41 protein-coding genes, 1 pseudogene and 1 riboswitch (1 of these 43 cut by a window edge) are annotated in these 51,759 nt (G+C 70.5%); of the genes and pseudogenes, 19 read left to right on the plus strand and 23 right to left on the minus strand.

What is annotated here, in order from left to right:
* The 7 genes from ACWC2B_RS14060 to ACWC2B_RS14090 all read right to left on the minus strand — a co-directional run.
* Positions 1–22: the start of an ABC transporter ATP-binding protein gene (locus ACWC2B_RS14060; protein ID WP_450716703.1), read on the minus strand. 1,076 nt of this gene lie to the left of the window's left edge; 22 of the gene's 1,098 nt are visible here — the first part of the coding sequence; it begins with the start codon at positions 20–22; the stop codon falls past the left edge of the window.
* A complete protein-coding gene (locus tag ACWC2B_RS14065; RefSeq protein ID WP_450716704.1) occupies positions 19–1,017 on the minus strand; it encodes an ABC transporter permease in 999 nt (332 codons plus the stop codon). Before ACWC2B_RS14065 ends, ACWC2B_RS14060 begins: the two co-directional genes overlap by 4 nt.
* A 123-nt stretch (positions 1,018–1,140) precedes the next feature.
* On the minus strand, positions 1,141–2,916 hold the full coding sequence (locus ACWC2B_RS14070) for an ABC transporter substrate-binding protein (RefSeq protein ID WP_450716749.1): 1,776 nt from the start codon (positions 2,914–2,916) through the stop codon (positions 1,141–1,143).
* A 77-nt stretch (positions 2,917–2,993) separates the two neighbouring features.
* A complete protein-coding gene (locus ACWC2B_RS14075) occupies positions 2,994–3,998 on the minus strand; it encodes an ABC transporter permease (protein ID WP_450716705.1) in 1,005 nt (334 codons plus the stop codon).
* A gap of 388 nt (positions 3,999–4,386) precedes the next feature.
* Complete coding sequence (locus ACWC2B_RS14080) at positions 4,387–5,184, minus strand: enhanced serine sensitivity protein SseB C-terminal domain-containing protein (protein WP_450716706.1); 798 nt, start codon at positions 5,182–5,184, stop codon at positions 4,387–4,389.
* A 167-nt stretch (positions 5,185–5,351) separates the two neighbouring features.
* A complete protein-coding gene (locus ACWC2B_RS14085; RefSeq protein ID WP_450716707.1) occupies positions 5,352–6,125 on the minus strand; it encodes an enhanced serine sensitivity protein SseB in 774 nt (257 codons plus the stop codon).
* Positions 6,126–6,231: 106 nt separating this feature from the next.
* Entirely contained in the window at positions 6,232–6,888 is a 657-nt protein-coding gene (locus tag ACWC2B_RS14090; protein WP_450716708.1) for an AAA family ATPase, read from the minus strand.
* A 129-nt stretch (positions 6,889–7,017) separates the two neighbouring features.
* Positions 7,018–7,114, plus strand: a riboswitch (glycine riboswitch).
* Positions 7,115–7,267: 153 nt separating this feature from the next.
* Here ACWC2B_RS14090 and gcvT point away from each other — a divergent pair.
* The 4 genes from gcvT (at position 7,268) to ACWC2B_RS14110 (ending at position 11,685) form a co-directional block, all read left to right on the plus strand.
* Positions 7,268–8,383: a glycine cleavage system aminomethyltransferase GcvT gene (gcvT, locus tag ACWC2B_RS14095; protein WP_450716709.1), complete on the plus strand. Its 1,116-nt coding sequence runs from the start codon at positions 7,268–7,270 to the stop codon at positions 8,381–8,383.
* A 100-nt stretch (positions 8,384–8,483) separates the two neighbouring features.
* On the plus strand, positions 8,484–8,858 hold the full coding sequence (gene gcvH, locus ACWC2B_RS14100) for a glycine cleavage system protein GcvH (protein WP_450716710.1): 375 nt from the start codon (positions 8,484–8,486) through the stop codon (positions 8,856–8,858).
* Positions 8,859–8,898: 40 nt separating this feature from the next.
* Positions 8,899–10,158, plus strand: a complete 1,260-nt coding sequence (gene glyA, locus ACWC2B_RS14105; protein WP_450716711.1) for a serine hydroxymethyltransferase — start codon at positions 8,899–8,901, stop codon at positions 10,156–10,158.
* Positions 10,159–10,314: 156 nt separating this feature from the next.
* The gene (locus tag ACWC2B_RS14110; RefSeq protein ID WP_450716712.1) at positions 10,315–11,685 is read left to right on the plus strand and encodes an L-serine ammonia-lyase; all 1,371 of its coding nucleotides are present in this window, start codon (positions 10,315–10,317) and stop codon (positions 11,683–11,685) included.
* Positions 11,686–11,689: 4 nt separating this feature from the next.
* On the opposite strand, the gene ACWC2B_RS14115 is transcribed toward ACWC2B_RS14110, so the two are convergent.
* The 3 genes from ACWC2B_RS14115 to ACWC2B_RS14125 all read right to left on the minus strand — a co-directional run bounded on the left by ACWC2B_RS14115 (position 11,690) and on the right by ACWC2B_RS14125 (position 13,664).
* Positions 11,690–12,349: an NADPH-dependent F420 reductase gene (locus ACWC2B_RS14115; protein WP_450716713.1), complete on the minus strand. Its 660-nt coding sequence runs from the start codon at positions 12,347–12,349 to the stop codon at positions 11,690–11,692.
* Positions 12,350–12,474: 125 nt separating this feature from the next.
* Positions 12,475–12,687 carry an EF-hand domain-containing protein gene (locus ACWC2B_RS14120; RefSeq protein WP_053726211.1) on the minus strand — a complete coding sequence of 71 codons (213 nt, stop codon included), beginning with the start codon at positions 12,685–12,687 and terminating at the stop codon, positions 12,475–12,477.
* 56 nt (positions 12,688–12,743) lie between these two features.
* The gene (locus tag ACWC2B_RS14125) at positions 12,744–13,664 is read right to left on the minus strand and encodes a helix-turn-helix domain-containing protein (RefSeq protein ID WP_450716714.1); all 921 of its coding nucleotides are present in this window, start codon (positions 13,662–13,664) and stop codon (positions 12,744–12,746) included.
* A gap of 80 nt (positions 13,665–13,744) precedes the next feature.
* Between ACWC2B_RS14125 and ACWC2B_RS14130 the strand changes: the two genes are divergently transcribed.
* The 3 genes from ACWC2B_RS14130 (at position 13,745) to ACWC2B_RS14140 (ending at position 16,249) form a co-directional block, all read left to right on the plus strand.
* A complete protein-coding gene (locus ACWC2B_RS14130; RefSeq protein WP_450716715.1) occupies positions 13,745–14,395 on the plus strand; it encodes a GNAT family N-acetyltransferase in 651 nt (216 codons plus the stop codon).
* A 202-nt stretch (positions 14,396–14,597) separates the two neighbouring features.
* Entirely contained in the window at positions 14,598–15,062 is a 465-nt protein-coding gene (locus ACWC2B_RS14135) for a tRNA-dependent cyclodipeptide synthase (protein WP_450716716.1), read from the plus strand.
* Positions 15,059–16,249 carry a cytochrome P450 gene (locus ACWC2B_RS14140; protein ID WP_450716717.1) on the plus strand — a complete coding sequence of 397 codons (1,191 nt, stop codon included), beginning with the start codon at positions 15,059–15,061 and terminating at the stop codon, positions 16,247–16,249. Before ACWC2B_RS14135 ends, ACWC2B_RS14140 begins: the two co-directional genes overlap by 4 nt.
* Before the next feature lie 64 nt (positions 16,250–16,313).
* On the opposite strand, the gene ACWC2B_RS14145 is transcribed toward ACWC2B_RS14140, so the two are convergent.
* The 6 genes from ACWC2B_RS14145 to ACWC2B_RS14170 form a co-directional block, all read right to left on the minus strand.
* Positions 16,314–17,507, minus strand: coding sequence for a YncE family protein (locus ACWC2B_RS14145; protein ID WP_450716718.1), 1,194 nt, complete (start codon positions 17,505–17,507; stop codon positions 16,314–16,316).
* The gene (locus tag ACWC2B_RS14150) at positions 17,507–18,328 is read right to left on the minus strand and encodes a polysaccharide deacetylase family protein (RefSeq protein WP_450716719.1); all 822 of its coding nucleotides are present in this window, start codon (positions 18,326–18,328) and stop codon (positions 17,507–17,509) included. Before ACWC2B_RS14150 ends, ACWC2B_RS14145 begins: the two co-directional genes overlap by 1 nt.
* Before the next feature lie 411 nt (positions 18,329–18,739).
* Positions 18,740–19,243, minus strand: a complete 504-nt coding sequence (locus tag ACWC2B_RS14155; RefSeq protein WP_450716720.1) for an ATP-binding protein — start codon at positions 19,241–19,243, stop codon at positions 18,740–18,742.
* 286 nt (positions 19,244–19,529) lie between these two features.
* Entirely contained in the window at positions 19,530–20,297 is a 768-nt protein-coding gene (locus ACWC2B_RS14160) for an enoyl-CoA hydratase/isomerase family protein (protein ID WP_450716721.1), read from the minus strand.
* A gap of 85 nt (positions 20,298–20,382) precedes the next feature.
* A complete protein-coding gene (locus tag ACWC2B_RS14165) occupies positions 20,383–21,627 on the minus strand; it encodes a L,D-transpeptidase (RefSeq protein ID WP_450716722.1) in 1,245 nt (414 codons plus the stop codon).
* A gap of 237 nt (positions 21,628–21,864) precedes the next feature.
* Positions 21,865–23,094, minus strand: coding sequence for a L,D-transpeptidase (locus tag ACWC2B_RS14170; protein ID WP_450716723.1), 1,230 nt, complete (start codon positions 23,092–23,094; stop codon positions 21,865–21,867).
* Between the two features lie 144 nt (positions 23,095–23,238).
* On the opposite strand from ACWC2B_RS14170, the gene glgX reads away from it, so the two are divergent.
* Entirely contained in the window at positions 23,239–25,494 is a 2,256-nt protein-coding gene (glgX, locus tag ACWC2B_RS14175) for a glycogen debranching protein GlgX (protein WP_450716724.1), read from the plus strand.
* A 155-nt stretch (positions 25,495–25,649) separates the two neighbouring features.
* Positions 25,650–26,228 (plus strand): methyltransferase family protein, encoded by a 579-nt coding sequence (locus ACWC2B_RS14180; protein ID WP_450716725.1) that lies wholly within the window; start codon positions 25,650–25,652, stop codon positions 26,226–26,228.
* A gap of 34 nt (positions 26,229–26,262) precedes the next feature.
* Here ACWC2B_RS14180 and ACWC2B_RS14185 read toward each other — a convergent pair whose 3' ends face one another.
* Genes ACWC2B_RS14185 through ACWC2B_RS14200 form a run of 4 tightly spaced genes read right to left on the minus strand, consistent with a single transcriptional unit; the run spans position 26,263 to position 29,915 of the window.
* Positions 26,263–26,907, minus strand: coding sequence for a response regulator (locus tag ACWC2B_RS14185; RefSeq protein WP_450716726.1), 645 nt, complete (start codon positions 26,905–26,907; stop codon positions 26,263–26,265).
* Positions 26,897–28,165, minus strand: a complete 1,269-nt coding sequence (locus ACWC2B_RS14190; RefSeq protein ID WP_450716750.1) for a sensor histidine kinase — start codon at positions 28,163–28,165, stop codon at positions 26,897–26,899. Before ACWC2B_RS14190 ends, ACWC2B_RS14185 begins: the two co-directional genes overlap by 11 nt.
* Before the next feature lie 59 nt (positions 28,166–28,224).
* Positions 28,225–29,016: an ABC transporter permease gene (locus ACWC2B_RS14195; RefSeq protein WP_450716727.1), complete on the minus strand. Its 792-nt coding sequence runs from the start codon at positions 29,014–29,016 to the stop codon at positions 28,225–28,227.
* Positions 29,013–29,915 carry an ABC transporter ATP-binding protein gene (locus tag ACWC2B_RS14200; protein ID WP_450716728.1) on the minus strand — a complete coding sequence of 301 codons (903 nt, stop codon included), beginning with the start codon at positions 29,913–29,915 and terminating at the stop codon, positions 29,013–29,015. Before ACWC2B_RS14200 ends, ACWC2B_RS14195 begins: the two co-directional genes overlap by 4 nt.
* A gap of 215 nt (positions 29,916–30,130) precedes the next feature.
* Here ACWC2B_RS14200 and ACWC2B_RS14205 point away from each other — a divergent pair, with 215 nt between their 5' ends.
* The 3 genes and pseudogenes from ACWC2B_RS14205 to ACWC2B_RS14215 all read left to right on the plus strand — a co-directional run.
* A complete protein-coding gene (locus tag ACWC2B_RS14205) occupies positions 30,131–32,170 on the plus strand; it encodes an ABC transporter ATP-binding protein (RefSeq protein WP_450716729.1) in 2,040 nt (679 codons plus the stop codon).
* The gene (locus ACWC2B_RS14210; protein ID WP_450716730.1) at positions 32,167–34,014 is read left to right on the plus strand and encodes an ABC transporter ATP-binding protein; all 1,848 of its coding nucleotides are present in this window, start codon (positions 32,167–32,169) and stop codon (positions 34,012–34,014) included. Before ACWC2B_RS14205 ends, ACWC2B_RS14210 begins: the two co-directional genes overlap by 4 nt.
* An 80-nt stretch (positions 34,015–34,094) precedes the next feature.
* A pseudogene (locus ACWC2B_RS14215) lies at positions 34,095–34,572 on the plus strand (DUF1266 domain-containing protein); the annotation flags it as partial.
* Positions 34,573–34,633: 61 nt separating this feature from the next.
* Here ACWC2B_RS14215 and ACWC2B_RS14220 read toward each other — a convergent pair.
* Positions 34,634–35,140, minus strand: coding sequence for a DinB family protein (locus ACWC2B_RS14220; protein WP_450716731.1), 507 nt, complete (start codon positions 35,138–35,140; stop codon positions 34,634–34,636).
* An 80-nt stretch (positions 35,141–35,220) separates the two neighbouring features.
* Here ACWC2B_RS14220 and ACWC2B_RS14225 point away from each other — a divergent pair, with 80 nt between their 5' ends.
* Entirely contained in the window at positions 35,221–35,937 is a 717-nt protein-coding gene (locus tag ACWC2B_RS14225) for a hypothetical protein (protein WP_450716732.1), read from the plus strand.
* An 87-nt stretch (positions 35,938–36,024) separates the two neighbouring features.
* Here ACWC2B_RS14225 and ACWC2B_RS14230 read toward each other — a convergent pair whose 3' ends face one another.
* Positions 36,025–37,545: an MFS transporter gene (locus tag ACWC2B_RS14230; protein ID WP_450716733.1), complete on the minus strand. Its 1,521-nt coding sequence runs from the start codon at positions 37,543–37,545 to the stop codon at positions 36,025–36,027.
* A 115-nt stretch (positions 37,546–37,660) separates the two neighbouring features.
* On the opposite strand from ACWC2B_RS14230, the gene ACWC2B_RS14235 reads away from it, so the two are divergent.
* Both ACWC2B_RS14235 and ACWC2B_RS14240 read left to right on the plus strand, forming a co-directional pair.
* On the plus strand, positions 37,661–38,569 hold the full coding sequence (locus ACWC2B_RS14235; RefSeq protein ID WP_450716734.1) for a TetR/AcrR family transcriptional regulator C-terminal domain-containing protein: 909 nt from the start codon (positions 37,661–37,663) through the stop codon (positions 38,567–38,569).
* A 203-nt stretch (positions 38,570–38,772) separates the two neighbouring features.
* Entirely contained in the window at positions 38,773–40,806 is a 2,034-nt protein-coding gene (locus ACWC2B_RS14240) for a M4 family metallopeptidase (RefSeq protein ID WP_450716735.1), read from the plus strand.
* 145 nt (positions 40,807–40,951) lie between these two features.
* Here ACWC2B_RS14240 and glgP read toward each other — a convergent pair whose 3' ends face one another.
* Complete coding sequence (glgP, locus tag ACWC2B_RS14245; protein WP_450716736.1) at positions 40,952–43,585, minus strand: alpha-glucan family phosphorylase; 2,634 nt, start codon at positions 43,583–43,585, stop codon at positions 40,952–40,954.
* Between the two features lie 348 nt (positions 43,586–43,933).
* Between glgP and ACWC2B_RS14250 the strand changes: the two genes are divergently transcribed.
* The 4 genes from ACWC2B_RS14250 (at position 43,934) to glgB (ending at position 51,633) form a co-directional block, all read left to right on the plus strand.
* The gene (locus ACWC2B_RS14250; RefSeq protein ID WP_450716737.1) at positions 43,934–46,030 is read left to right on the plus strand and encodes an alpha-1,4-glucan--maltose-1-phosphate maltosyltransferase; all 2,097 of its coding nucleotides are present in this window, start codon (positions 43,934–43,936) and stop codon (positions 46,028–46,030) included.
* Entirely contained in the window at positions 46,027–47,745 is a 1,719-nt protein-coding gene (treS, locus tag ACWC2B_RS14255; protein WP_450716738.1) for a maltose alpha-D-glucosyltransferase, read from the plus strand. Before ACWC2B_RS14250 ends, treS begins: the two co-directional genes overlap by 4 nt.
* 144 nt (positions 47,746–47,889) lie before the next feature.
* On the plus strand, positions 47,890–49,266 hold the full coding sequence (locus ACWC2B_RS14260; protein WP_450716739.1) for a maltokinase N-terminal cap-like domain-containing protein: 1,377 nt from the start codon (positions 47,890–47,892) through the stop codon (positions 49,264–49,266).
* A 33-nt stretch (positions 49,267–49,299) separates the two neighbouring features.
* The gene (gene glgB / locus ACWC2B_RS14265; protein WP_450716740.1) at positions 49,300–51,633 is read left to right on the plus strand and encodes a 1,4-alpha-glucan branching enzyme; all 2,334 of its coding nucleotides are present in this window, start codon (positions 49,300–49,302) and stop codon (positions 51,631–51,633) included.
* Positions 51,634–51,759 lie beyond the last annotated feature (126 nt).

The raw sequence follows: 51,759 nt of genomic DNA on the forward strand, positions 1-51,759 counted from the left end.
CGGTCTTGTTCAGGTCGGTCATGCGAGCCTCACTCGGGGGTCGATCACGGCGTACAGGAGGTCCACGACGAGGTTCGCGAAGATCACCGCCGCCGAGGTGATCAGCGTGACACCGAGGATCACCGGAAGGTCGCGCTCGCCGATCGCCTGCAGCACGGCCCGGCCGAGACCCGGGATGCTGTAGGTCGTCTCGGTGAGGATCGCGCCGCCGATGAGGGCGCCGATGTCCATGCCGAGCACCGTCAGGATCGGCGCCATGGTGGACCGCATGGCGTGCTTGCCGATGACGGTGGATTCGCTCAGGCCCTTGGCCCGGGCGGTTCTGACGTAGTCCTCGCCCATCACTTCGAGCATGGTCGCCCGGGTGAGGCGGGCGTACATCGCCGCCTGGAGGAAGGCGAGCGTGATCCAGGGCAGCAGCAGACCGCTGAACCAGCCCGATGGCGATTCGCTGAACGGCACGTACTCGCCGTCGATCCAGTGCAGTTGGTACGTGAAGATCGCCAGCGACAGCAGACCGGTGAAGTAGATGGGGAGCGAGACGCCCGCCAGGGCCACGGTCATGGAGAAGCGGTCCCACAGCGAGCCGCGCTTGAGGGCGGACACCACACCGGTGAGCACACCGAAGATGACCCACAGGATGGCCGCGCCGATGACCAGCGACAGGGTGACCGGGAAACGGTCCTTGAGGACCGGCCAGATCGCCTGCTCGTTCTTGAACGAGTAGCCGAAACAGGGGGCGTCGCAGTGGATCGTCGAGCCGCCGCCTGTGTAGTCACGGCCGGCCACGATGCCCTTCACGAAGTCGAAGAGCTGCACGAAGATCGGGTCGCCGAGACCCAGCTTGGAGCGGACCGCTTCGAGAGCAGCTGCGTCGGACTGCTTGCCGACGTACATGGTGGCCGGGTCGACGCCCGTCCACTTGGGAACCAGGAAGAAGATGCCGAACGTCACGAGCATGACGATCAGCAGCATCACGATGGCGGCGAAAAACCGCCTGATGAGATATGCGAGCACTGCTCTCGGCCCGGCGGCGGGCCGGGGGCACCGGATTACGGTACCCCCGACCCGTCACGCGACGGCCTTCACCTGCCCTTCGTGCCTAGCGGCGGGTGCGCCGGCGGAGCGATTGGACGACGGTCACTTCTCGACGCCGAGCGAGGCGTAGTCGTAGAAACCGTTGTTGTTGGTCGTCGTGTAGACGTTGGTGAGGCGGGAGCTGCGCCACTTGACGTTCTTCTCGAAGACGAACGGCAGGTAGACGGCGTGCTCGGAGACCTTCTGGTTGATCTGCTTGTAGAGCCCGGCAGCTTCTTCGGGGGTACCCGCCGCGATGGCCTGGTCGAAGAGCTGGTCGATCGCCGGGTCCTTCAGCATCGAGTAGTTGTTGTTGCCGTTCGGCAGGATGTACTTGGAGTCCACCAGCGGGAGCAGGAAGCCCTGGCCGGACGCGAAGTCCGGGCCCCAGCCCATGATGATGATTCCGTAGTTCTTCTTCTTGACGACCTCGGGGTTGCCGATGATGCCGGTCGTCTGCGAACCGTCGTACTGGTCGATGTCGACCTTGATGTTGACCTTGGCGAGCGCGGCCTGCATCGACTGCGCGGTGGCCACCTCGACCTGCTTGTTGTTGCGGACCGCGATGGTGGTCGAGAAGCCGTCGGCGTGGCCGCAGGCGGCGAGCTCTTCCTTGGCCTTGGCGATGTTCGGCGCACCGTCGTTGGCGGTCACGCCGTACGGGTCGTACTTCGGGTCCGAACCGCTGATGATCGGCGGCAGCATGTTGGTGGCGATGTCACCACCGGCCTGCGGGCCACCGCGGGCGGTCTGCAGGGACTTGTGGTCGGCGGCGTAGATGACGGCCTTGCGGCAGTGCTCGTTGTCGAACGGGGCCACCGTCTGCGGGAAGACCGCGTAGCGGATGTAGCCGGTGTCCGGGTTGTCGACGTTGCCCTTGTGCTGCTGGAGCGCCTTGGTGCGGCCGGCCGGGCTGAGGCCGGTGCCGTTGAGGTCGACGTCGTAGTCACCGTTGATCAGACGGCTGTCCATCTCGTCGGCGCTGCTGAGCAGGGTGAGGCTGATCTTGTCCGGGAGGGCCTTGCGGACGTTGTCCGTCTTCGGGTCCCACTGGTCGTTGCGGACCAGGACCATGGACTTGTTGGGCGAGTAGGACTCCCACTTGTACGGGCCGAGCGAGAACGGCTTCAGGCCGTACTTCGACTGGGTGTCCTTGTCCTGGCGGACCGGGGAGCCCGAGGGCATGGCCAGCATCTGCTGGAAGTCGACGTTGGGCGCCGGCAGCTTGAAGACGATGGTCTTGTCGTCGGGCGTCTCGATCGCGGACAGGCCCAGCTTGTCGGCGGAGGTGTCCTTGTAGGGGCCCTTGTAGTCGCCCTTGGGGTCGAGGACGTCCTTCAGGTAGACGGGGCCGCCGGAGATGACGTCCTGCGCCCAGATGCGCTCGATGCCGTACTTGACGTCCTTGGAGGTGACGGGCTTGCCGTCCTCCCACTTGACGCCGTCCTTCAGGTGGTACGTGTACGTCTTCTTGTCCGCCGAGACGTCCGCGAGACCGGTCGCTATGTCCGGGACGAGCGTCTCGCTCTCCTTGCCCGGGCCGGGCTTGTAGGTGATCAGCGTGCGCGTGTAGTAGCGCGCGTAGTCCCACATGAAGCCGTAGTAACCGCGCTGCGGGTCCCACGAGTCGGCGTCCTGGGTGCCGACGAACTTGAGCTCCCCGCCCTTCTTCGTCGACGCGTTGGCAACCTTGCTGTTGGCCGCGTTGAAGCCGGGGGCACTGCCGCCCTTGCTGCTGCTGCCGCCTCCGCCGCAGGCCGCGGTGGACAGCAGAGCCGCAACGACGATGGCCGCGCCGGCGGCCGTCTTTCGCCTTGATGAACCTAGGGTTGTCACGATCTCGCTTCCTCCGTAGTGGGCGTCTTGGGTGTCGCGGCCCGTGCGGTGCGCCGGGCCGGAGTCTTCGAATTCCCGCATCAGCGGGAGCCCTTCGGGTCGAAGGCGTCGCGGACGCCGTCGCCGAAGAGGTTGAACGCCATCACGGTGATGAAGATCGCCACACCCGGGATGATCATGAACATCGGATCGGACTGGTAGGTCGCGATCGCCGTCGACAGCATCTGCCCCCACGAGGCGGTGGGAGGCTTGACGCCCGCTCCCAGGAAGCTGAGCGCCGCCTCCGTGAGGATGTTCGTGGGGATCATCAGCGTCATGTAGACGGTGATCGGCGCGATCAGGTTGGGCAGCAGCTCCTTGAACAGGATGTAGCCGCGGCCCGCGCCGAGGCTGCGTGCCGCCTCGACGTACTCGCGCTCGCGCAGGGAGAGCGTCTGACCGCGCACGATGCGCCCGACGTACGGCCATCCGAAGAAGCCGATGACGAGGATCATCACGAGCAGCCGCACCCCGGTGCCGCTGAGGCCGAAGAGCTGACTGGGGACCACGGAGATCAGCGCGATGATGAAGAGCAGCTGCGGGAAGGAGAGCAGCATGTCCATCACGCGGCTGATGATCGCGTCGAGCCAGCCGCCGAAGTAGCCGGCGATCACTCCGAGCACGGTGCCGACGAGGACCGCGAAGACGGCCGCGAGGAAGCCCACGAGCAGCGAGATCCGCGCGCCGTAGACGATCCGGCTGAACACGTCGCGGCCGTTGACCGGCTCAACTCCCAGCAGGAAGTGCGAGTTGATGCCGCCCCAGCTGCCCACGGGTGTGGAGAGCAGCGGGTCGATCTGGTCCTCGTGGAACTCCTCCGGCGGATGTCCGAACGCGTCGACGATCAGCGGCGCGAAGATCGCGACGAGGACCAGGAACACGACAACGATGCCACCGGTGAGGGCGAGCTTGTCCTTCTTCAGCCGGTTCCAGGCGATACGGCCCAGCGACCGCCCCTCGACGGTTCTGGTCTCGCCGCCGGGCGTGACACTGATGTCCGCGGTCGGGTCCGCGTCGGCGGGTGTGTCGTGCAATGGTGCCGTCATCGTGGCAAGGACCCCTCTCAACCGGCGGTGACCGGCCCGCACTTGCCGCTGTAGCGGCGCGTTCCCATCAGCAGTGCGAGCGGGGGGCGACACCAAGCAGCGCGTCGAGCTGCTCGCACAAGGGCCCGAACGGCCCTGCATGCCGGGAGTCTTCAATGGCCTCGCGATCACCCGCCAGACCTGACGGCGAAAGTATGCGCAAACGTGATGCGGAGAGAGGGTTTCCGTTATCCGGACGCGTGTGAACCAGGGGCGGACATGCGGAAGTTGGGGCGCATGCGGCGCCCGGGACTATTGCGGTCTTCGCCTCATCAGAACGGACATTCCCCTTACGTGAAGGGGGACTTGTCAGGGTCTGTCCCGGTTGGGGTGCCGAACGAGACCGGATTCAGTACGTGCGCGGGGCGGCCGGCGGGTAGCCGTATCCGGCGGTCCCGGGGGCCGGGGCGGCGTGCGCCTCGCGGTCGTAGAAGGGCCGGGCGTTGGCTTTCAGCCACATGCCGACCGGGTCGTACTCGTCCGACATCGCGACCGTGGACACCGCGAGCCCGTCCGGCACGGCGGCGACGGACTGCTGCATCATCGCCCGCACCGCCTCGACCGCCTGCGGGCCGGTGTTGTAGAGGTCGAGCCCGATCGCGAGGTACGGCGTGCCGAGCGCGGGCTGCACCCAGGCCCGGCGCAGCGAGCGGACGGCCGGGGTGCGGTGCGCGTTCTGCGCGAGCAGGGCGTAGAACTGCGGGATCTCCACGGCCGGTTCGGAGAGCCTCAGCGGCCCGGCGGGCATCCGGTCCAGGCCGGTGGCGATGCGCCGCAGATCGGTCCAGGGGATGCCCACGCCGCCGCCGGGCGCGTGCGGATTGAGCCAGATCCCGTACCGATCGGGGTAGAGGGCGCGGGCGACTTCGAGGGCGCCGGTCACTTCGTGCGCCCGGTTCCAGCCGCTGGCGGCGAGCTCCTGCGCGGAGGTCACACAGGGCGCGTACGCGACGCCGTCGACCTCCATGTTTCCGTACTGGGCGTCCGGGGAGCCCGGGCGGCCGTTCCACAGCAGCATCCAGAGCCGGCCGGACGCGGGGTCCGCGAGGGCGTGGAGCAGCGCCTCGTACACGTCGTAGCGCCCGGGCGTCACCTGGCGCAGCATGTGCTCGACCTGCCCGGCCGCCGCGGTGCCTGACGCGCTCACCCTGGGTCCCGCCCCTCTTCGATCCACCGTGCCGACGCCTGCGCCGCCCCGCAGCCCCGGGCACACGCGTGCGGCTGCGGGGATACAAGAGTCATGAAACCAGGTTAAGCCGCCGTACAGACACCGCCATGACCCGGCGGGACCTGCCGCGACGTACCCGGCGGTTGTTACTGGGCCCGCGCGTAGAACGGTCGCACCCGCTCGCGCATCCAGGTGGCGACCGGATCCTGGGTCACATCGAGCAGGACCAGGTTGACCGGCCAGCCGACCGGGACCCGGCCGAGCGCGCGGCCGAGCGCCTCCATGGGGGCGTTGCGGCCCGCCCCGTCCCAGGTGGAGAACTCCACGCCTATGAAGAGCGTGGGCGAGTCGCCCTCGATGGAGGCGAGCGCGCGGCGGGCGCTGAGCACCACACCGGTCGCCTCGAACTCCTCGGAGGCGACGCCCAGGAATTCCACCGGGTCCTCCTGCCAGTCCGGCTCGAAGAGGCGTACCCGGGCGCCGGACGCGGGTCCGTCGAGCGCGGTACGCCCGGTACGGCACAGCTGGGCCACGGCGGGCGGGGGCAGCGGCATGCCCACCGCGCCCTCGGGGTTGACCGCGATGCCGAGCTGCGGCGGGAGCCCGCGGGCGAACTCGACGGCGGGTGCCACCGCGAACGACATGTGGGAGCCGACGCACTGCAGGAACTGCTGCTCGGAGCTGTAGACGGGGACGTAGGGGGCGCCGTCGAGCTCCATGGTGGGCAGGTCGAGGTCGGCGCTGTCCTGGCTGCCGCCGTTGGGCAGTGGCACCCAGACGACGCTGCGGCCGAGCACCTCTATGAGGCGGGGACCCGCGTCGGCGTGGCCGAGCGCCGCCGCCAGGGCCTCTTCGAGCTCGTTGCCCGGCCAGCCTCCGCCGCCGTGCGGATGCGCGAACGCCTGCTCCGGAAAGTTCATGTGCCGTCCTTCTCCCCCGACTGCTGTCGTGCCCCACGACCCTAGCGCCGAGGGCGCGGGGTGGGGAAAGGGTGCCGGGAAAGGGCCCGGCGCGCGCCACGGGGCGCTACTTCCCGAAGCCGATGCGGTGCAGCGCGGAGGCCGACTCCCGGTCGAGCAGGACCGCGCTCGCGCAGCCGGTCGGCAGCCGCCCGGCCTCCACCTGGGCTATGAGGCGGCGGGCCGCGCCGCGGTGCCGGGCGAAGGCGTACTTCGACACCCAGCGGCCCCGGATCGCCTGGCCCTCCAGGGCGGTGCCGGCCGGCACGTCGAGCACGACGAGCCGCAGCGTGCGTCCCCTGCGCCGGGCCCCGCGGCCGAGCCAGTGCCGTACCCACGCCTGCGTACCGCAGTCGTGCACGACGAGGCTGTCGCCGGAGCGCAGCGCCCACCAGGTCCTGGCGAAGTGCGCGGTCCGGGTCAGCGGGCGGTACAGGGCGTACGGAATCCCGGGCAGCCGTCGCTGCCAGGCGAGCCGGGTGTCCTGGGAGTCGATGCGGCGGTCGGTGACGGCGCGGCGCATCAGCGTCGTCTTGCCGCTGCCGGGCAGACCCGACACCACCACGACGTCGCCCGCGTCGAAGAGCAGCTCCGGCGGGGTCTGCTCGGGCCGCCCCCGCAGATCCCGTACCTCCGGCCGTGTCCGTCCTCCCGGCCCCTGAAGACCGAGGCCTTCCGCCGCGGGCACTTCCCGCACCTGGCCCGTGTTCCGTCCAACCGTCATGGCTCTCCCCCCTGTTCGGGTCCCGCGACCCCTGCCCACGAAGTGTAAAGAGACGGTAATAGCTCGCCAACGATTTGCCGCTTCCGGGATGCGTGCAATGATGTGCGCGCCAACTGCATACCGGCCGTTCGAATCCGCGCGGGAGAGTCCTCAGCACTGTGAGCTGGGGCGCCGAAGGAGCAAGTTCCTCCCTTGAATCTCTCAGGCCCCGTACCGCGCGGGTGAGGCAGATCTGAAAAGCGGGCCGTCCCCTGCCGGGCGTCCCCACCCAAGGTGCAAGCCGTGACGCGCAGCGCGCGCCGGTGAACCTCTCAGGTTCCGATGACAGATGGGGAGGATGTCCTCGACCGTCATGCCCCGGGACCTTGGAGCCACATCCATGAGCAACGCCCCCCGCCTCACCGCCCTCGATGCCTTGCATCGTTCGCTGGGCGCCACGATGACCGACTTCGCGGGCTGGGACATGCCGCTGCGGTACGGGAGCGAGCGCGACGAGCACAACGCCGTACGGACCCGCGCCGGGCTGTTCGACCTGTCCCACATGGGCGAGATCACCGTCACCGGCCCCGAGGCCATGAAGGCGCTGAACTACGCGCTCGTCGGCAACATCGCCACCATCGGCCCCGGCCGCGCCCGGTACACGATGATCTGCCAGGAGGACGGCGGGATCGTCGACGACCTGATCGTCTACCGCCTGGGTGAGACCGAGTACATGGTGGTCGCCAACGCGGGCAACGCGCAGATCGTGCTCGACGCGATCACCGAGCGCGCGGCCGGCTTCGACGCCGAGGTCCGCGACGACCGCGACGCGTACGCGCTGATCGCCATCCAGGGCCCCGAGTCCCCCGGCATCCTGAAGTCCGTCACGGACGCGGACCTCGACGGCCTGAAGTACTACGCCGGTCTGCCCGGCACCGTCGCCGGTGTTCCCGCCCTCATCGCCCGCACCGGCTACACCGGCGAGGACGGCTTCGAGCTGTTCGTGGCGCCCGAGCACGCCGAGCGGCTGTGGCGCGCGCTGACCGAGGCCGGCCAGGACGCGGGCCTCGTGCCGTGCGGCCTGTCCTGCCGCGACACGCTGCGTCTTGAGGCGGGCATGCCGCTGTACGGGCACGAGCTGACGACCGCGCTCACTCCCTTCGACGCCGGGCTCGGCCGGGTCGTGAAGTTCGAGAAGGACGGCGACTTCGTGGGCCGCGAGGCGCTGGAGGCCGCCGCCGAGAAGGCCGCCGCGAACCCGCCGCGCAAGCTGGTCGGGCTGGTCGCCGAGGGCCGCCGGGTGCCGCGTGCCGGCTTCTCGGTCGTGGCGGACGGCGAGGTCGTCGGCGAGGTCACCTCGGGCGCCCCGTCGCCGACCCTTGGCAAGCCGATCGCCATCGCGTACGTGGACGCCGCGCACGCCGCGCCCGGAACCGCCGGGGTCGGCATCGACATCCGCGGGACGCACGAGGCGTACGAGGTCGTCGCGCTGCCCTTCTACAAGCGCCAGAAGTGACCCTCGCGTCCCTGCCGCACCACGCTTCTCGTCTCGCTGTCCGAGACACTCGTCGAGACCCCGTCATCAGCACTCCCCCGCGTACAGGAGAATTCAGGTCATGAGCAACCCCCAGCAGCTGCGTTACAGCAAGGAGCACGAGTGGCTGTCGGCCACCGAGGACGGTGTGGCGACGGTCGGCATCACGGAGCACGCGGCCAACGCGCTCGGTGACGTCGTGTACGTACAGCTTCCGAACGTGGGTGACACGGTGACCGCGGGCGAGACCTGCGGCGAGCTGGAGTCCACCAAGTCGGTCAGCGACCTGTACTCCCCCGTCACCGGTGAGGTCGTCGCCGCCAACCAGGACGTCGTGGACGACCCGGCCCTGGTGAACTCCGCTCCGTTCGAGGGCGGCTGGCTGTTCAAGGTGAAGGTCACGGACGAGCCGGGCGACCTGCTCTCCGCCGACGAGTACACCGACTTCGCCAGCTGACCCGGAAACCACAGGGATACAGGGAAACAGGGATCGTCTGATGTCGCTTCTGAACCAGCCCCTCCATGAGCTGGACCCGGACGTCGCCGCCGCCGTCGACGCCGAGCTCCACCGTCAGCAGTCCACCCTCGAAATGATCGCCTCGGAGAACTTCGCTCCGGTCGCGGTCATGGAGGCCCAGGGCTCGGTCCTCACCAACAAGTACGCCGAGGGCTACCCGGGCCGCCGCTACTACGGCGGCTGCGAGCACGTCGACGTGGTCGAGCAGATCGCGATCGACCGCATCAAGGCGCTCTTCGGCGCCGAGGCCGCCAACGTGCAGCCGCACTCGGGCGCCCAGGCGAACGCGGCCGCGATGTTCGCGCTGCTCAAGCCGGGCGACACGATCATGGGTCTGAACCTGGCCCACGGCGGCCACCTGACCCACGGCATGAAGATCAACTTCTCCGGCAAGCTCTACAACGTGGTCCCGTACCACGTCGACGAGACCGGCGAGGTCGACATGGCCGAGGTCGAGCGCCTGGCCAAGGAGTCGAAGCCGCAGCTGATCGTGGCCGGCTGGTCCGCCTACCCGCGCCAGCTGGACTTCGCCGCGTTCCGCCGGATCGCGGACGAGGTCGGCGCGTACCTGATGGTCGACATGGCCCACTTCGCGGGCCTGGTCGCCGCGGGTCTGCACCCCAACCCGGTGCCGCACGCCCACGTCGTGACCACCACCACGCACAAGACCCTGGGCGGTCCGCGCGGCGGTGTCATCCTGTCGACGCAGGAGCTCGCCAAGAAGATCAACTCGGCGGTCTTCCCCGGTCAGCAGGGCGGCCCCCTGGAGCACGTGATCGCGGCCAAGGCGGTCTCGTTCAAGGTCGCCGCCTCCCCGGAGTTCAAGGAGCGCCAGCAGCGCACCCTGGACGGCGCCCGGATCCTGGCCGAGCGCCTGGTCCAGGAGGACGTGAAGGCCGTCGGCGTCGACGTCCTGACCGGCGGCACCGACGTGCACCTGGTCCTGGTGGACCTGCGCAACTCGGAGCTGGACGGCCAGCAGGCCGAGGACCGCCTCCACGAGGTCGGCATCACGGTCAACCGGAACGCCATCCCGAACGACCCGCGGCCGCCGATGGTCACCTCGGGTCTGCGGATCGGCACCCCGGCGCTCGCCACCCGCGGCTTCGGCGACGACGACTTCCGCGAGGTCGCCGACATCATCGCCGAGGCCCTGAAGCCGGACTTCGACAAGGACGCCCTGGCCGCCCGGGTGTCCGCTCTGGCAGCGAAGCACCCGCTGTACCCCGGCCTGAAGTAGTTTCGTACGCTTTAGTTCCCGGTTCATTTCGGGACGAAGCCCCGGGGCACCGCGCACACTGGTAGTGAGCGCGGTGCCCCATCCCATGCTGTGCCAGCTTTGCTCTGCACCACCCCGGCAGACAACGGCGTCTACCAACCCCTCAAGGAGTCCCCCGTGGCCATCTCGGTCTTCGACCTGTTCTCGATCGGCATCGGCCCGTCCAGCTCCCACACCGTCGGCCCGATGCGGGCGGCCCGGATGTTCGCCGCGCGCCTGAAGAACGAGGGCCTGATCGCCCACACCGTGCGGATACGGGCCGAGCTGTACGGCTCGCTCGGCGCCACCGGCCACGGCCACGGCACGCCGAAGGCGGTCCTGCTCGGCCTGGAGGGCGCCTCCCCGCGCACGGTCGACGTCGAGACCGCGGACGAGCAGGTGGAGCGGATCAAGGACTCCGGGCGGCTCAACGTGCTCGGCATGCACGAGATCGACTTCGCCTACGACGACGACCTGATCCTGCACCGCCGCAAGGCGCTGCCGTACCACGCCAACGGCATGACGGTCTTCGCGTACGACATCGACGGCGCGCTGCTCCTGGAGAAGACGTACTACTCGGTCGGCGGCGGCTTCGTCGTCGACGAGGACGCTGTCGCCGGCGACAACCCGATCGTGCCGGACGACACCGTCCTCAAGCACCCCTTCCGCACCGGGGACGAGCTGCTCCGGCTCGCCCGGGACACCGGTCTTTCGATCTCCGCGCTGATGCTGGAGAACGAGAAGGCCTGGCGCACCGAGGACGAGATCCGCTCCGGCCTGCTCGACATCTGGCGGGTCATGCAGGCCTGCGTCTCGCGCGGCATGTCCCGCGAGGGCATCCTGCCCGGCGGCCTCAAGGTCCGCCGCCGCGCCGCCACCACCGCCCGCCAGCTGCGCGCCGAGGGCAACCCCGATGCGCACGCCATGGAGTGGGCGACGCTGTACGCGATGGCCGTCAACGAGGAGAACGCGGCGGGCGGCCGGGTCGTGACCGCGCCCACCAACGGCGCCGCGGGCATCATCCCGGCGGTCCTTCACTACTACATGAACTTCGTGCCCGGCGCCGATGAGGACGGCATCGTCCGCTTCCTGCTGGCCGCCGGCGCGATCGGCATGCTGTTCAAGGAGAACGCCTCGATCTCCGGCGCCGAGGTGGGCTGCCAGGGCGAGGTCGGCTCCGCCTGCTCGATGGCGGCGGGCGCGCTCGCCGAGGTCCTGGGCGGCACCCCCGAGCAGGTCGAGAACGCGGCCGAGATCGGCATGGAGCACAACCTGGGTCTGACCTGCGACCCGGTCGGCGGCCTGGTCCAGATCCCGTGCATCGAGCGCAACGGCATGGCCGCCGTGAAGGCCGTCACCGCCGCCAAGATGGCGATGCGCGGCGACGGCAGCCACAAGGTGTCCCTGGACAAGGTCATCAAGACGATGAAGGAGACGGGGGCCGACATGAGCGTCAAGTACAAGGAGACGGCCCGCGGCGGCCTCGCCGTCAACATCATCGAGTGCTGAGCACCTAGAAGCTGTGGGCGGCCGGCCTCTCCCTGGGCGCCGCCGCCAGCGCCTCGGCGACTTCCGCGACGCCGCCCCGCAGTCCGTAGACGGGGGTCGCGGGCTGCTGGCGCCAGGAGTCGTCGATGCCGCCCGCGTCCACGGTGTCGAAGCCCAGCTCGTCGACGAGTTCGCGCACCAGGCGCTTGGCGGCCTCGTCGTCGCCGGCCACCGGCACGGCGATCCGCTCGGGGTCGCCCTGCGGGCGCGGCCGCTCCAACAGGTCCTGTGCGTAGGTGCCGTTGAAGACCTTGATCACCGGGTGGCCGATGTGCTGCTCGGTCCAGCGGCTCTCGGTGAGGCCGTCCTCGATCGCGTCGATCCGGCCGTCGCGCTCCTTGGGGTAGTAGTTCCCGGTGTCGATGACGGCGAAGCCGTCGGCCGCGCCGTCGAGGAACCCCTTGGGCAGGTCGGGGACGTGCTTGAGCGGGATGGTGACCACGACGACCTGTGCGCCGTCGGCCGCCTCGGCGACGGTGACCGGCGTCGCGCCGGTCTCCTCGGCGAGGGCGGAAAGAGTGTGCGGGCCGCGGGAGTTGGCGACCGAAACCTCGTGGCCGAGCGCGGTGAGGCGGCGGGTCAGGTTGCCGCCGATGTTGCCCGCGCCGATGATGCCGATCTTCATGAGCTGGCCTTCCGGAGATGGTGCGTTGGCACGCTCCGGGGAACTCGCGGGCCCGGGGAGTTATTCCGGGCCGCCCCCGGTGGCGTACCGCGCGAGCGGGAACACGCCACCGGGGCCGATCGGCGTCACTTGTTCAGCGAGGCCCAGAACTCCTCGAAGGAGAGCTTGCCGTCGCCGTTGGCGTCCTTGGCCTTGATGATGGCCTGGGCCACCGTCTCGGTGACGTGGAAGTCGCCCAGCTGCGCCATGACCGCCTTGTACTCGCTCGCGGTGACGCGTCCGTCGCCGTCGATGTCGAGCTTCGCGAACGCCTTGCGCGCCTCTTCGATGTCCGCCACTGGGTCCACCCCTTTGTTGGTGCCTACTGCTTGATGCGTTTCTGACGCGGGTCAGATTAGCTGCCGACGTGGGCGCGCAGTGCGGCGGCCAGCCATTGGAAGGCGGCGGCCGCGCTCGGCGGCTGCTCGTACCCGTTGATGACGGCGAGCAGCTGGAAATAGCGCTCGACGCGCAGGTCGGGGCTGACGCCGACCCGGTCGAGCAGGGCCGCCCGGTCGGCGCCCTCGCCGAGGAGTTCGCTCAGCACCGCGTCGGCCTCGGGACTCTCGGGTGCGACGCCGCGCTCCTGGGCCTCGCCCACGAGCAGGGCGACCTTCTTCGCGAAGGCGAGGTAGGCCTGCGGTTCGCGCGAACGCTCCCTGAAGCTTTCGGAGTTGGTCTCGGCGATGCGCCGCATCAGCGCCCGGAAGCCCTCGTCCTCGACCAGCTCGGCCAGCTCGATCCAGGCGTCGACCTGTTGGGGGGTGGGGTCGTCGGGCAGCTCGGCGGCCACGCCGCGGACCCGGGCGTGGAAGTGCGGGTTGGTGTCGTCGAGGCCGGCGAACACCGCGTCGGTGAAGTCGTCGATGATCTGCTTGCGCTCGCGCGCCGAGAGCCTGGCCAGCTTGTTCATGAGGGTCGTCTCCTGGGTGTCGGACTGCCGTCGGGCTACGGTCGACAGGACGGCCCGGCTCACCCTGAGCGCCCGGATCTGGGCGTCGAGGGCCGCGACATGGGCCGCGGCGACCTCGGCGACCGTGACCTCCCGGGCGAGCACACGGCGTACGTCGTCCAGGGAGAGCCCCAGTTCACGCAGGGTGCGCACCAGCTCAAGGCGGGCCACGGACTCGGCGTCGTACAGCCGGTAGCCGCCGTGGGAGCGGCCGACGGGCGGCAGGGCGCCGATGTCGGACCAGTACCGGATGGTGCGCACGGGCAGTCCGGTACGGCGGGCGAGCTGCCCGATGGTGAGGGTTTCCGGGCCGTCGTCGATCATGTTGTCGAGTGTCCGGTTTCCAGTGGGTGGAGACTCAAGGCCTCGGGACGAGAAGAAGCGAAAAGAACAGGAACGGGGAAATGGTGGATCGGATGGGCGGCGGACTCGGCGACATTCTGGCGGCCGCGGCACAGGGGCGGTTCCCGCCGGCCGACGGCGGTACGACGGTGGTGGCGCAGCCGGGGCCGCGCGACGCGGGCGTACTGGCGTTCACCGCCCACTCGGTGATCTTCCTGGACGAGGACGAGGACTGGCTTCGGGCCACGCTGGCCGCGACGAACGCCGACCCCCTCGGCGCGTCGATGAACCCCGGGTTCCTGGCCGCCCTGATGGCCCGCACCGGCCGCTCGATGAACTGCGTCGACCTGCTGACCTGCGCGCCTGCCCTGCCGGGCGAGCCGCCGCTGGCGCTGACCGAGATCGAGGACCCTGAGCACCCGAGGGTGGCCCGGGCCCTGAAGTTCCGGGACGACGTGCGGGTCTGGGCGGCGGACGGCGGCGTCCTGATACTCGGGCGGGGCGTGGCGGGCCGCTGGGAGGTCGCCGTCGAGCTCGACGAGTCGGCGCGCGGTCGGGGGCTGGGCGTCCAACTCGCCCTGTCAGCACGGCATTTGGCGCCCGAACCGGTGCTCTGGGCGCAGCAGTCGCCGGGCAACGCACGCAGTGTGCGCACCTTCCAGGCGGCGGGGTTCCGGCCGGTCGGCTCGGAGGCACTGCTGGTCGCGCACTGATAACGGGTCCGGACCGACGGGCCCGGGACCCTGACTGTCCGAAACACGGAAAGGACTGTTTCCCGCCCGCCAAAGAGCAGTTCGCGCCAACTTCACGCCGCCACTTCCTCACGCTCCGCACTTGGCGGATAACTTCTTGCTGTCGCCGCCACACCGGGAGCACAGGGCACCCAGGGACTAGCGGCGCTGGGGCGTTACAGCTGTGACCATCACAACTGAAGCATTCACCGTGCAGCCCTTCACGCGAAGTTGCCACCACACAGGGGACGAGGGCGATCACGTCCTCATCGGTGTGAGTCCGGGAAACAGCTATTTCAGGGCCGGCCGCATCACCGAACTCGTCCGCTGGGCTTCGGCACGGTTCTCCCGCATCGACATCGTGTACGCCGACCTCCATGTGGCCGAGCTGTTCAGCGCGCTCGGCCACGACGAGGAGCACGCGGCACGGCGCGCCTCGAAAGAACTCAAGGCGGTACGCCGCAGAATCCTGCGCGGCGTCGAGGAGGCCGGCCCGCCGGGCATACCCGTCGGCGTGCACGGGCTCTCGGAATTCGCCGGCAATCCGGTGTACGAGCTGCCGCACCGGCGGGTGCGGCATTTCCTTGCGACCGACCCGTCCCGCAATCAGGCCTACGCCGTGGTGCGCCCGGAAGGAATCGCCGCATGACCCCCGAGCCCGTACTCGACTTCCCGCTCTCGCGCCGCGGCGACGTGCTGCCCGAGGAGTGCGCCTGGCTGCGCGAGAAGCAGCCGGTGGCCCGGGTGCGTACGCTCACCGGCGACCAGGCCTGGCTGGTGAGCAGTCACGCGCTGGCCAAACAGGTCCTGGAGGACGCGCGGTTCAGCCTCAAGGACACCGCGAAGGCCGGGGCGCCCCGGCAGTACGCGCTGACGATCCCGCCCGAGGTCGTCAACAACATGGGCAACATCAACAGCGCGGGCCTTCGCACCGCCGTGATGAAGTCCCTCAGCCCGCGCGCCGACGGGCTCGCCGGTCAACTGCGGGCGCGGGCAGGCGAGTTCGTCGACGCGCTGCTGGCCGAGGGCCCGCCGGCCGACCTGCGGGCGGGGTTCGCCGACCCCTTCTCGGCGGCGCTGCACTGCCAGGTCATCGGGGTGCCGTTCGCCGACTGGCGCCGCCTGATGTCCGGCCTGGACACGGCCTTCATGACCAGCGCGCACACCTTCGAGGGTGCCGGGCTCAACTGGTACAAGGACCTCGGGTACATGGTGGAGCGCCTCAACGCGCCCGGTCTGGACCCCGGCAGCCTGCTCGGCCGGCTCGCGGCGCTGCGCGAGGACCGGGAGTCCGCGCACCTCACCGACGAGATGCTGGCCGCGGTCGCGGTGTCCATGTTCGGCGCGGGCGCGGTCTCCACCTCCGCGTTCCTGGTCCTCGCGATCCTGGCCCTGCTCCAGCACCCGGAGCTGATCACCTATCTGCGCGAGCACCCCGAGCGCATGGGCCGGGCCGTGGAGGAACTCCTCCGCTGGAACCTGTCGATCGGCGACGGGCTGCCCCGGATCGCCCTGGAGGACGTGAAGCTGGGTGAAGTCCTCGTCAAGAAGGGCGAGTTGGTGCTCGTCCTGGTCGAGGGCGCCAACTTCGACCCGGAGGTCTTCAGGGACCCCCAGCGCCTCGACCTCGGCCGCGAGCACAACCCGCACCTGTCGTTCGGCGCCGGGCGGCACTTCTGCCCGGCCACGGGCCTGGGCCGACTGCACGCCGAGACGGCGCTCTCCGTTCTGGTGGACCGGATGCCGGGCCTGCGCCTCGCGGTCCCGGCCGAACAGCTGGTGTGGCGTACGGGCTTCATCAAGCGCCTGCCGGAGCGGCTTCCGGTGCTGTGGTGACACGGGGGTGCCCCGGGGCCGGCGGACCCCGGGGCACCTCGCCGTCGTACGCCCCCGAGGGTGCTCAGCGGAAGATGCCGGTGTGGCCGAGCGAGTACCGGCCGGGCTGCGGGTAGACGGCGAGACCGTGCGGGCCCGAGCCGACCGGGATGCGGGCCAGCTCCTTGCCGGTGGTGGTGTCGATCGCGTACACCTCGGCGTTGTAGCGGCCGGACAGCCAGAGCACCTTGCCGTCGGCGGAGACGCCGCCCATGTCGGGGCTGCCGCCGTCCGGCAGCTCCCATTTCTTGGTGAGCTTGTTCTTGGTGAAGTCGAAGATGGAGATGGTGCCCTCGCCGCGGTTGGAGATGTACATCTCCTTGGAGTCGCGGCTGATGTAGAGGCCGTGGCAGCCCTTGCCGGTGGGCAGCAGGTTCGGCGTGCTGAACTTGTCGCCGTCCAGGACCCACATGCCGTGCGCCATCATGTCGGCGATGTAGAAGGTCCTGCCGTCCGGGGACATCTTCACGTCCTGCGGCATCGCCCCGTCGAAGGGGAGCTTCTGCTTGCCGACGACCTGCATTTTCTCCGTGTCGACCTTGAGCAGCTCGCCGGAGAACTCGCAGGAGACGATGAAGTACCGCCCGTCCATGGAGAAGTCCGCGTGGTTGACGCCCGCACAGGTCACCGGGACGGTCTTCACCCGGTTCATGGTGACCGGGTCGCGGAAGACGAGCTCGCGGTCCTTCGAAGCCATCACGACGGCGTACTTGCCGTTCGGCGTGAAGTAGAGGTTGTACGGGTCCGAGACCTGGACGGTGCGCCCGGTCTTGCCGGTCGCCGGGTCGATGGCGGTGAGCGAGTCGCCGAGGTCGTTGTTGACCCAGAGCGTCTTCATGTCCCAGGACGGCACGACGTGCTGCGGCTGGTGGCCGACCGGAATGGTCTCGATGACCTTGTACGTGGCCGGGTCGATCACGGACACCGTGTTGGAGTTGGTGTTGGGCACGTACACGCGCGGCAGGAAGTTCTTGACGGCCGGCTGGAGGGCGTTCGGCCGGTCCGCGGCGTAGGCGTCCTTGGGGTCCAGGACGGGAGGCATCCCGGGCAGGCCCTGCGGCACGGCTTTCTTGGCGACCGCGGGCGGGACGGCGCCCTTGGTGCCGAGTGCCTCCTCGTTGTGGTCGGCGCCCGATCCGCAGCCGGCGAGCGCCGCGAGCAGGGCTGCCGAGAGCAGCACGGTGGTCCTCTTCGTTACGGCCTTCGTTGCGGTCGGCATCAGATCAGCAGCTCCGTGGTCGTGACCGCGCGCAGTCGGCGGCGTTCCAGTTCGGCGAGTAGGGCGGGCAGCGCGGCGACCGTGTCCGCATAGCCGAAGTGCAGGCTCACCACGGATCCGTTGCGGATCTTCCCGGTGACGTTGCGGGTCACGGCCGACGCGCCGGGCGAGGTGAAGTCCAGTGAGTCGACGTCGTACGACAGGACGTGCGGGTACCCCGCCTTCCGGGCCAGTCTCTGAACGAGCGGTGTCGCGTACTGGGCGCGGGAGGGCCTGAACCAGGTCCCGATGGAGCCGGTGAGCCGACGCAGCCGGTCCGCGCAGCCCGTGATCTCGGCGTACGCCTCCGCCTCGCCCATGGCCCCGATGTTGATGTGGTGCTGGGTGTGGTTGCCCAGCTCGTGGCCGCCGTCGAGGATGCGGCGGGCCATCGCGGGCTGCTCGTCGAGCCAGCTGCCGACGGCGAGGACGGTGACTTTGGCACCGGCCTTCTCGGCCTCGCCGAGCAGGGCGGTGGCGATCTTGGGGTCGCCCTGGCCGTGGAAGGTGAGCGCGACCTGCGGGCGAGTCCGGGGTCCGCTGCTGATCTGGACCGGCTGCCCGGGGAAGGCGCGGGGGGCCGGTGCGGGGTGGGGGGCCTTGGGGCGGGCGGGGGCGGCGGCCGCCGCGGAGGCTGACGGCTGGGGCTGCGGCGAGTCGGCCGGCTGCTCGCCGGTCCCCTCGTCCGAACAGCCCGCCGTGAACGCCCCCACGATGGCCGCGCCCGCCCCCGCCCGCAGGGCGCTGCGGCGGTCGACCGCGCGGGGTGATGGATTCGGCACATGGACATTTAAGTGGGCCCAAGGACGGTTGGTAACGATTGACCCATTTCAGGACCTCTGCGGGTCGCGCCTGACCGAAGCCGACCAGAGGCGCCCGAATCGCTGATTCACTCACCCCATTCGATAGTTATTCATGCTTTAGAAGGTACGTGCTCTAGCTCACCTACGATTCACAGATAAACTGTGATGGTTCGTGGCGATATGCCCGACTAGGGACTTTTGATGATGGGCCGCCCATCTGTCATAGTCGGATCCACGACCCCCATTGACCCGGGCCAGGTCGTCTTCAGCCGTCGTGGATCACACCCCCCCAGATCCACGGCGCTCCACAGAAGCCCCCGCGGCGCCGCATCCGGCAGCCAGGGGGCTTCTGTGATGCGGCGGCGCCTTCGGTGACTCAGCGTCGGTGACTCAGCGGTCGGCGACGCGCATCTCGAACCAGGTGGTCTTGCCGCGTGGCAGCAGATCCACGCCCCAGCGGTCGGAGAGCTTGTCGACGAGGAAGAGGCCCCGGCCGCTGATGTCGAGCTCGTGCACCGGCATCAGACAGGGCAGACCCCGGGAGGGGTCGCGGACCTCGACCCGGATCCAGCCCCGGCGGCGCAGCATGCGCAGACCGAAGACGCGGGCGCCGGTGTGCCGGACCGCGTTGCCGACGAGCTCGGAGACGAGCAGCACCGCGTGCTCGGCGAGCGTCGGCGAGAGCGCCCACTGGCGCAGCACGACGGACTGCGTGATCCGGCGGGCCGTGGCGGCGGACTCCGGACGCGAGGGCAGCCGTACTTCTTCCTCCGTCGGATTCCCGAACAACTCCAGCGCCTTCAGCGCCAGTTCGTCGTCGGCGGACGGCATCCACCGTGCCGTGGTCGCGCTCACGCGCTGCGCCGGTTGTTCCACACCCTCCAGCCCCGCCATGGCTCCATCATGGCGGCCCGGGACTGCCTCCGGGGCCGTTCCGAAGGAATCGAGCCTCCGGAACCTGACATTCCGGAGGCTCGATTTGGCATATGACGGGGGCAGCCGAGGGGCCGACACACCCATCCTGACCTGCGATGACGTGATGCGTTCGCTTGATCACCAAGCGTTCCGAACGGGTTTTCCTTAAGGTGCCCTTAAGGCTGTGCTAATCCCCCCACAGGGTGTACACACCACCCCCACATGCACAACGGCGGTTGACCGCCGCCCCTCAACTCCCGTGCACTCAGAGGAACTTGGCCTTCCCCGGGCCCTCCTCGACGAAGCTCCGCATGCCCCGCTCGCGGTCCTCGGTCGCGAACAGGCCCGCGAACCAGTTGCGTTCGACGGCGAGGCCGGTGTCGATGTCCGTCTCCAGACCCACGTCGATGGACTCCTTGGCGGCGCGCAGCGCGATGGCCGGGCCCTGCGCGAGGCGCGCGGCCCAGGCGACGGCCCGCTCGTACACCTCGGCGGCCGGCACCACCTGGTCGACCAGGCCGATGGCGAGCGCCTCGTCCGCCTTCACCTGGCGGCCGGTGAAGATGAGGTCCTTGGCCCTGGACGGGCCCACCAGGCGCGCGAGGCGCTGGGTGCCGCCCGCGCCCGGGATGAGGCCGAGCAGGATCTCGGGCTGGCCGAGCTTGGCGTTCTCTCCCGCGATGCGGAAGTCGGCGCAGAGCGCCAACTCGCAGCCGCCACCCAGCGCGTAGCCGGTGACGGCCGCGACGACCGGCTTGGGGATCTTGGCGACGGCGGTGAAGGAGTCCTGCAGCGCCCGGCCGCGTACGACCATCGCCGCGTGGTCCATGGCCTGCATCTCCTTAATGTCCGCGCCCGCCGCGAACAGCTTCTCGCCGCCGTACAGGACCACCGCCCGCACGTCCTCGCGCCGGGCCGCCTCCTCGGCCAGCTCGCGCAGCCGGTCCTGGGTCGCGATGTCGAGGGCGTTCATCGGGGGGCGGTCCAGGCGAATGGTGCCGACGCCTTCGGAGACTTCGAGGTTCACAGTCATGGAGGCAGGTTAACGGCCACTAACGACAACGGACCCGGCGCTGTGAGCAACAGCACCGGGCCCGTCGGGGAGTCGCCTCACAGGGCTACTTGGTCCACTCCGACCAGGAGAGGTTCCAGCCGTTGAGACCGTTCTCGGGCTGGATGACCTTGTCCTTCGAGTTCTTCACGACGACCACGTCGCCGATCAGGGAGTTGTTGTAGAACCAGGCCGCGGGCGTGGACGGGTCGCCCGCACCGCGCGCGTCCTCCAGACCGACGCAGCCGTGGCTGGTGTTGGCCGAGCCGAACACCGACGGGTCGCCCCAGTAGTTGCCGTGGATGAACGTGCCGGAGCTCGACAGGCGCATCGCGTGCGGCACGTCCTTGATGTCGTACTCGCCGCCGAAGCCGACGGTGGCGCCGTTCATCCGGGTCACCTCGTACTTCTCGCTGATGACCATCTGCCCGTTGTACGTGGTGTTCGCCGGGGAGCCCGCGCTGATCGGGATGGTCTTCAGGGGCTTGCCGTCGCGCTCCACCTTCATGGTGTGGGCGCTCGCGTCCACGGTGGAGACCTGGGAGCGGCCGATGGTGAAGTGGATGGTGCGGGTCTGCTTGCCGTAGACACCGGGCCGGCCCTCGACGCCGTCGAGGTTGAACTTGACGGTGACCTTGGTACCGGGCGCCCAGTACTTCTCGGGGCGGAAGTCGAGGCGGTCGTTGCCGAACCAGTGGCCCTCGACCGGGACGGACGGCTCGGCCGTCACGGTGATCGCCTTCTTGACCGCGTCCGGGTTGGTGATGCCGCGGCTGAAGTTGACGGAGACCGGCATGCCGACGCCGACGGTGGAGCCGTCCTCGGGCACGTACTGGCCGATGAAGGTGTTGGTCGGCACGAGGGTGGTGAAGGTGGTGTCCTTGGCGGACTCACGGCCCTTGGCGTCCTTGGCGACGGCGTGGACCTTGTACTGCGTCGCGGAGGCGAGGTGCTGGTCCGGGGCCCAGCCGAGGCCGTCCGCGGATACCTTCCCGGCGACAGCGTTGCCCTTACTGTCGGCCACCGTGACGGCGGACAGCTTGCCCTTGTCGGCGGATATCTTCAGCGCGCCGTTGGTGGCCACGTCCTTGGCGTTGTCCGCCGGCAGGATGGTGACCACGGCTTCGGATGCCTTGGTGTCCTCGGCGGCGCTGCCGCCGCCGGCCTCGGCCTTGGAGCTGGAGCCGTCGCCCCCGCCGCAAGCGGTGACAAGGAGCAGCATGGCCCCGAAGAGGAGGGCCAGCAGTGCGCTGCCCTGGCGACCGCGTCGTCCGGCCCCGGCCGAAGCCCCCGAAATAGGCTGCCCGTTCAAGACTTTTTTCTCCCCTCGCACGGCGTGGCCCCGCCACCGCCCGTACTCACTCACCCCCGCGCGCGTCATCGCGCACGCACGGCGCTAGATAATCACACCGGACGGGTGTCGATCTCCCCTCCTATGTCACCGTTCAGTCCCAAGTTGTCCTGGAACTCTCAGGTGAAACACAGGAACCGTTCCCGGTTGGTTAACCGGGAACGGTCAGGGGCCGTGCGTTCGAGGGGTGAGGGGCTTTCAGGAGATCGCGGAGCCCGCCTTCCACTTCGCCCAGTCCAGATTCCAGCCACTGAGCCCGTTGTCGGGAGCGACCTGGCGGTCATGGGAGTTGACGACCTCGACGATGTCGCCGATGAGCGTGCGGTCGAAGAACCAGCCCGCCGGGGTGTCCGAGCTGCCGCCCTTCACATCGCGCAGACCGACGCATCCGTGGCTGGTGTTGGAGTTGCCGAAGGTTTTGGAGGGGGCCCAGTAGTTGCCGTGCAGGAAGGTGCCGGTGTTGGTCAGCCGGATGGCGTGCGGAACATCCGGAATGTCGTACTCGCCACCGAACCCGACGGTCTGGCTGTTCATGCGCGTCACGTCGTACATCTCGGTGACGACCATCTTCCCGTTGTACGTGGTGTTCTTCGGCGACCCCGCGGAGATCGGCAGGGTGGACACCAGCTCGCCGCCGCGCCGCACCTCCATGGTGTGCGCCTCGGCGTCCACGAGGGACTCCTGGGCGCGCCCGACGGTGAAGCCGACCGTCTTGTCCTGGATGCCGTAGACGCCGGGGGCCGCGAGCACGTCCCGCAGGTGCATGTCGATGGTCACCTTGGTGCCGGGGACCCAGTACTTCTCGGGCCGGAAGTCGATCCGGTCCTGGCCGAACCAGTGGCCCCGCACCTCCACCGGTGGCTGCGAGGTGATCTGGATGGCGCGCTCGACGGCCGCCCGGTCCTTGATCGCCTGGTTGAAGTTGAACGACACGATCATGCCGACGCCCACCGTGGAGCGGTTCTCCGGCTTGAAGTAGCCGATGAACCGGTGCTCGGGGACGAGCGTGGTGAAGCTCGTGTGGCGGGCCTGGCGGTGGCCGTGGCTATCGAGCGCCACGGTGTCCACCGTGTACAGCGCGGCCAGTTGCAGCGAGCCGCCGCTCGGCGTCCACTTCAGCCCGTCCGCGGAGATCTTCCCCGGCACCTCCTCGGGCTGCGCGTCCTCCGTCTTCATCATCTTGACCCGCTCCAGGCGCCCGCCCGGCACCCGAACCTCCACCTTCTGGTCCGCCTTGACCGCCTTGGCCGCGTCGGACGGAGTCACCAGAATGGCCTCCTGCGGCGTCAACGGCTTGCCCCCGATGTCGCCGATCTCCAGGGTGCTGCCCGAGCACCCGGTCAGCACGGCCACCAGGACCGCCGTCAGTCCTGCCCATGCCAGGGCGGCGGCTGTGCCCGCCCCTGCCCGCTTCAGTACGTCTCTCACGACCGACCCAACGACCGCCCCCTGCCGGGGGAAACGTGAGTACGAGGGCTGTTGCGGGAAGAACAGGTGCAGGGACACGTATGGGGAGCCGCGGCCGGGACGCCGCGTGCTGCCCTGCGCCGAGCAGCCGCGGGAGGCCGTCAGGTGTCGAGCGCAGCCGAGCAGGAGGCAGTGCGGGGTGCCGCGCAGGGCGCGCCCGGCACGGAGGGGCATCGGAAGGTGAACGGCCACCGGGGCGAACCGGGGGCCCTGCGCCCCCCTGTCTGGCCGGGCGCGCCGACCCCGCTCGGCGCCCGCTTCCGGGTCGGCCCGGACGGCGTCGCGGGCACCAACTTCGCACTCTGGGCGGGCGGCGCCGAGTCGGTCGAGCTGTGCCTCTTCGACGCGGCGGGCACCGAGACCCGGCTCGCGCTCACCGAGCTGACCCACGAGATCTGGCACGGCTTCGTGCCGGGCGTACACCCCGGGCAGCGGTACGGATTTAGGGTGCACGGGCGCTGGGACCCGTGGACGGGGGCGCGCTGGAACCCGGCGAAGCTGCTGCTCGACCCGTACGCGCGGGCGGTGGACGGGGACTTCGTGCTGCCGCCCGAGGTGTACGGGCACGTCCGCGACTGGCCGCAGCAGCAGGTCGCCGACACCGTCCGCGACGACCGCGACTCGGCGCCGCACGTCCCCAAGGGCGTGGTGGTCCACGACGACGACGACTGGGCGGACGACCGCCGCCCCAAGACGCCCTGGTCCGACTCCGTCATCTACGAGCTGCACGTACGCGGTTTCACCCGGCTCCATCCGGAGATCCCCGAACCGCTGCGCGGCACCTATGCGGGGCTCGCGCACCCGGCGGCGATCGGCCATCTGGTGCGGCTCGGCGTGACGGCGGTCGAGCTGCTTCCGGTGCACCAGTTCGCGCACGAGGACCATCTGCTGCGGCGCGGCCTTCGAAACTACTGGGGTTATAACTCGATCGGGTACTTCGCCCCGCACGCCGCCTACTCGGCGACCGGGACCGCCGGGCAGCAGGTCGGCGAGTTCAAGCGGATGGTGCGGGCGCTGCACGCGGCCGGCATCGAGGTCATCCTCGACGTGGTCTACAACCACACGGCCGAGGCCGGGGAACTGGGGCCGACGCTGTCCCTGCGCGGCATCGACAACCGCGGCTACTACCGGCTCCAGTCCGACGCCCGCCGCTACGCCGACTACACGGGCTGCGGCAACACCCTCCATGTGGTCCAGCCCCATGTCCTGCGCCTGATCACGGATTCACTGCGCTACTGGGTGACCGAGATGGGGGTGGACGGCTTCCGGTTCGACCTGGCGGCGGCGCTTGCCCGGTCGATGCACGACGTCGACATGCTGTCGCCCTTTCTCGCGGTGATCGCCCAGGACCCGGTGCTGCGCCGCGTGAAGCTGATCGCCGAACCGTGGGACGTGGGCAACGGCGGCTACCAGGTGGGCTCCTTCCCGCCGCTGTGGACCGAGTGGAACGACCGCTACCGCGACGCCGTACGGGACTTCTGGCGGGGCGCGCTGCCGGACGTGCGCGACCTCGGCTACCGCCTCTCTGGCTCCAGCGACCTCTACGCCTGGGGCGGCCGGCGGCCGTACGCGTCGATCAACTTCGTGACCGCGCACGACGGTTTCACGCTGCGGGACCTGGTGTCGTACGAGCACAAGCACAACGAGGCGAACGGGGAGGGCAACCGGGACGGCACCAACGACAACCGGTCCTGGAACTGCGGAGTGGAGGGCGAGACCGACGACCCCCGGGTCAACGCGCTGCGGCGGCGCCAGCTGCGGAACCTGCTCACCACCCTGCTGGTGTCGACGGGCGTGCCGATGCTGGTCGCGGGCGACGAGATGGGCCGCACCCAGGGCGGCAACAACAACGCGTACTGCCAGGACGGCGAGGTGAGCTGGGTCGACTGGTCGCTCCTGGAGAAGCCGGGCCCGCGCGGGCTGCTCGAACTGGCCACCCGGCTCGTCGAGTTGAGGCACCGGCATCCGGTGCTGCGCCGTCGCGCCTTCTTCTCCGGCCGGGCCCAGGGCGCGGACGGGCTGCGGGACCTGGCCTGGTTCACCGCGCGGGGCGAGGAGATGACGGAGCAGGACTGGTACGCGCCCGCCGCGACGCTGGGCCTGTACCTGTCCGGCCGCGACATTCCGGGGCGCGACGCGCGGGGCGCGCCGGTGACCGACGACAGCTTCCTGATCCTGCTGCACTCGGCGGACCGCCCGGCGAGCTGTGTGCTGCCGGGGCCGCCGTGGGCCGCCGCGTACGAGCTGGTCGTGGACACCTCGGAGGAGGAACAGGCCGAGGCGCCGGGGCGGGTGCACCGGGGCGGCGAGACGGTGACGCTGCCGGCCCGGTCGGTCCTGGTGATGAAGGTGGCGGGGTAGGGGGGGCGGGTGGAGGCCGGGTGGAGACAGGGACCGGCGGGGACGCCGAAAGCTCCACCCGGCGGTCCACCCGGGAGCCGATCCGCTCCACCCGCCCCGGCTGCGATCGTCGAACGTGCCGGAGCCATCGGCGGGCGACGAGGGAGTGGTGCGGCATGAACAGCGACATCGATCTGGCGCTGCGGGTCACCCTGTACGCGTGGCTGGCCTGCGAAGTGTTCCTGCAGGCACGCCAGTTGCTCGGCAGCGCGCCCACCGAGCGCACCGAGTGGCGCAGCCTGCTGCTCTTCGTCGTGGTGATGGGCGCGGCCGGCTGGGCGGCCCACCCGGTCGCCCGCGCGACCCCTGCCCTGGACTATTCGACCACCTCGACGGCGGCCCGCTCGGCCGTGCTGATCGCCGCCTGGGCCGGGATAGGCCTGCGGCTGTGGGCCATCGTCGCTCTGGGCCGCTTCTTCCGCGGCACGGTCCATGTCCAGCAGGACCATCAGGTGGTGCGGTCGGGTCCCTACCGCTGGGTGCGCCATCCCGCGTACAGCGGCATCGCGCTGGCCGGTCTCGCCCTCGGGGTGACCTACGACAACGCGGCGGCGCTCCTGGTCTTCGCGGCGGGCGGCGCGCTGGCGCTCGGCTACCGCATCCACGTGGAGGAGAAGCTCCTCTCGGAGACGCTCGGCACCGCCTACACGGAGTACGCGGCCACCACGCCCCGGCTGATACCCGGCGTCTGGTGAGTTCCGGTCTCTGAGGTGCCGAGGTGAGTGGCGGCTAGCCGAGGATCTTCCGGTCGTACGCCACCGCCACCGCGGCAGCGCGGTCCTTGACGCCCAACTTGCCGTAGATGTGCGTCAGATGGGTCTTCACGGTGGCCTCGCTGATGAACAGGGCCCGGGCGATCTCCCGGTTGGAGGTGCCCTTGGAGACCAGTTCGAGGACCTCGCGCTCGCGGGCGGAGAGCGGTTCACCGGCGGGGACGGCGGGCGTGCGGACCGCCGTGACCAGGCGGGAGGCGACCGCCGGGGAGAGCACGGTACGGCCCGCGGCGGCGGCCCGGACCGCGGTGAACAGCTCCTCACGCGGCGCGTCCTTGAGGAGGTAGCCGGTGGCGCCCGCCTCGATCGCGGGGAGGGTGTCCGAGTCGGTGTCGTACGTGGTGAGGACGAGGACCTTGGAGCGCAGCCCGCGCCGGGTGAGCTCGGCGATCGCGGCCACTCCCCCGCCACCGGGCATCCGCAGGTCCATCAGGACGACGTCCGGGTCGAGTCGCTCGGCGAGGTCGACGCCCTGGACTCCGTCGGAGGCTTCGCCGAGGACCTCGAAGCCGTCGGCCGAGGCGAACATGCCGCGCAGACCGTCCCGCACCACGGGGTGGTCGTCGCAGATCAGGAGGGTGATGGTGGAGTCAGTGGTCATGGGGGACCAACGGTACGCGGGCGGAGACGGCGGTGCCATGACCGGGCTCCGATTCCACGGTGACACTGCCGGCGATGCGTTCGGCCCGGGCGCGCATGCCGTCGAGGCCGAAGCCGCCGGCGCCGGAGCGGGCGGGCAGGCCCAGCGGGTCGAAGCCCCGGCCGTCGTCGCGGACGTCGAGGGAGACCTCGTCGCCCATGAAGGAGAGGGTGACACCGACACGGGAGGCCTGGGCGTGGCGGCTCGCGTTGGCGAGGGCCTCCTGGGCGATGCGGAGCAGGGTGGCCTCGATCTCGTCGTGGAGCTGTACGGCGGTGCCGGTCACGGTGAAGTCGGCGCGGACGCCGTGCCGGGTGCCCCAGTCGGCGACGGTCTTCTTCAACGCCTTGTGCAGGGCGTCGTGTTCGAGGTCGAGGGGGCTGAGGTTCTGCACCGAGCGGCGGGCTTCGCCGAGGCTGTGCCGGGCTAGCGACTGGGCGCTGGCGAGGTGTTCGCGTACGAGGTCGGGGTCGGTGCTGCTGGTGACCACCTGGAGCTGGGCGATGATGCCGGCCAGGCCCTGGGCGATGGTGTCGTGGATCTCGGCGGCGAGTCGGCGGCGTTCGTCGGCGACGCCCGCTTCCCTTGCCTGGAGCAGGAGTTGGGCGTGCAGGGCGGCGTTCTCGTCGAGGGCCTGCTGGAGCCGGGCGTTGGTGGTCTCCAGTTCGGCGATGGTCGCGATCTGCACGCGGGAGCGCTCGTCCTCCTGAGCGGCGAGGTGGCTGAACACCGTGAGCAGGACGATGTTGATGGCGAGCACCGCGCCGAACAGCACCCATCCCATGGCGTTCTTGGGCGGCAGTCCGCCGGACTGCGAGCCGGCCATGACGACGGCGGTCGCGAACAGCCCGGGCTTCACCAGGCGGCGGGGCAGCACCGCCTGGGCGCCGAAGTAGCCACAGACGGCGAAGAACGCGTAGAACGGGTTGAGCCAGGTCAGCGCGAAGGCGAAGCCCCAGCGCACAAAGTAGTAGACGGCTCCGGCGGCGCTCGGTCCCGGCCGGGTGCGGCGCAGATGACCCCAGCAGAGCTGGAGCAGCACGGCACCGCCGACCAGGGCGACGGCGGCCCACCGGTCGGCGGTGCTCATCAGGAGGTCGGCGGTGGCCGCGGCGGCGAGGGAGCCGACGAAGAGGAGTCCATAGGGGCCCCAGCGGTGGAACGTCTCCCAGCGTTCCTCCACCGGATGCCGCTTCGTGTCGCTCGCCCCGTTGCTCATGGCCCCAGTCTCGTCCACGCCGAAGCCGTCGCCGGGTCCGGCCCAGCAGGACACCGCGATCATTCCCACCGGAACCAGCGGGTCGCGGCCGCCGACAGGAGCACGGTCCACAGGGCGAGGATGCCGAGGTGGTCCCAGCCGGGCCAGCCGCCTGACGCGGCCTCGTTGAGAGCCTGGGCGGCCGCGCCGAAGGGCAGCAGCTCGACGATGCGGCCGAGCGTGTCGGGCATGGCCTGGACGGGCAGCCAGACACCGGCGCTGAACATCATCGGGAAGAACACCGCGGAGCCGATGGCGTTGGCGACCTTCGAGGTGCGCGAGAGGGCGGAGATCAGGGCGCCGAGCGCGAGCGCGCTCAGGACCGCGAGCAGCAGGGCGAAGACGTACCCGAAGAGCTGGTGCGGCAGCGCCACGTGGAAGGCGAGCCGGCCGACCGTGATGGAGAGGACGGCTGAGATCACCGCGGCGACACCGTGCAGCCCCATCTGGGCGCCGAGCAGGGCGGACGGGCGGACCGGCGTGGCCGACATGCGGCGCAGGATGCCGCGCTCGCGGTATCCGGTGATGACCGGCGGCATGGCCTGCAACCCGGCCATGATCATGGAGAGGAGTACGGCGACCGGAACGTAGGCGTCGACGAAGCGGATGCCGCCGAGCGCCTTGTCGGGGTCGCGGAAACCGGGGATCGAGCCGAGCACGACCAGCAGGACGGTCGGGAACACCATGATCCAGAAGAGTCCGGCGGGCTCGCGGCGGAAGAGCTTGGTCTCGGTCTTCAGTACGGCGACGGCGGCCGGGCGGGAGGTGCGGGCGGCCCGGGCCGGGCGCGGCGGGGTGAGGGTGGTGGTCATGCCGAGGCCTCCGTCAGGTCCAGGAAAGCGTCGTCGAGAGTCGCCTCGGAGACGCGGAGTTGGTGGGCGGTGATGTGGTGCCGGGCGAGCAGGGTGATCACCGCGTTGACGGTCTCGTCGGTGCCGTGGATGGTCACCCGGCCCTGCTTCTCGTCCACGGCGGCGGCCTGCGGCAGCTCGGCCAGGGCGAAGCCGTCGAGCGGGGCCGAGGGCGTGAAGGAGATGACGGTGGAGCCCGCCGCCCGCCGGATCAGCCCGGAAGGGGTGTCCAGGGCGGCGATCCGCCCCTTGTCGATCACGGCGATCCGGTCGCAGAGGCGCTGGGCCTCCTCCATGAAGTGGGTGACGAGGAGGACGGTGACTCCGCTGCGGCGTACGTCCTCGATCAGCGCCCAGGTGTCACGGCGGGCGCGCGGGTCGAGGCCGGTGGTGAGTTCGTCGAGCACCACGACGCGCGGGTTGCCGATGAGGGCGAGCGCGATGAACAGGCGCTGCTTCTGTCCGCCGGACAGCTTGGCGAAGCGGGTGTCCAGCTTCTCGCCGAGCCCGAGGCGTTCGGCGAGCGGGCGCCAGTCGGCCGGGTTCGGGTAGAACGCGGCGTACAGCTCAAGCGACTCGCGCACGGTGAGCTTGGGCTGGAGCTCGCTCTCCTGGAGCTGGGCGCCCAGGATGCGGGTCACCTCGTCGTGGTCGGCGACGGGGTCGTGGCCGGCCACCCGGATCGTCCCGGCGTCCGGCACGCGGAGCCCCTCGATGCACTCGACGGTGGTGGTCTTGCCGGCGCCGTTGGGGCCGAGGATCCCGAAGATCTCGCCCTCCTCCACGGCAAAGCTGACGCCGTCGACAGCGGGCCTGCGGCCGTATGCCTTGCGCACTGCGGTGACTTCGATGATTGCCATGCCTTGAGAATCCCGTTCGGCGAGGGTCCGCCACATCGCCCATCGCGCTCGACCCCGCATCAACCGATCGGTTGATGGGCGGTACGACCCCCGGCACGCCCGCTCTCGTAACGGCGCCCTCCGAGCCGCCCGACCGGTCCTAGGACCAGCGGACCAGCGGGGCCCGTCCGAAACTCGGTGGGCACTGTCAGTGGCCGTCCGTAGGCTCGGCCACGATGCCCGATACACATGCAGCTACCAAGGACCCGTCGGCCACGCGCTCGCTCCTGAGGCTCTGGCCGTATGTACGCCCCATTCGAACTCGCCTGTTCAGTGCGGCGTTTGTGGCGATCGTCGCCTCCTGTCTCGGCCTGGTGATCCCGCTCGTCCTGAAGTGGATCGTCGACGGGCCGGTCGCGGACCGCGACCCCGGCGGGGTGTGGCTCGGCGCGCTGTACCTGCTGCTGCTCGGGCTGGCGGAGGCGGCGCTCTTCGGGCTCCGGCGGTGGCTGGTGGCGCGGCCGCTCGCGCGCGTCGAGGCGGACATGCGGGCCGATCTGTACCGGCATGTGCAGCGGCTTCCGGTGTCCTTCCACGACCGCTGGGCCTCGGGCCAGCTGCTGTCGCGCGGCACCACGGATCTCATGCTGCTGCGGATGTTCCTGGCGTTCCCGCTGACGTTCCTCATCGTCAACGGGGTCACGATCCTGGCCGGGTTCGCGATCCTGCTGTCGCAGCAGTGGAGCCTCGGGCTTGTGCTGCTCGTCCCGGTGATCCCGCTGGTGGTCCTCTGCTCGGTGTTCGAGACCCGTTACTCGCTGGTCGCCCGGCGGGCGCAGGACCAGGTGGGCGACCTCACGACGGTCGTCGAGGAGAGCGTGCTCGGCATCCGGATCATCAAGGGGTTCGGGCAGCACCGCAGCCAGGCGCTGGCCTTCTCCGAACTCTCCGGGCGGCTGCGCGGCACCGAGCTCGCCAAGGCGCGGCTGCTCGCGGGGCTCTGGGGCCTGATCACCACGATCCCCGAACTCGCCATCGGCGCGGCGCTGGTGCTCGGCACGGTACAGGTGGCCGACGGGGAGCTGTCGGCCGGAACGCTGGTGGCGTTCCTGTCCACGGCGCTGGCCCTGCGGTGGCCGGTGGAATCGATCGGGTTCCTGCTGGCGATGAGCCAGGAGTCCGCGACGGCGACGGTGCGCTTCTTCGAGGCCATGGACGCGGAGGAGGAGGCGGAGGGTGCCGCCTCCTCCGACCCCCTGGGCTCCGCCCCGGACCCCGTTCCTCTTTCGTCCGCGGGCCGTGCGCCAGGGGCTCTGCCCCCGGACCCCCGCTCCTCAAACGCCGGAGGGGCTGATTTTGAACTGACCGACGCCGAGAGACGGCTCCCACCGACGCACCGGAAGAAGCTTTCGCCGGGCCGCAACGAGCCCTCGAAGGAGATGCCGAACCAGGCCGAACCGCGGCTCACCGGCGCCACGTTGGAGCCCGGCACCACTACCGCACAACCGCCCCCGGACCACCTCGGCATCCGTTTCGAGGAGGTCATGTTCCGCTATCCCGACGCGGCCCCCGGAACCTCACCGGTTCTCTCTCGGATCGATCTGCACATACGGCCCGGCGAGACCATGGCCCTCGTCGGGGGGACCGGGTCCGGGAAGACCACGCTCACCGCGCTCGTGCCGCGCCTGCACGAGGTCAGCGGGGGGCGGATCACTCTCGACGGGGAGGACATCGCGCTCATGCCGCGGGAGCGGCTGCGGGGGCTCGTGGCCGTCGCGTTCGAGGAGCCCACGCTCTTCTCGGCCTCCGTCGGGGACAACGTCCTGATGGGTGGCGGTAGTTCGGCCGACCTGGAGCGGGCGCTCGACATCGCGCAGGCCCAGTTCGTGCGGGGGTTGCCGCAGGGCGTGGACACGCAGGTCGGGGAGCAGGGGCTCAGTCTGTCGGGTGGGCAGCGGCAGCGGCTCGCGCTGGCTCGGGCGGTCGTGGGGCGACCCAGGTTCCTGATCCTCGACGACCCGCTGTCGGCCCTGGACGTACACACCGAGGCGCTCGTGGAGGCGGCGCTGCGGCGGGTGCTTCAGGACACCACGGCGCTGGTCGTCGCGCACCGCCCGTCCACGGTGATGCTCGCCGACCGGGTCGCCCTGCTGTCGGGCGGCCGGATCGCGGCCGTCGGTACGCACCAGGAACTGTTGCGCGGCAACGCCGAATACGCCTGGCTGATGTCCGGCGCCGATGACAAGGCCGATGGCCAGGGGGAGGACGGGCGATGACCACGACTGTCGGGGAGGAGACCGCCGCCAAGGAAGAGGAGGTGCCGGCCGCCGGCGATCCCTTCGACCGGGACGAGCTGCCGACGCCTCCGGGTGCGACCGGCGCGCTGCTCAGGTCCCTGCTGCGGCCGCTGCGCACAGGCGTGGTGATCGCGACGCTGATGCTCGTCGTGCAGCAGGCCGCCGCCCAGGCGGGCCCGCTGCTCGTCGCGTATGCCATCGACCGGGGCGTACCGGCGTTCCGCGCGCACGACTACGGGCCGCTGATCGCCGTCGGCGCCGGGTATCTGGTGTGCGCGCTGGCCTCCGGGTTCTTCCAGTACGCGTTCATCCGGACCTCCGCCCGGGTCAACCAGGACGTGCTGCTCGATCTGCGCGGGCGGATCTTCCGGCACGCCCAGGCGCTGAGTGTGGACTTCCACGAGCGGTACACCTCGGGGCGGCTGATCTCGCGGTCCACGACGGACGTCGAGTCGCTGCGGGAGCTGCTCAGCGAGGGCTTGCAGGAGCTGATCGGGGTGATCCTCTCCTCGGTCTACATCTGCGCGATGCTGCTGTGGCTGGACTGGGGCATCGGCGCGCTCGCGGTCGCCTCCTACGTCCCGCTGCACTTCCTGATCCGCGTCTACCAGCGCCGGGCCGGGGCCATGTATGCCGCCCGGTCCACAGCGATCGCCGCGGTGATCGTCAAGTTCGCGGAGACCCTGAACGGCATCCGGCCGGTGCGGGCGTTCCGCCGCGAGCGCGCCAACGACGCGGAGTTCCAGGAGCTGAACCGCCGCCACGAGCGGGCGAACGGGGACGCGATCCTGGAGATGGCGCGCTACGTCGTGGGTTCCCGGCTCATCGCCAACACGGCGGTCGCGGCGATGGTGCTGTGGGGTGCGACGCGGGTCGCGGACGGCGGTCTGGAGCTGGGTGTGCTCGCGGCCGCGGTGCTGTATCTGCGCCGCCTGTACGACCCCATCGACCGGCTCGGCATGTTCCTCAACTCCTACCAGTCGGCCGCGGCCTCCCTGGGGAAGGTCGCCGGGCTGCTCGCCCAGACGCCGTCCGTCCCGGAGACCGATCAGCCGTCCGCCCTGCCGGAGCGGTCGGTCGAACTCCCGGGCCGCCGCGTCGAGTTCGAGCAGGTGGGCTTCGGGTACCGGACCGGCGGCGAGGTGCTCCCCCGCTTCGATCTGACCATTCCGGCGGGCCAGACCGTCGCCGTGGTCGGATCGACGGGCGCGGGCAAGTCCACCCTCGCCAAGCTCCTGGCCCGCTTCTACGATCCGACGGCGGGCCGCGTCCTGCTGGACGGGACGGATCTGCGCGAGCTGTCCGTACGGGATCTGCGGCGCGGGGTCGTCATGGTCACCCAGGAGGCGTTCCTGTTCTCCGGCACGGTCGCCGAGAACATCGCGATCGGCCGCCCGGACGCCACCCGGGACGAGATCGAGCAGGCCGCGAAGGCGATCGGCGCGCACGACTTCATCGCGGGCCTGCCGGACGGCTACGACACGGACGTACGCAAGCGGGGCGGCCGCATCTCCGCCGGACAGCGCCAACTGGTCGCCTTCGCCCGGGCGTTGCTCGCCGACCCGGCGGTCCTGATCCTCGACGAGGCGACCAGCTCGCTCGACATCCCGGGCGAGCGGGCGGTGCAGCGCGCCATGCACACGGTCCTCAACGGCCGTACGGCGGTGGTGATCGCGCACCGCCTGTCCACGGTCGAGATCGCGGACCGGGTTCTGGTGATGGAGCACGGCCGCATCGTCGAGGACGGCTCGCCCACCGACCTGATCGCGGGCACCGGCCGGTTCGCCGAACTGCACCGCGCCTGGCGGGACAGCCTGGCCTGACCTGCGGGTTTCCCGGTACCTGCCGCGTGGCGACGGGGAGGGAGTTCGTAGGATCGAGGTATGGCAACGGGGACGGGGTACGCGAGGAGCTGCGGGCCGGGCTCGACGAGGTGCCGCCCGCCGATCTGTGGCGCGAGACGGCCGCCGGGCACGCCCAGGACATCGGGGTCGGCCCCGGCGCCGTCAAGGACATCGAGGAGCTGGTCCGGCGCATCATCCGGTACGAGGCCCGGTTCCGGGCGGACGGACTCCTCACGCCGGACGGCCGGGTCACCACCACCGTCGTACGACTGCGGGCGCGCCGTGAACCTGGCGCGCCGGGGCCTCGCGGCCCGGTTCTGTACCCCGCACGAGGCCGAGCAGGCGATCGTCCACCCGGGCGCGCTCAGCAATTCGGCGTACCGCTCGTGGGAGGACTTCTCGGCGGGGTACGCGCTCGGCCGGGTGCTGCGCTTCGACGAGGAGTCGTACGGCAGTTGCTACCAGCAGAACGTGAGCGCGCACCGGATCCTGACGGAGCACGAGGCCAGCCCCTGGCGGAACATCCCCTGGCGCTGAGCTCCTGAAGTCAGCAACTCGGCGCCTGCGCCCGGACTCCGCCGGGATCAGACGCCGGCTCTCAGGCGCCCACGGTTCCGTCGACGCCCTCGCGCAGGAGGTCGGCGTGGCCGTTGTGGCGGGCGTACTCGTGGATCATGTGGTGCATCACCATGCGGAGCGACACGTCCTCGCCCCAGCGCGGCTGGTGGCCCGCGAGGTCGAGGGACTCGGCGGCGCGCTCGATCCGCCGGGAGTGCTCGACCTCGGCCTCCCAGGCCTCGAACGCCTCGGCCCTGGTGGAGTGGCTCGCGTCGTAAGCCGCCTGGAAGTCCATCTTGTCCGACCAGACCAACGGGATGTCGTGGTCTTCGAAGACCCGGCGGAACCAGGTCCGTTCGACCTCGGCCATGTGCCGTACGAGGCCGAGCAGTGAGAGCGTGGAGGGCGGCATCGACTGGCGGCGCAGTTCCTCGTCACCGAGCCCCTCGCACTTCATGGCCAGTGTCGCGCGGTGGTAGTCGAGGAACGCCCGCAGCGTCTCGCGCTCGCTGCCGAAGTGGGGCGGGCCTATGCGGTGGTCGGTCATGGGTGGTGCTCCTCGCGACGTGCTGGCTTGGGCGGCCAGAACAGTACCTGCTCCGGGGGCGGTGTGATGGGGTGGCGGGCATGACAGCCAGAGAGATCATGGTTCCGCCCCACCTCCAGGGGTACCCGGGGGTGGCCTTCGGCGGCTACGTGGCGGGCGTGCTCGCCGGGCGGGCCGAGGCCAAGACCGTACGGGTGGACTTCCGGCGGCCGGTGCCGACGGGTGTGCCGGTGCGGCTCACCGAGACCGCGGACGGCGGCAGCGAGCTGACCTCCGGGGAGGCGGTGCTCGCCTTCGCCGTCCCGGCCGAGCGGAGCGTCGAGGCGCCCGGTGCCCCGTCGTGGGCGGAGGCGTCGGCCGCGGCCGAGGCCTACCGGGCCGCTCCCCCGGAGGGCAGCGTCGACTGCTTCGGCTGCGGCCTCGACCGCACCCCCGACACGGGCCTGCGCCAGCACTGCGGCCGGGTCCCGGGCCGCGCCCTGGTCGCCACGGCCTGGACCCCCGGGCCCCGACTCGCCGACGCGGAGGGCATGTTGCCGCCGGAGCTGGTATGGGGTGCACTCGACTGCCCGGGCAACGCGGCGGGCCGCCTCCTGGGCACCCAGCGCCCCGGCGCGGTGACGGCCTCACTCACGGCGACCCTGCTACGCCCGGTACGGGTGGGCGACGACCTGATCTCGTACGCCTGGCTGATCGCGGAGGACGGCCGCAAACATCGGATGGGCGTGGCGCTGGCGTCGCCGACGGGCGACGTTTACGCAGTGGCGGCGTCACTGTGGATCGACCCCCGGGACTGAGGGGGCCTTTTCGCGGTACGGGGTACTGGCTGGAACCCAGGGTTGGACCCCGGGCAAGGGTCGCCCCGACCGCCCCGCACCCCACCCTCACCTCCCCGAGCGCACGGAACGCTCCCCCCGCCGCCCCCTCAGCAACGTCAGCGCCAGCCCAGCCGCCCCCGCCATCAGCGCGGCAGCGCAAAGCGCCGCGATGTCCAGGGCCCGGGTGAACGCCGAGAACGCCGCCGCCAGATCGCCGCCGTGGGCGCTCGCCAGCGCCCCGCCCAGCGTCTCGCGCGCCGCGGCCGGAGCGTCCCGCATGCCGTGCCGGTAGACCGCCGCACCCACAGAGCCGAGGACCGCCATCCCGAGCGCCCCGCCCAGCTCCTGCCCCGATTCCAGGACGGCCGCCGCGGAGCCGGCCCGTTCGGGCGGGGCCGCGCCCAGGGCGAGTTCGTTGGCGAGAGCCATTGCGGTGACGAGGCCCGAGGTGTAGACGGAGCAGGCGGTGAGGGTGAACCAGAGAGGTGAGTCCGTACGCACCCACGCCAGCGCCAGGAAGCCGCACGCGGAGACCGCGAAGCCGGCCGCCATGACGCTCCCCCGGTCGAAGCGCCGCGCGAGCGCCGCCCCGGACAGGGCGCCCACGAACGCGCCCGATGAGGGCACCAGACTCCACAGCGCCGCCTCGAACGGGCCGTTGCCGAGCACGGACTGGAGGTACTGGGTGAGGAACACCGCCATGCCGACGGTCGCCGCGATGGCGAAGAGGTTGGCGAGCACCGCGCCCCCGTAGCCGCGCCGCCGCAGCAGTTCCAGGTCGACCAGGGGGTGGGGAAGCCGCGACTGGCGCCGGACGAAGACGTAGAGCAGCACGAGTCCGGCCACGACGGCCAGTACGGACCGCAACTCGACGCCGTCGCGGGCCAGTTCCTTGATGCCCTGGATCACCGGGAGCAGTCCGGCAAGGGACAGCACCGCGCCCGGCCAGTCGAATCGGCCGGACGGCGGCTGCTTCACCTCCGGCAGCAGCAGCGGCGCCAAGACGAGCAGGAGGAGCATCGCGGGCAGGTTGATGAGGAACACCGAGCCCCACCAGAAGTGTTCGAGCAGGGCCCCGCTGACGACCGGGCCGAAGGAGATGCCGAGGGTCATGACGCCGGTCCAGGCGGTGACCGCCTGCGCGCGCTGCTTCGCGTCGTGGAAGAGGTTGCGGATCAGCGCGAGCGTGGAGGGCATGAGCGCGGCTCCGCCGACGCCGAGCAACGCCCGTGTGGCGATGAGGAGTTGGGGCGAGCCGGCGTAGGCCGCGGCGACCGAGGCCAGGCCGAACACGCCCGCCCCGGCCAGGACCAGTTTGCGGCGCCCGATGCGGTCGCCGAGCGCGCCCATCGTGATGAGGAGACCGGCGAGCACGAAGCCGTACATGTCGAGGATCCACAGCTGCTGGGTGGAGCTGGGCGCCAGGTCCTCGCTGATGAACGGGATGGCGAAGTAGAGGACGGAGACGTCCATCGAGACGAGGAGGAGCGGCAGCATGAGGACGGCGAGCGCGGTCCATTCCCTGCGCCCGGCACGCGGCGGCGCCGGGTCCTTGAGGCCCGCGAGGGGGCCGGTCGTGGTGTCCATGCCGGTAGCGAAACAGCGCCGCGCGTACGCCGCCAGCCGCGAGCTAGTGCACCCCTGAAACTCCCTTGGTATCAGCGGGTGTTACGCCGTACAGCGCACTAGTACACTGCCCGCCGTGACCGAGCAGCCGCCCTACCTCGCCATCGCCGCCGGCATCCGGCGCCGCGTCGCTTCCGGGGAGCTCGCGCCCGGCGACCGGGTGCCTTCCACGCGGGCCATCGTGCGCGAGTCGGGGGTGGCGATGGCGACCGCGACCAAGGCGCTCGCGGCGCTCACGCGCGAGGGTCTGGTGCGGGCGGTGCCGGGCGTCGGCACGGTGGTCGCCGAGGCGCGTCCGGAGCACGCGCCGGACGGGGCGGCGCCTTTGAGCCGCGAGGCCGTCGTGGCCGCCGCCGTCCGCATCGCGGACGCCGAGGGTCTGGCCGGGCTCTCGATGCGGCGGGTCGCCGGCGACCTCGGCACCTCCACGATGGCCCTGTACCGGCACGTGCCGAGCAAGAGCGAGCTCGTACGGCTGATGACGGACGTGGGGTTCGGTGAGGCGCACCCCGGACGTCCGACCGGTGACTGGCGGACCCAACTGGACTGCTCGGCACGGCAGTTGTGGGCGGCGTATCGCAGGCACCCGTGGCTGGCGCGGGCGATGGCGTCCTTCATCCGGCCGGAGCCCATGCCGGAGGCGATGAAGTACACGGAGTGGGTGCTCCGGGCCCTGCGCGGCACGAGCCTGAACATGCACCAGGCGATGTACGCCCATCTGTCGCTGATCGCCTTCGTCCAAGGGCTGGGCATGGCCATGGAGTTGGAGGGCCACGCGCTCCAGGACACCGGCGTCTCCAACGACGAGTGGATGGACCGGAACGAGCGTCGGTTTGCGGCCATCGTGGCGAGCGGCGGATACCCCGTACTTGCGACCATCTTCCAACAGGAGTCGTTCGAGCTGGACCTGGACTCGCTCTTCGGCTTCGGGCTCGACCGACTCCTCGACGGCTTCGCCGTCATCATTGCCGAAACGTCCGCTTAACGAACGACGACCTTCGGACAACGGACGTTTTTCAGCCAACTTATTGACGCGCTCCTGACATGAGTTCTCCACTGCTGGCACTCTCTCCCCGTTCCACACACGAAGTTTTCACGCACAACACTTCGTTGCCGCATTCGCTCCTCATCGCTCTGCCCGGCCGACCCCACCCAGTCGCCCGGATCCCCCTCGCAGAAGGAGTTCGCGTGAGATCCACGCACCGTCGTCGTGCCACCGCCACCGGCGCCCTGATCGCCGCAGCCGCCATGCTCAGTGTCGGCGTCCAGGCAGGTAGCGCCAGCGCACGCCCCGACGACTCCGCGACCACCACGGCCCTCAAGGCCCAGGCGGTACGCAACCCGGGCGCCCTGCCCGTGAGCCTCAGCCCCTCCCAGCGCGCCGAGCTCATACGCCAGGCCACGGCCACCACGGCGGCCACGGCCAAGGAGCTCGGCCTCAGCGCGCAGGAGAAGCTCGTCGTCCACGATGTGTCCAAGGACCAGGACGGCACCACGCACACCCGTTACGAGCGCACCTACGACGGCCTGCCCGTCCTCGGCGGCGACCTGATGGTCGACACCGCGGCCGGCAAGACCAAGGGCGTCAGCAAGGCCAACAGCGCCCAGCTGAAGGGCATTTCCACCTCCGCGCCCTCCAACGCCCCCGCCGCCGCCGAGGGCCAGGCGCTCAAGGCCGCCAAGGCCGCCGGCTCGAAGGCGGACAAGGCCGACAGCGCCCGCAAGGTCGTCTGGATGGTCAAGGGCGCGCCGACCCTCGCGTACGAGACCGTCGTGGGCGGGCTGCAGGACGACGGCACCCCGAACCAGCTGCACGTCATCACGGACGCCAGGACGGGCGCCAAGCTGCACCAGTGGCAGGGCATCGAGACCGGTGTCGGCAACACCCACTACAGCGGCAAGGTCACGCTCGGCACCTCGCAGTCCGGGTCGAACTACACCCTGACCGACGCCGCGCGCGGCGGGCACAAGACGTACAACCTGAACCACGGTTCGTCCGGGACGGGTTCGCTGTTCACCCAGACCAACGACACCTGGGGCGACGGCACCAACTCCAACGCCGCCACCGCGGGCGCGGACGCCGCCTACGGCGCCGGCGAGACCTGGGACTTCTACAAGAACGTCTTCGGCCGCAGCGGCATCCGCGGCGACGGCGTCGGCGCGTACTCCCGCGTCCACTACGGCAACGCGTACGTCAACGCGTTCTGGGACGACAGCTGCTTCTGCATGACCTACGGCGACGGCTCGGGCAACAACGACCCGCTGACCTCGCTGGACGTGGCGGGCCACGAGATGACGCACGGCGTCACCGCCGCCACCGCGGGCCTGAACTACGCCGACGAGTCGGGCGGCCTGAACGAGGCCACCTCCGACATCATGGGCACGTCGGTGGAGTTCTACGCGAACAACGCCTCGGACCCGGGTGACTACCTCATCGGCGAGAAGATCAACATCAACGGTGACGGCACCCCGCTGCGCTACATGGACAAGCCGAGCAAGGACGGCGGCTCCGCCGACAGCTGGTACTCCGGCGTCGGCAACCTCGACGTCCACTACTCCTCGGGACCGGCGAACCACTGGTTCTACCTGGCCTCCGAGGGCAGCGGCGCCAAGGTCATCAACGGCGTGAGCTACGACTCGCCGACCTCCGACGGCCTGCCGGTCACCGGCATCGGCCGCGACAAGGCCCAGCTCATCTGGTACAAGGCGCTGACCACCAAGTTCAACTCCAGCACGGACTACGCGGGGGCCCGCGCGGGCACCATCGCCGCGGCGACCGAGCTGTACGGCGCGACCAGCGCCGAGGTCACCAACATCACCAACGCCTGGGCGGCCATCAACGTCGGCGCCCGCGCCGGCGGCGGCGACCCCGGCGGCAAGGTCTTCGAGAGCACGGCGCAGGTGGCCATCCCGGACTACCCGGGCGCCGCGGTCACCGACCCGGTCACCGTCTCGGGCATCAGCGGCAACGCGCCGTCCGCGCTCCAGGTCGGGGTGAAGATCACCCACACCTACATCGGTGACCTCCAGATCGACCTGGTGGCCCCGAACGGCACCTCGTTCCGTCTGAAGAGCTCTTCCTCGGACTCGACTGCGAACCTGAACAAGACGTACACCGTGAACGCCTCCAGCGTCCCGGCGAACGGCACCTGGAAGCTCAAGGTCCAGGACAAGGCGGCGCAGGACGTCGGCACCATCACCGACTTCAAGCTCTCCTTCTGAACCGCTCCGATTCCGAACTCCCGGGAAACTCCCTGAGGTTCCCCCTCTCCAAGCTCACCTTCTGACCAGGCGGCTGGCCGGAAAGTGAAGGTGCCCGGAGCCCACGAGGCTCCGGGCACCGCCCATGTCCGCGGGTGTGCGCGGCTCAGCGCATGAGCACGCCCGCGCCCTCCCCGGTCGCCTCCGTCGGGCTCGCGACCAGACCCAGCTCCGCGTGGGTGGCCAGGTGGCGGTGGGCCGGCAGGACGCGGACCGTGTAGCCGAACGGGCCCGTACGGTCCAGGGCGAGGGGGCCCTCGTACATCCAGCGGCCCTCCAGGTCGGGGCCGCCGGCCGGTTTCAGCGGGAAGACCGCCGCGTCCGCGATGGTGTCGGCGGCGTCCACCCGGCCCGCCACCGCCTGTACCTCGACGTCGTCGGGGCCGAGCTCGCCGAGCGTGACCCGGACCCGCAGCGCAAGGGTGGAGCCGAGCTCCGCGGTGCCGTTGGGGGCCGCGGCCGCCGGTGCCAGCGCCTCGACGTGGTCGACGGCGACCCGCGGCCAGGCGCTCCGTACCCGCGCCTTCCAGTGCGCCAGCTCCCGTGCGGTGGAGGGGTCGAGGGCCCGGTGGGCGGTGGCGGCGGGCGCGTACAGACGGGTCACGTACTCCCGCACCATCCGCCCCGCGAGCACCTTGGGGCCCAGGGTGGTGAGGGTCTGGCGGACCATTTCGATCCAGCGGTCGGGCAGCCCGGCCGGGCCCCGGTCGTAGAAGCGCGGGGCGACCCGGTCCTCGATGAGGTCGTACAGGGCGTTGGCCTCCAGCTCGTCGCGCCGGTCCTCGTCGGTGGCCGCGCCGTCGGCGGTCGGGATGGCCCAGCCGAAGTCGGGCTCGAACCACTCGTCCCACCAGCCGTCCAGGACGGACAGGTTGAGGCAGCCGTTGAGGGCCGCCTTCATGCCGCTCGTCCCGCAGGCCTCAAGGGGCCGCAGCGGGTTGTTGAGCCACACGTCGCAGCCGGGGTACAGCTTCTGCGCCATGCCCATGCCGTAGTCCGGCAGGAACACGATCCGGTGGCGGACCCTCGGGTCGTCGGCGAACTTCACCAGCTCCTGCACGAGGCGCTTGCCGCCGTCGTCGGCGGGATGCGCCTTGCCCGCGACGACGATCTGCACCGGCCGTGTCGGATGCAGGAGCAGCTCCATCAGCCGGTCCCGGTCGCGCAGCATCAGCGTGAGCCGCTTGTACGAGGGGACCCGCCGGGCGAAGCCGATGGTGAGCACATCGGGGTTCAACACCCCCTCGATCCAACCGAGTTCGGCCGCTCCGGCGCCGCGCTGGCGCCAGGAGGCGCGCAGCCGCTCGCGGGCCTCGGTGACGAGCTGTTCGCGCAGCTCCCTGCGCAGCTCCCAGATCTCGGCGTCCGGGATGTCGGCGACGGCGTCCCAGCGGTCTGAGCCGCCCACGGTCAGCGCGTCCTCGGTGCGGCCCGCGCCGATCTGGCGGGCGCCGAGCCGGAAGACCTCGGGGGCGACCCAGGTAGGGGCGTGCACGCCGTTGGTGACGGAGGTGATCGGCACCTCCTGCGCGTCGAATCCCGGCCACAGGCCCGCGAACATCTCGCGGCTGACCGCGCCGTGCAGGGTCGAGACCCCGTTGGCGCGCTGGGCGAGCCGCAGCCCCATCACGGCCATGTTGAACAGGTTCGGCTCACCGCCGGGGTAGGTCTCCATGCCGAGCTGGAGGATCTTCTCGACGGGCACCCCGGGCAGCTCGCCGTCGTCGCCGAGGTGGCGGGCGACCAGCTCGCGGTCGAAGCGGTCGATTCCGGCGGGCACCGGGGTGTGGGTGGTGAACACGGTCCCGGACCGCACCGATTCGAGCGCGGCGTCGAATTCGAGCCCCTCGCCCGCGAGTTCACGGATGCGTTCGAGCCCGAGGAAGCCCGCGTGGCCCTCGTTGGTGTGGAACACCTCGGGCGCCGGGTGCCCGGTGAGACGGCAGTACGTCCGCACCGCCCGCACCCCGCCGATGCCGAGCAGCATCTCCTGGAGCAGCCGGTGCTCGCTGCCGCCGCCGTAGAGCCGGTCGGTGACGTCGCGTTCGCCGGGCGCGTTCTCCTCGACGTCCGAGTCGAGCATGAGCAGTGGCACCCGGCCGACCCTGGCCTGCCAGACGGTGGCGTGCAGGGCGCGGCCGCCGGGCAGCGCGAGCGAGACCCTGGCCGGGGTGCCGTCCTCCTCGCGCAGCAGGGACACGGGCAGCTCGTTGGGGTCGAGCAGGGGGTAGTGCTCCTGCTGCCAGCCCTCGCGCGAGAGGGACTGGCGGAAGTAGCCGTGCCGGTAGAGGAGGCCGACCCCGATGAGCGGTACGCCGAGGTCGCTGGCCGATTTCAGATGGTCCCCGGCGAGGATGCCGAGGCCGCCGGAGTACTGCGGCAGAGCGGCGGTGATGCCGAATTCCGGTGAGAAGTAGCCGATGGCACAAGGGAGTTCGCCGCCCTGTTCCTGGTACCAGCGGCGGCCGTGCAGATAGTCGTCGAGGTCGTCGGCGGCGGCGGTGAGTCTGCGCAGGAAGCGGCGGTCCTGGGCGAGCGAGTCGAGCCGGGCGGCGTCGACGGAGCCGAGCAGCCGCACCGGGTCCTCACCCGCCGCCCGCCAGCCGTCGGGGTCCATGGACTGGAAGAGTTCTCGGGTCTCGGTGTGCCAGGACCAGCGCAGATTGCGCGCGAGGTGACTGAGCGGCCGGAGGGCGTCGGGCAGGACAGGGCGCACGGTGAATCGACGGATTGCCTTCACGCTTCCACCTTTGCAGGGGATGTACGTACCGGGGTGGGCACACCGCGATGTGCGCCCCTCCTTCACCCCCGAAGGTAGTGCCGGTGCGCCCCGTCAACCACAGCGCCTCGCGGCCCGGCGCCTCCGAATCCGCACCGCCTTCTGACGGCCCATCACATGACTGGCGGGTAGGCAAAGTTTGAGCCGTCCCCGGCGAAAGCCACGGCACTTTCCTTGTCTGAACCGTTACGCGCAGGTAGTTAACAAACTGCCGGAATGCCCACCCGCACACCGTGGAAGGCTCCCCCGGTAGCGCATTCCCGCAGTCTCTCCCGCACGCCATTCGAGTGAACGCGGACAGGAGCGGCCATGCCCGCAGCCGGTCAGCCGTCAACGGAGCAGTTAAAAAGGACAGATTCCCGCAAACGCGGCAAACCCTACCAATCACCCGCAGGTGAGCCCGTGAACCCGAACCCGTCAATCGGCCGCATCCCCGTGCTCGACGTACATCCCGCCGTCGAGTGCGGCACAAGGCCCGCGAAGGCGGTGGCCGGGGAGAGCTTCCAGGTCACCGCCACCGTCTTCCGCGAGGGCCACGACGCCGTCGCCGCCAATGTCGTACTGAGAGACCCGGGAGGCCGACCAGGACCCTTCACTCCGATGCGCGAGCTCGCCCCCGGCACCGACCGCTGGGGCGCCGAGATCACCCCGGCCGCCGAAGGCCGGTGGACGTACACCGTCGAGGCCTGGAGCGATCCGGTGGCGACCTGGCGCCACCACGCCGGCATCAAGATCCCGGCCGGCCAGGACACCGAGCTCGTCCTTGCGGAGGGCGCCGCACTGTACGAGCGGGCCGCGGCCGGGGTGCCGAAGGCCGAGGGCCGCGAGGCGGTGCTGGCCGCGGTGGACGCCCTGCGCGACACGCGCCGCACGCCCGAGAAGCGGCTCGCGGCCGCCCTCGCCCCGGCGGCGGAGGCCGCCCTCGCCGCGCATCCGCTGCGCGAACTCGTCACCTCCTCGGCCCCCATGCCGCTGCTCGTCGAGCGCGAGCGCGCCCTGTTCGGGTCCTGGTACGAGCTGTTCCCGCGCTCGGAGGGAGCCGTGGTCAAGGCGCGCGGCAAGCCGGTCTCCGGCACCTTCCGCACCGCGGCCGAGCGCCTGCCCGCGGTCGCCGCGATGGGCTTCGACGTGGTCTATCTGCCGCCCATCCACCCCATTGGCACCACGTACCGCAAGGGCCCCAACAACAGCCTGAAGGCGGGTCGTTGGGACGTCGGCGTGCCCTGGGCGATCGGCTCGGCCGACGGCGGGCACGACGCCGTCCACCCCGACCTCGGCACCCTCGACGACTTCGACGACTTCGTGGCCGCCGCCCGCGACCTGCGCATGGAAGTGGCCCTCGACTTCGCCCTCCAGTGCTCCCCCGACCACCCCTGGGTCGACAAGCACCCCGAGTGGTTCCACCACCGGATCGACGGGACGATCGCGTACGCCGAGAACCCGCCGAAGAAGTACCAGGACATCTACCCGATCTCCTTCGACCAGGACATGCCCGGCCTCATCGAGGAGACGGTACGGCTGCTGCGGTTCTGGATGGGCCACGGCGTACGGATCTTCCGCGTCGACAATCCGCACACCAAGCCGGTGGTCTTCTGGGAGAAGGTCATCGCAGAGATCAACGGCACCGACCCGGACGTGATCTTCCTGGCCGAGGCGTTCACCCGGCCCGCGATGATGCGCACCCTCGCCAAGATCGGCTTCCAGCAGTCGTACACCTACTTCACCTGGCGCAACACCCGGCATGAGCTCACTGAATACGTCACGGAACTGGCGGGCGAGTCCGCGCCCTACATGCGGCCCAATTTCTTCGTGAACACCCCGGACATCCTGCACGGCTACCTCCAGAACGGCGGCCGGCCCGCCTTCGAGGTGCGCGCCGTGCTCGCCGCGACGCTCTCCCCGACCTGGGGTGTCTACGCCGGATACGAGCTGTGCGAGAACACCCCGGCCAAGGCCGGGAGCGAGGAGTATCTGAACTCCGAGAAGTACCAACTGCGGCCGCGTGACTGGGAGTCGGCCGAGCGTGAAGGCCGCTCCATCGCCCCGCTGATCACCTCTCTGAACCGCATCAGGCGCCGCAACCCGGCGCTGCGGCAGCTGCGCTCGGTCCACTTCCACGACACCGGCAACGACGCGCTCATCGCGTACAGCAAGCGCTCGGGGTCGAACACCGTTGTGGTGGTCGCCAACCTCGACCCCCACCACACCCAGGAGGCGACGGTCTCGTTGGACATGCCGGCACTCGGCCTCACGTGGGACGAGTCCGTCCCGGTGCGCGACGAGCTCACCGGTGAGACCTACCACTGGGGCAGGGCCAACTACGTGCGTCTGGAGCCGGGCCGAGCACCCGCGCACATCCTGGTCCTGCGACCGTCCCCGCCGATCGGAGGGTCACCCACACCATGATCGTCAACGAGCCCGTCCACGACACCTTCGAGGACACCCCCGCCAAGGACCGAGACCCCGAGTGGTTCAAGCGTGCCGTGTTCTACGAGGTGCTCGTGCGGTCCTTCCAGGACAGCAACGGCGACGGCGTAGGGGATCTCAAGGGCATCACCGCCAAGCTCGACTATCTGCAATGGCTGGGCGTCGACTGCCTCTGGCTGCCGCCGTTCTTCAAATCCCCGCTGCGGGACGGCGGTTACGACGTCTCGGACTACACGGCCGTGCTGCCCGAGTTCGGCGACCTCGCCGATTTCGTGGAGTTCGTGGACGCCGCCCACCAGCGCGGCATGCGCGTGATCATCGACTTTGTCATGAACCACACCAGCGACCAGCACCCGTGGTTCCAGGAGTCGCGCAAGGACCCGCAGGGACCGTACGGCGACTACTACGTCTGGGCCGACGACGACAAGCAGTTCCAGGACGCCCGGATCATCTTCGTCGACACCGAGACGTCGAACTGGACCTTCGACCCGGTCCGCAAGCAGTACTACTGGCACCGCTTCTTCTCCCACCAGCCGGACCTCAACTACGAGAACCCGGCCGTGCAGGAGGAGATCGTCTCCGCCCTGCGCTTCTGGCTCGACCTCGGCATCGACGGCTTCCGCCTCGACGCGGTGCCCTACCTCTACCAGGAGGAAGGGACCAACTGCGAAAACCTTCCGGCAACGCATGAGTTCCTCAAGCGGGTACGGGCCGAGATCGACGCGAGCTACCCGGACACGGTGCTGCTGGCCGAGGCCAACCAGTGGCCCGAGGACGTCGTCGACTACTTCGGCGACTACGCCAAGGGCGGCGACGAGTGCCACATGGCGTTCCACTTCCCGGTGATGCCGCGCATCTTCATGGCGGTGCGCCGCGAGTCCCGCTACCCGGTGTCGGAAATCCTCGCCAAGACCCCGGCCATCCCGCGCAACGCCCAGTGGGGCATCTTCCTGCGCAACCACGACGAGCTCACCCTCGAAATGGTCACGGACGAAGAGCGCGACTACATGTACGCCGAGTACGCCAAGGATCCCCGGATGCGGGCCAACATCGGCATCCGGCGCCGGCTCGCCCCGCTGCTCGACAACGACCGCAACCAGATCGAGCTGTTCACCGCCCTGCTTCTCTCGCTGCCCGGCTCGCCGATCCTGTACTACGGCGACGAGATCGGGATGGGCGACAACATCTGGCTCGGCGACCGCGACGCGGTGCGCACCCCGATGCAGTGGACCCCGGACCGCAACGCGGGCTTCTCCTCCTGCGACCCGGGCCGGCTCTACCTGCCCACGATCATGGATCCGGTCTACGGCTACCAGGTGACGAACGTCGAGGCGGCCATGGCCTCGCCGTCCTCGCTCCTTCACTGGACCCGCCGGATGATCGAGATCCGCAAGCAGAACCACGCCTTCGGGCTCGGCTCGTACACCGAGCTGATGTCGTCGAACCCGGCCGTCCTCGCCTTCCTGCGCGAGTGCGGCGACGACCTGGTGCTGTGCGTGCACAACTTCTCGCGCTTCCCGCAGCCCACCGAGCTGGACCTCAGGGCGTTCAACGGGATGCACCCGGTGGAGCTGATCGGCGGGGTGCGCTTCCCCGCGATCGGCGAATGGCCGTATCTGCTCACCCTGGCCGGACACGGTTTCTACTGGTTCCGACTGCGGAAGGACCCCGCCGTCATCCCTGTGGTCACCTGACCCCGCAGCGCCGGGCGGGGCGGTTTCGGCCGCTCCGCCCGGGGCACTCTGAACCCCGAACCCCGCGCGCCGCCGGACAGCTTCTGTTGCAATCCGGGACACTCTGCGCAACTCGATGTGTGCCCGGGGAAAGGATGCGCCGTCATGCCGAAGGCCGCACCGCCCCGTTCCACCGGCCTCCCACTCGCCCGGCTGCTGACCTCGCTCGCCCCGCTCCTGCACGAATGGCTGCCCCGGCAGCGCTGGTTCGCCGGCAAGGGCCGGCCCGTCACGGACTTCGTCCTGCTCACCGCGACCGAGTTGCTGCCCGGCTTCCTGCACCTGCTCGTCCGTACCGAGCACGCTCCGGTGGCGCTCCCCGCCGACGCCGCGCCGGTGCCCGCGGACTGCTACCAGCTCCTGATCGGGGTGCGCGACCAGCTGCCGCCGCGGCTCGCCCCCGCCCTGATCGGCCGGGCGAGCCAAGGCCCGCTGGCCGGGCGCGCGGTGTACGACGCCCTCCAGGACCCGCAGTCCGCGGCCCTGCTCCTGGAGCGCCTGCGCACCCCGGGCACGGTGGGTCCGCTGTCCTTCGAGCACGACCCGGAGGTGAAGGTTCCGCCGGGTCTCGCGCCGCGCCTGCTCGGCGTCGAGCAGTCCAACTCCTCACTGGTGTACGGCGATACGTTCATCCTGAAGGTGTTCCGCCGGGTGCAGCCGGGGGTCAATCCGGACCTGGAGCTGCCGTGGGCGCTGGCCCGCCAGGGCTGCGCGCGGGTGCCCGCCCCGGCCGCCTGGTTCCGCACCTCCGAGCCCCAGGAGGCGACGCTCGGCGTGCTCCAGCCGTTCCTGCGCGGCGCCGACGACGGCTGGACCCTGGCGCTCGCCTCGCTCGCGAAGGGGCTCGGCTTCACGCGGGAGGCGTACGAGCTCGGCCGGGCCACCGCCGAGGTGCACCTGGCCCTCGCCGAGGCCTTCGCGCCCGTCACCCTCGGCCGCCCGCAGACGGCGCTGATCGCGGCCGCGATGACCGAGCGCCTGGACGCCACCGCCCAGGCGGTGCCCGCGCTCGCGCCGTACGTACCGGGTCTGCGGGCCGCGTTCGACGCGGTCGCGGCCCTCGATTCGGCGGGCACGGCCCAGCGCGTCCACGGCGATCTGCATCTGGGCCAGGCCCTGCGGACCACCGAAGGCCCCTGGTCGGTGATCGACTTCGAGGGCGAACCGACCCGCCCGCTCGCCGAGCGCCGCCGCCCGCAGCCCCCGGTCCGCGATGTCGCGGGCATGCTGCGTTCCTTCGACTACGCGTCCTGTTCCGCGCGCCCGCCGAACCCGCACTGGGCCACGGACTGCCGGGCCGCGTACTGCGCGGGGTACGCGGCACGCTCCGGCACCGACCCGCGCGAGTCGCCCGAGCTGCTGCGCGCGTACGAGACCGACAAGGCGGTGTACGAGGTGCTCTACGAGGCCCGGCACCGACCCGACTGGCTGCCCGTGCCGATGGCGGCGATCCGCCGCCTCGCGGAGCCAGAACCCGCCTGAACCCGAACCCGCTGAGCCCGAACCCGCCTGAGAATGACGCCGTTTGAGGAGGCCGACCCCGTGACCCCCCGCCCCGCCCGCAACTCCTCCGAACCCGCCCCGCGCACCGCCGAACCGGTGCCGGCGGCGAAGCCCGTCAAGGCGAAGGCCGCCCCGGCGCCGCCCGCGCCGCGCCGGGCCGCGAGTCGCGGCGTACGGCCCGCGCCCGCCCTCGCCGCCGCGGACCGGGGGCGCCTGCTCGCGGGCGGGCACCACGATCCCCACTCGCTGCTCGGCGCGCATCCGGTGCAGGGCGGCGTGGTGTTCCGGGCCCTGCGCCCGTTCGCGCGGGCCGTGACCGTGCTCGGCAAGGGGCTGCGGGCCGAGTTGTACAGCGACGGCGACGGGCTGTTCTCCGGGGTGCTGCCTCTGCGCGAGATCCCGGACTACACCCTCCTGGTCACCTACGAGGACACCGAGATCGAGGTGCAGGACCCGTACCGCTTCCTGCCCTCGCTCGGGGACCTCGACCTGCACCTGATCGGCGAGGGCCGGCACGAGGAGCTGTGGACGGCGCTCGGCGCCCGCCCGATGGCCCACCAGGGCGTGATCGGGACCCGCTTCACGGTGTGGGCGCCGAACGCCCAGGGGGTCAGGGTCACCGGCGACTTCTGCTACTGGGACGGCACCGCCCACCCCATGCGCTCGCTCGGCTCGACCGGGGTGTGGGAGCTGTTCCTGCCCGGGGTGGGCGACGGCGCCCTCTACAAGTTCGACATCATGCGCCCGGACGGCAGCCACACCCTGCGGGCCGACCCGATGGCGCAGCGCACGGAGGTGCCGCCGGCCAACGCCTCGATCGTCACCGAGTCCCACCACATCTGGCGGGACGCGGACTGGATGGCCCGGCGGGCCGAGCGTCCGGTGCACGAGGCCCCGTTCTCGGTGTACGAGGTCCATCTGGCATCGTGGCGCCCCCGCCTGACGTACCGTCAACTGGCAGATCAACTGCCGACGTACGTAAAGGACTTGGGCTTCACGCACGTTGAATTCCTGCCCGTGGCGGAGCATCCCTTCGGCGGCTCGTGGGGCTACCAGGTGACGGGCTTCTACGCCCCGACGTCGCGCATGGGCACCCCCGACGACTTCCGCTTCCTCGTCGACGCCCTGCACGAGGCGGGCATCGGGGTGCTCGTGGACTGGGTTCCGGCGCACTTCCCGAAGGACGACTGGGCGCTGGCGGAGTTCGACGGCCGGACGCTCTACGAGCACGAGGATCCGGGGCGCGCCGAGCACCCCGACTGGGGCACCCTCGAATTCGACTACGGCCGCAAGGAGGTCCGCAACTTCCTGGTGGCGAACGCGACGTACTGGTGCGAGGAGTTCCACGTGGACGGCCTCCGCGTGGACGCGGTGGCCTCGATGCTGTACCTGGACTACTCCCGCGAGCACGGCGAGTGGACCCCCAACGAGCACGGGGGCCGCGAGAACCTGGACGCGGTGGCGTTCCTGCAGGAGATGAACGCGACGGTGTACCGACGCTGCCCCGGCGTCGTGACCGTCGCGGAGGAGTCCACGGCGTGGGACGGCGTGACGCGGCCCACCGATCACGGCGGTCTGGGCTTCGGCCTGAAGTGGAACATGGGCTGGATGCACGACTCGCTGGGCTACGTCCAGCACGAGCCGGTGCACCGCAAGTACCACCACAGCGAGATGACGTTCTCGATGGTGTACGCGTACAGCGAGAACTACGTGCTGCCGATCTCCCACGACGAGGTGGTCCACGGCAAGCGCTCCCTCGTCTCGAAAATGCCCGGCGACTGGTGGCAGCAGCGCGCCACCCACCGCGCCTACCTGGGCTTCATGTGGGCCCACCCCGGCAAGCAACTCCTCTTCATGGGCCAGGAGTTCGCGCAGGGGGCGGAATGGTCGGAGGGCCACGGCCCGGACTGGTGGCTCCTGGATCCGTCGTACAGCGCGGAGCCGGACCACCGGGGAGTACGCGACCTGGTCCGCGACCTGAACGCGGTGTACTCGGCGCAGCCCGCCCTGTGGGAGCGCGACACCGACCCTGCGGGCTTCTCGTGGGTGGCGGGCGACGCGGCGGAGGACAACGTGTTCGCCTTCCTCCGCTACGACGCGGCAGGCACGCCGCTCCTCTCGGTCTCGAACTTCTCCCCGGTGGTGCGGGCGGAATACCGCCTGGGCGTCCCGGAGTCGGTCGCGGCGTGGGGCGAGATCCTGAACACGGACGAACTGCGGTACGGCGGCGGAGGCGTGGGCAACCCGGACCCCCTAAAGCCGGACCCGACCCCGTCCCATGGCCGCCCGGTTTCCCTCTGCTTGACGCTGCCGCCGTTGGGGACGGTTTGGTTGCGGGGGGTGTGAGAGCCTGTGTCTAAACCCCGCCCGGGCCCGTGGCGTCTGGCACGCACGCTCGCCGCGTTGCCGAAACGCCCTAGTAGCTCCGCTACGAGGACCTTCCGGCGCCTTGCGATCGCACGCACCAGACGC

The sequence above is a fragment of the Streptomyces sp. NPDC001415 genome, from assembly GCF_053597395.1.

Excerpts from the sequence above, each read along its gene's own strand:
- ACWC2B_RS14195 (WP_450716727.1), bottom strand. The coding sequence starts at position 29,016 with ATGACCACCACCCTCACCCCGCCGCGCCCGGCCCGGGCCGCCCGCACC.
- gcvT (WP_450716709.1), top strand. The coding sequence starts at position 7,268 with ATGAGCAACGCCCCCCGCCTCACCGCCCTCGATGCCTTGCATCGTTCG.
- ACWC2B_RS14260 (WP_450716739.1), top strand. The coding sequence starts at position 47,890 with ATGCCGAAGGCCGCACCGCCCCGTTCCACCGGCCTCCCACTCGCCCGG.
- ACWC2B_RS14155 (WP_450716720.1), bottom strand. The coding sequence starts at position 19,243 with ATGGCGGGGCTGGAGGGTGTGGAACAACCGGCGCAGCGCGTGAGCGCG.
- gcvH (WP_450716710.1), top strand. The coding sequence starts at position 8,484 with ATGAGCAACCCCCAGCAGCTGCGTTACAGCAAGGAGCACGAGTGGCTG.
- ACWC2B_RS14210 (WP_450716730.1), top strand. The coding sequence starts at position 32,167 with ATGACCACGACTGTCGGGGAGGAGACCGCCGCCAAGGAAGAGGAGGTG.
- ACWC2B_RS14225 (WP_450716732.1), top strand. The coding sequence starts at position 35,221 with ATGACAGCCAGAGAGATCATGGTTCCGCCCCACCTCCAGGGGTACCCG.
- ACWC2B_RS14075 (WP_450716705.1), bottom strand. The coding sequence starts at position 3,998 with ATGACGGCACCATTGCACGACACACCCGCCGACGCGGACCCGACCGCG.
- glyA (WP_450716711.1), top strand. The coding sequence starts at position 8,899 with ATGTCGCTTCTGAACCAGCCCCTCCATGAGCTGGACCCGGACGTCGCC.
- ACWC2B_RS14130 (WP_450716715.1), top strand. The coding sequence starts at position 13,745 with ATGGTGGATCGGATGGGCGGCGGACTCGGCGACATTCTGGCGGCCGCG.
- ACWC2B_RS14090 (WP_450716708.1), bottom strand. The coding sequence starts at position 6,888 with ATGACGGTTGGACGGAACACGGGCCAGGTGCGGGAAGTGCCCGCGGCG.
- ACWC2B_RS14205 (WP_450716729.1), top strand. The coding sequence starts at position 30,131 with ATGCCCGATACACATGCAGCTACCAAGGACCCGTCGGCCACGCGCTCG.
- ACWC2B_RS14085 (WP_450716707.1), bottom strand. The coding sequence starts at position 6,125 with ATGAACTTTCCGGAGCAGGCGTTCGCGCATCCGCACGGCGGCGGAGGC.
- ACWC2B_RS14160 (WP_450716721.1), bottom strand. The coding sequence starts at position 20,297 with ATGACTGTGAACCTCGAAGTCTCCGAAGGCGTCGGCACCATTCGCCTG.
- glgB (WP_450716740.1), top strand. The coding sequence starts at position 49,300 with ATGACGCCGTTTGAGGAGGCCGACCCCGTGACCCCCCGCCCCGCCCGC.
- ACWC2B_RS14220 (WP_450716731.1), bottom strand. The coding sequence starts at position 35,140 with ATGACCGACCACCGCATAGGCCCGCCCCACTTCGGCAGCGAGCGCGAG.
- ACWC2B_RS14185 (WP_450716726.1), bottom strand. The coding sequence starts at position 26,907 with ATGACCACTGACTCCACCATCACCCTCCTGATCTGCGACGACCACCCC.
- ACWC2B_RS14250 (WP_450716737.1), top strand. The coding sequence starts at position 43,934 with ATGCCCGCAGCCGGTCAGCCGTCAACGGAGCAGTTAAAAAGGACAGAT.
- treS (WP_450716738.1), top strand. The coding sequence starts at position 46,027 with ATGATCGTCAACGAGCCCGTCCACGACACCTTCGAGGACACCCCCGCC.
- ACWC2B_RS14125 (WP_450716714.1), bottom strand. The coding sequence starts at position 13,664 with ATGATCGACGACGGCCCGGAAACCCTCACCATCGGGCAGCTCGCCCGC.
- ACWC2B_RS14115 (WP_450716713.1), bottom strand. The coding sequence starts at position 12,349 with ATGAAGATCGGCATCATCGGCGCGGGCAACATCGGCGGCAACCTGACC.
- ACWC2B_RS14200 (WP_450716728.1), bottom strand. The coding sequence starts at position 29,915 with ATGGCAATCATCGAAGTCACCGCAGTGCGCAAGGCATACGGCCGCAGG.
- ACWC2B_RS14140 (WP_450716717.1), top strand. The coding sequence starts at position 15,059 with ATGACCCCCGAGCCCGTACTCGACTTCCCGCTCTCGCGCCGCGGCGAC.
- ACWC2B_RS14180 (WP_450716725.1), top strand. The coding sequence starts at position 25,650 with ATGAACAGCGACATCGATCTGGCGCTGCGGGTCACCCTGTACGCGTGG.
- ACWC2B_RS14230 (WP_450716733.1), bottom strand. The coding sequence starts at position 37,545 with ATGGACACCACGACCGGCCCCCTCGCGGGCCTCAAGGACCCGGCGCCG.
- ACWC2B_RS14145 (WP_450716718.1), bottom strand. The coding sequence starts at position 17,507 with ATGCCGACCGCAACGAAGGCCGTAACGAAGAGGACCACCGTGCTGCTC.
- ACWC2B_RS14190 (WP_450716750.1), bottom strand. The coding sequence starts at position 28,165 with ATGAGCAACGGGGCGAGCGACACGAAGCGGCATCCGGTGGAGGAACGC.